Consider the following 56,482-nt stretch of genomic DNA (forward strand, 5'->3'; position numbering starts at 1 on the left):
ATCCTGCTGGCAATTCAGGAGATGGAGAAGAAATACCAGTTGCGCTGCGCCAATGTATTCCATGCAGGAGACGGCAATCTGCACCCCTTGATCCTGTTCGATGCCAACAACCCCGACGAACTGCACCGCTGCGAGCTGTTCGGCGCCGACATTCTGGAAACCAGCGTTGCCATGGGCGGCACGGTGACGGGCGAGCATGGTGTGGGCGTGGAAAAGCTCAACAGCATGTGCACCCAGTTCACCACGGCCGAGAACGCCCAGATGTTCGCGCTCAAGGCGGCGTTTGACCCGCAATCGCTGCTCAACCCCGGCAAGGTGATTCCCACGCTCAACCGCTGCGCCGAGTACGGCAAGATGCTGGTGCGCGGCGGGCAGATTGCCCATCCCGATCTGCCGCGCTTTTAACCGCCAGCAGAGCCATGCAGCGCAAATACCGATTGATTCTGAGTCTGTCTGCGCTGTTGCTCATGGCTGCCAGCCCAGGTGCGCATGCGCGCGGCTATGTCTCCACCGGCAAATGCGGCATCTATCCGCGCCTGGCCATCACCACCCCCGCCGGCACCTGCGTGGGGTTGATTGCCGACGAGGCCCATGGCCTGCGCTTTCCGCGCCGCGTGCTGGAGATCGCACCGGGCCGCCTCTGGGTGCTGGACATGGGCAACTGGATGCCCCAGGTGGGCCAGCTGATCGAGCTGCGGCTGCCGCCTGACGCCGCCACAGCCGCCAATGCCAACACCACGGACAGGGCCGTCGAAGCCAGAGTGTTGCTGAGCAAGCTCAACTACCCTTCGGGCATGGTGCGCGGGCCGGACGGAAAAATCTATATCGGCGAGGCCGACAAAATCTGGCGTGCCGCCGTTCCCACGTTGGGCCAGCCGCCGCAGCCCGAGGTGCTGGCAGGCAATCTGCCCGCCGACGGTGCCCATATGCTCAAGGAGCTGAGCTTTGCGCCCGATGGCAGCCTGTACGTCAACATGGGCAGCTTCAGCGACAGCTGCCGTGGCGAGGATCAAAAGCAGCCCATGCCCTGCCCCGAACGCACGGGCGCCATGCCGCGCGCTGCCGTCTGGCGCATGGTGCTGCAGGCTGGCAAGCAGCCCGTCAAGGAATTCAAACCCTTTGCCAGCGGTCTGCGCAACTCCATGGCGCTGGCCGTGATGCCCGACGGCCCTGCGGCAGGCACCGTCTGGCAAGGCGAAAACAATATCGACTACCGCGACCCCAGGCAGCCGCCGGAGGAGCTCAACCTGCTGCACGCGGGTGCCGACTACGGTTGGCCTTACTGCATAGGCGCACGCCAAAACGCACAGGGCTATGAAAAGCGCTTTGACTGCAGCAAGACCGAGGCACCGCATATGCTGTGGCCCGCCCATGTGGCGCCGCTGCAGATGCTGGCCACGCCTGTGGGCAGCGCATTTGGCGGGCAATTGCTGGTGGCCTGGCACGGCCAACGCGCAGACGGTCAACGCCTCGTGGGCTTTGCGCGCGACGACAAGGGCCGGCCCTCTGGCAAACCCATTCAATGGCTGAGCAACTGGGACGCCAGGCCCGGACTGCGTCCCGGTGGCCGCCCCACGGGCATGGGCCTCGATCATGCGGGTCGCCTGCTGGTGGTCGAGGATTTCAACCGCAGCCTGCTGATGCTGATGAGTGAAGCGGGCACGGCGCCAAGACCCAGGTAAACAGGTAACCAGGTAAGGTGCTCAGTTCAGCAGATCGCGTCCACGCGCCAGAAACCTCGCGTACTCCTCGTCGGGGACAAACAGGCCGCCCGTGGTCCAGACAATATGTGTAGCGTTAGCCATGTGCGGCAGCAGCTTCTGGCGCTGCAGATAATCCTGGCCCGCAACACTCTCCAACAAGGCACGCGGACCGCTAAAGCCTGCTGCGGCCGATGGCTCGATCTGCAGCCCCTCTCTATCCTTCAGCAGGCACAGATGGCGAAACAGGGTTTCGTCCTCCACAGTGAAAACTCCGCCGAGAAAGCCACGCACCACGTCGGCCGCCAGCTCCGATGCACGCGGCACTGCCAGGCCATCGGCCTCGGTCTGGTTGTTCAGGCCCAGCTCATAGACCGAAGGATGGGTATCCAGACCGGGCAGCGCTGCAGCACCGGCCAGCATCTCAATCATGAAGCAGGGCGACTGCACGGGCTCGGCAAAAAAACAATGCGCATTCGGTCCGAATGCCTGCTGCAGACCCAGGGCCACGCCGCCGGGCGCCCCCCCAACGCCGCAAGGAATATAGACAAACAAAGGATGCGTTTCATCCACGGCAATCTCGTTCTCTGCAAGTTGCGCGACCAAGTGCGGAGCCGCCGCCGCATAGCCAAGCAACAGCGAAAGCGAATGCTCGTCATCCACAAAGTGACAGTGCGTATCCTGGTCGGCCAGCGCGCGGCCTGCGGCCACGGCCTGGGCGTAGTCGCCGGCGTGCTCCACCACCTGCACGCCACGCGCACGCAGGCGCTGCTTTTTCCACTCCTTGGCATCGGCAGACATATGGACCGTTGCCTTGAAGCCCAGGCCCGATGCCATGACGCCAATCGACAGACCCAGATTGCCCGTGGAGCCTACCGCCACCTGGTACCTGGCGAACACCGCACGCGCAGCATCGGACGCCAGTTGCAGATAGTCGCCATCGGCCAGCAGGCCATGCTGCAAAGCGATCTGCTCCGCATACTCCAGCACCTCATGCACGCCACCGCGTGCCTTGATGGAGCCCGCTACTGGCAGGCTGTGATCGGCCTTGAGCCAGAGCCGGCCCAGTTGCTCGGGCAGCTGCAAAGCCTGCTGCATCTGCGGCACGTGCAGCAGCGCCGACTCAATACGTCCGCCAGATGCCTGTAACTCTGGAAACAGTTGCGCCAGCAAGGGCACAAAGCGTTCAAAACGCTGTACAGCCTGCTGAACCTGGGCTGCGTCTATAGAGTGTGTGGACCGAGCACTCTCACTGCGCCCGGCCCATAGCGTGGGCCGGGCATCACGCAGGTCTTCAACAAGGTCGCGCAGTGCGGAGAAAGTCATGGCAGGCATCCATCGTCATACAAGAGCGCCATATTAGGGCCAATGGTGCAGGCCAGACAGGTCCGCAAAGGCGCAGCATGGTCGCTATACCTCGCCCATGGCCGGATCGCTGATTGTGTGCTGACCGGTTTCCACGCGGCCGGCAAAGCGCCGGTAGTACGCCGGATCGCTGTTGCAGGTCACGGCAAAGTCATACCACTGGCCACTGGCCTTCAGCTCCCAATGCCTTTCGGCGCTGGCGGCGGCGGCAACGCTAACCGTCCAGGGACCGTCGCTGAGGTAGGCCATGGGTGTGATGGTGAACACCGCAGCCTGAGTGCCCTTGTTCATCAGATCCACGTAGACATTGCCATTGGCGATGTCGTAGCAAACACGCACCTCGGGGGCGGCCTGTGTACTGCCCAGGCGATTCAGGTCGCCCTTGAAGTGGCGGTGAAAACCGTTGGGCCCCAACACCCAGAGGTCGTACTTGCCGAAATTGTCGCGCAAGGCATCCCAGGTATCGGACAGCGTCTTGCCCGCTTCCACCATATAGCGGCGCGGCGTGCGATCCAGCTTGTAGCGGTCGTAGACATGGAAGACGGCCGCCTGCGTGCCGGTGTTGGCAAACACCAGCTCCACCGGGCCGTTGCTCTGGCAGCGCGCACTGGTATGCAGCTCGTAGGGCAAGGCCCGCGACGGACGTGTACCGACTGCCTGCAAAGGCAGCTGCATATCGCGCGGCACTGGCACGGCGGGCAGCTTTTGCTGATCGGCACGCAGCTGGTCGGCGACATCGCGGGTGGAGCGACCGGCCAGCACGGGCAGGGTCTCGTTGTTCGGCGTCTTGAAGTTGAAGGTACTCAGAAGATCTCCACATACCGCACGACGGAACGGGCTGATATTGGGTTCCTTCACGCCAAAGCGTGCCTCCAGAAAACGCAGCACCGACGTATGGTCGAATACCTGAGAATTGACCCAGCCGCCACGACTCCAGGGCGAGATCACATACAGCGGAACTCGCGGCCCGGGACCATAGACACGGCCATCGGGGGCGGGCTGGCTGCGGCTGCCTTCCGGAGCGCCATGCGTGAAGTACTCGGCCTGCAGATCGGCTTGCGGCAGCGTGGTCTTGCCTGCATAGGTCTTGTCGGCGTTCTGCGATGGAGCCGAGGGCGAAGGCATATGGTCGAAATAGCCGTCGTTCTCGTCGAAATTGACCAGCAGCACGGTCTTGCTCCAGACCTCGGGATTGGCCGTCAACGCGTCCAGCACCTCCTGCAGAAACCAGGCGCCCTGCACAGGGCTTGATGGACCGGGGTGTTCGCAATAGATGGACGGTGCATTGACCCAGGACACCTGCGGCAGCCTGCCTTCACGAATATCGCGCTTGAAAGCGTCCAGGTATTCCTCGGGCTTGTTGCCGGGCAAGGTGTTGGCCACGCCTTTGTACAGCGGGTTGGCAGCGTCGTCGCTGGCCGCGTCATAGGCATGGTAGGGCAAGGCCTGGCCGGTGTTGGTATACGGCGCATTGGGCGCGCCGCCACTGGAGACGGGAAAGCCAGAGGCCAGATTGGCGCGACGAAAGCTCTGGAACGCCCCCAGCATGTTGTCGCCCCACTCGTCGGGCATGTTCTGGTAGCTGATCCAGCTCACCCCGGCTTCCTGCAGCCGCTCGGCATAAGTCTTCCATGTGTAGCCGGTGTTGGCGTCGCTGGGCACGCCGTTGATGGCATCCCACTCGTTATTCACGAAAGCCACGTTCTGGGGCACGGCACCGTTGGTGCCCGTCATGTGGAATGAGCGGTTGGCATCGGTGCCGGTGTGCATGGCGCAGTGGTAGGCATCGCAGATCGTGAAGGCATTTGCCAGCGCGAACTGGTAGGGCAGCTCCTGCTCCTTGAAATAGCCCATGGAGGTGTCCGTCTTGGCCACGGGCCAGCGCGACATGCGGCCGTTGTCCCAGGCCTGCTGACTGTCCAGCCAGGAATGGGGAGTGCCGGAAACGCGCTGCGCGTTGTTGGCCGTTCCGTCCAGATGGTAGGGCGTGATGACCGTACCGTTGGCACGCTCCTGCTGCCAGACCTTGCGGCCGTTGGGCACGGGAATCGTCATCCGGTCGCCAAAGCCGCGCACCCCTTTGAGGGTGCCGAAGTACTGATCGAAGGAGCGGTTTTCCTGCATCAGGATCACCACATGCTGCACGTCCATGACCGTGCCTGTGACATTGTTGGCCGGAATGGCCAGCGCACGGCGGATGCTCGGAGGAAACGCTGCCAGTGCGGCAGCGGAAAAGGCGGCGTTCTTGCCGGCCTGCAGAAGGTTGCGTCGCGAAATCATGGTGAAGCCTTGTCTGTCACCGCGCTCAGGGAGCACAGCGCATCTCCGGCTTGGCCGGCTCGGTGGGGGTCGTGGGATTGCTGGGATTGGTGGGGGTCGTCGGGGCAGGCGGGCTGTCATCGCTGCCTCCACAGGCGGCCAGCGTGGCGGCCGTCAGGCAGACGAGCGCCAGCGCCTTGATCAAACGCTTGTTTTGCATGGAGTCTTTCACTTGGATGTCGACAGGTTTCGACCGGCAAGAATCTAGGAAAAGCTCGTGTCATCCCGATGACGTCCGTGTTTCAGTGCGTTTACTCACATCGGTCCAGCGCTCAGAATTCGCGAGCCTTGCTCGGCACGAAGCGCCATGCAAAAAGGGCCGATGCATTCGCATCGGCCCTGTGCAAAAGACATTGCAACGCCGGTCAGAGCGCTGACGCTTGCATGGCTATTGGCGCTTCTGGTAACCGAGTCTGTACAGCAGCGGCAGCACCAATAGCGTCAGCACCGTGGACGAGAGAATGCCGCCAATCACCACCGTGGCCAGCGGCCTTTGCACCTCGGCCCCCGTTCCCGTGGCAATCGCCATGGGCACAAAGCCCAGCGATGCCACCAGAGCCGTCATCAACACGGGACGCAGACGGGTCAGCGCTCCTTCGGTGACGGCCTGTTCAACGCCCATGCCCTGCTCGCGTAGCGAGCGGATACAGGCAATCATCACCAGACCGTTGAGCACGGCCACGCCGCATAGGGCGATAAAGCCGATGGCCGCCGAAATGGACAGCGGAATGCCGCGCAGCCACAGCGCCGCAATCCCGCCCGTCAACGCAAACGGAATGCCGGTGAAGACGATGAGACCGTCGCGTACATTGCCGAACATGGCAAACAACAGCGTGAACACCAGCACCAGCGCCACGGGCACCACGATCATCAGGCGCTTGCGGGCGGACTCCAGGTTCTCGAAGGTTCCGCCCCAGCGCGTCCAGTAGCCTGCAGGCAACGCAACGCCTTCAAGTTCCTGCTGGGCCTGCGCCACAAAGGAGCCGATATCTCGCCCGCGCACATTGGCGCTGACAACGATACGACGCTTGCCATCCTCGCGGCTGACCTGGTTGGGCCCCGGTGCCAGCTCCACCGTCGCCACCGATGACAGCGGCACAAAGCCCAGACGCCCGTCGCCGCCGCGCGGCAGCGCGATCGGCAGGCGGCCTATGCCGTCCACATCGCTGCGCATGGCCTCGGGCAGGCGAACCTGGATGGCAAAACGTCGATCTCCCTCGAATACCGTGCCGGCTTCACGCCCGCCAAATGCCGTGCTGATGGCATCTTGCACATCGCCCATGTTCAGGCCGTAACGCGAGGCTTTTTCGCGGTCGATCTGCACCGTGAGCATGGGCAGACCCGTGGTCTGCTCGACCTTGACCTCGGAGGCGCCAGGAATCTTCTGCAGCATGGCGGCTACGGCCTGCGCGGACTTTTCCAGCTGAGCCATGTCGTCGCCGAAGATCTTGACGGCCACATCGCTGCGCACGCCCGAGATCAGCTCGTTGAAGCGCAGCTGAATCGGTTGCGATAACTCGTAGTTGCTGCCCGGAATCCTTTCCACAGCCTCTTGTACGGCAGCCAGCAGATCGTCACGCGAGCGTGCCGGATCGGGCCATTGCTCACGCGGCTTGAGCATGATGTAGCCATCCGAAATATTGGGCGGCATGGGGTCGGAGGCAATCTCTGCAGTGCCGGTGCGCGCAAACACTCGCTCGATTTCAGGGAACTGCTTTTTGAGCTCGCTCTCGATCTGCATCTGCATCTGCACCGACTGCGTAAGGCTGGTGCCCGGTATGCGCAACGCCTGGATCGCAAAGTCGCCTTCATTGAGATTGGGCGCAAACTCGCTGCCCATGCGCGTGGCCAGCAGCAGACTCAGGGCGACAATGACGCTGGCCGCCGTCAGCACCACTGCAGGTGCATGCATGACCTTGTCCAGCACCGGCGCATAGGCACGGCGCGCCCACTCCATCAGACGGTTTTCCTTCTCGGCCACCTTGTCGCCCATGAACAGCGCAATCGCGGCAGGGATGAAGGTGATAGACAGCAGCATGGCACCCAGCAACGCGATCACCACCGTCAGCGCCATGGGGTGGAACATCTTTCCTTCCACACCGGTGAGCGCAAAAATGGGCAGATAGACCACCATGATGATGAGCTGACCGAACAACAACGGACGCCTTGCCTCCCTGGCTGCCGCAAACACTTCCTCGAAACGTTCGCTGCGGGTCAACGATCGGCCTGCTGCGGCCTGCGCATGGGCCAGCCGACGCACGCAGTTCTCCACGATCACCACCGCACCGTCGATGATGATGCCGAAGTCCAGCGCCCCAAGGCTCATCAGATTGGCGCTGACGCGCATCTGCACCATGCCCGTAAAGGTGAACAACATGGACAGCGGAATGATGAGCGCCGTGATCAGCGCTGCCCGCAGATTGCCCAGAAACAGGAACAGAATCGCCACGACCAGCGCCGCACCTTCGATCAGGTTCTTCTTGACCGTGGCAATGGCTTTGTCCACCAGATTGGTGCGGTCGTACACCGTCACGGCCTTCACGCCAGGCGGCAGGCTTTTGTTGATCACCTGCATGCGCTCATGCACCGCCTGCGCCACTGCGCGGCTGTTCTCGCCAATCAGCATGAACACCGTACCCAGCACCACTTCGCGACCGTTGTCCGTGGCAGCCCCCGTACGCAGCTCGCGGCCCAGGCCCACATCGGCCAGATCGCGCACGCGAATCGGCTGGCCTTGCGCCGACCCCACGATGACTTCGCGAATATCGGCAATGCCCCCCACCTGCCCCGGCGCGCGGATCAGATACTGCTCGCCCTGGCGCTCGATATAGCCCGCGCCCACATTGGCGTTGTTGCGCTCCAGCGCCGCGATGATGTCGGCCAGCGTGAAACCATAGGCCGCCAGCTTTTGCGGCTGCGGCGCCACCAGATATTCCTTGGCGAAGCCGCCAATGGAGTTGATTTCGGTCACGCCCGCCACATTGCGCAGCTGGGGCTTGATGACCCAGTCCTGAATCTCGCGCAGATCCATGGGCGTATAGGGCGACCCGTCGGGTTTGGTGGCGCCCTCATCGGCCTCCACGGTCCACAGATAGATCTCGCCCAGCCCCGTGGAAATAGGCCCCAGCGCAGGCGCGACGCCCGCTGGCAGGGCATCGCGCGCCTGCTGCATGCGCTCGTTCACCAACTGGCGTGCAAAGTAGATGTCCGTGCCGTCCTTGAACACCACGGTCACCTGGGACAGGCCGTAGCGCGACAGCGAGCGGGTCTGCTCCAGCCCCGGCAGGCCGGCCATCAGGGTCTCTATGGGAAAGGTGACGCGCTGCTCGGTCTCCAGCGGCGAATAGCCGGGCGCCGAGGTATTGATCTGCACCTGCACATTGGTGATGTCGGGCACGGCATCGATGGGCAGGCGCTGGTAGTTGTAGATGCCAAGGCCCACCAGGGCCAGCGTGGCCAGCATGACCAGCCAGCGCTGGGCAATGGCAAAGCGGATGATGCGCTCAAACATTCAAACTCCAAATATCTTCATCTGCCCTGCCACACCGGCGCAATCCAAACCAGAGACACCGAGCAAGAGCCGCCTCGCGGCGGGGCCGCCCAGGCGAGGGTATCGTCCCCTGGGGAAAGGCGCGCAGCGCCTCAGGGGGTTCCATTCAATGCACATGCTCGGCTGTTGCCTTGCCAAGCTCGGACTTCAGGACGAAGCTGCCGTCCTTCACATAGCGCTGGCCTGTACTCAGGCCCTGCAGCACTTCGGTGTTCTGGCCATCCGTCTTGCCCAGTTTCAGGGCCTGCGCCTTGAAGCCGCCGTCCACCGGCACGAACACCACGGGCTTGTCGCCGTCGATCTTCTGGATGGCCGCACTGGCCACCGTCACCGCCGCCTTCTGGCCGGCGGCCGTCAGATCCACATTCACGAAAAGGCCCGGACGCCAGATGCCATCCGGGTTGTCCAGGGTGATGCGTGCCGGTGCCGTGCGGGTTTCCTGCCCTATCAGGGCGCCCACATAGGCCACCGTCCCCGTGGCTTTCGATTCAAAGGCCGTCGCATGCACAGTGGCCTGTTCGCCCACGCGCACAAAGGGCAGGTCGCTGGCAGCCACCTTCATTTCGGCCCAGACCGAACGCAGGTCGGAGATGGTGAACACGGCCGTGCTGTCCTGCACGGCCTCGCCCACGGAGAGATGCTTTTCCACCACCACCCCATCGAAGGGCGCGCGCAGCTCGAAGCGGTTCAGCGCCCCGGCAGAGCCCGAGCCGGCACCGATCGCAGCCAGCTTCTGCTGCGCATTGGCGGACGCGATTTCGGCCTCGCGCAGTGCCTGCTGGGCCTGCAGATAATCCTGCTCGGCCGAGATCTTTTCCTGCCACAGCTGCTTTTCGCGCTGATAGGTGGTGCGCGCCAGTGCGAGACGCTTTTGCGCGGCCATCAGCTCGCTGCGCTGCTCGGATACCGCAGGGCTGGTGAGGGTGGCCAGCAACTGACCCTTCTTCACCACCTGCCCCAGATTGGCCACCACGCTCTCCGCCACGCCGGCCACCCGCGGCACCACATGGGCCGTCCTGTCCTCGTTGAAGCGAATCTCGCCCGGCAACTGCAGCATGCTGGCTATCAACGCCGGGCCGGCCTCGGCCAGCGCCACGCCAGCAGCCTTGGCACGCTCGGCATCGAGCTTGAGCAGGCCTTCATCCTCATCATCCGCATGAGCGGATTCGGGCTTGACTGCGGGTTTTCCGGTGCCTGCTGCCTGTTCATGCCCAGGCTCGCTGTCATGGTCATGCCCCTCTTTTTCGCCATGCTCATGCCCGTTCTTTTCTTCATGGGCATGACTCTTGTCTGCAGCGCCGTGACCATGGCCTTCGGCGCTTGCAGCCGCTGGCTGCGTACCGTAGACAATCGCTGCAGCAGCAGCCGCACCGAGCGCCAGAATGATGGCGATGGCAATCGCCGTGCGGCGGGGCTTGGGAGATGTGGAATTCATGATACGTGCTTGTTCCTACTCAAGACCGGGTACATCGCCCAGTTGGCGGGTGATGTCGGCAGCCGCCTGATGGGTTGCCACCAACTGCTCCAGATATAGGCTGCGTGCCTCGGCCAGCGTGCGCTGGGCATCCAGAACTTCCAGATAGCTGAACTTGCCCAGGGCAAAGCCCTTGGCTGCAACTTCGTAAGCGGACTCGGCCGCCGGCAGGACCTGCTGCGCCAGTTGCTCGGCCTGGGCCCGGCTGGTCTGCAGCTGCTCGCGTTGCTGCTGCAACTGTGCGTACATTTGCTGGCGCGTGGCCATCAGCTCGTCCTCTGCCTTGTCGGCCAGACGCAGCGCCTGCAGCTGATTGCCGCGGTTGCTGTCCAGGATCGGCAGCGGCACCGAGACACCCACCACCAGCTGATTGCGTCCCACTTCCTGTGCACGCTTCATGCCCAGACTCACGCTGGGGTCAGGCAGGCGCTTGGCACGCTCGAGCTCGGCGACGGACCTGGCTTGAAAAACGGCCTGCTGCGCGCGCAGCATCTGCGGTGAATGCTCCAGCTTTTCCAGCATCAAGCCTTCATCGGGCAACACCGGCAGCTGCGCCAGCTCCCCCACCGCGCTGCCAAATGCCGCAGGCTGCGCTCCCCACAGCGCCGCCAGCTGCTGACGTGCCACACGCAGGCCGGAGCGCGCTTGCGCCAGCGCCAGCTCGGCACTGCTCTCGGCCACGCGGGCCTTGGTTTCCTCCAACGGAGCCACCTTGCCTGCCAGCACGCGCTTGGCCGCAGCATCGCGGGCACTGCTGGCAATCTCCAGCGTCCTCTGGTGCAGCTGCACGCGTTGCTGGCCGGCCAGCACATTGGCAAAAGCCGTTCGCACATCGGCACGCAAACCGGCCTGCGCAGCCTCCAGCTCGGCCCTGGCCAGTTCGCGACCATGCCCGGCTGCCTTCATGCGGGCCTCGCGCTTGCCGCCGATCTCTATGGACTGGTTCCATTGCAGAGTTATGGACCTGGTTTCGCGGCGCGTGTCTTCCTGCGAATAGGCCAGTTCGGGATTGGGTCTGGCGCGACTCTGGATCAGCGCCCCCTCGCTGGCCGCCAGGGCCTGCGCTGCCGCCCGCAGACTGGGGTTGTGCTCCATGGCCAGCGCCAGTGCGGCCTGCAGGCTTATGGGAGCAGCTGTTGCCGCTGTTGCTGCTGCTGTTGGCGCAGCTTGTTGCGCCCAGGCACAAGGCACAAAAAGGCCCAAACCGCTGCCCAGCAACACAGCGGCCACCTTGGTGATGAATGTCATGGTGATGCTCCGCCGGCATGCCTGCCCTTCCATTGGCAGTCTTGTGCAAGCGGAGCAAATCTAGCCTCGCGGCCCCCACAGGGTTCTGACCTCAAGATGACAAATTTGTCATCTTCGCAAACGACCGACTTGCTCGACAATCTACGCATGAAGCTTCTAGTCATCGAGGACGAAACCAAACTCGCCGAATACCTGCAAAAAGGCCTGGGCGAGGAAGGCTTTGTGGTCGATGCCGCACACAACGGCATTGACGGCCTGCACCTGGCCACCGAGCAGCCCTACGACCTCATCATTCTGGACGGCATGCTGCCCGGCATAGACGGCCTGGCCGTGCTGGCGGCTCTGCGCCAGTCCCGCCAGACGCCGGTGCTCATGCTCACGGCCCGCGCCCAGGTGGAGGACCGCGTCAAAGGACTGCAGGCCGGCGCCGATGACTATCTGGTCAAGCCTTTTGCATTTTCAGAGCTGGTGGCCCGCATTCATGCACTGCTGCGCCGTGGCCTGCAGGCCACGGCCACGCCCGAAGCCACGGTGCTGCGCATGGCCGATCTGGAGCTGGATCTGCTGCGTCACCGCGCCACGCGTGCGGGACAGCGGCTGGACCTGACGGCCAAGGAGTTCAATCTGCTGAGCCTGCTGCTGCGGCGCCAGGGCGAAGTGCTGTCGCGCACCGAGCTGGCCTCCCAGGTCTGGGACATGAACTTCGACAGCGAAACCAATGTTGTCGAGGTCGCCGTACGCCGCCTGCGCCTCAAGCTCGACGCGCCGTTCGAGCTGCCCCTGCTGCACACGGTGCGCGGCATGGGCTATGTGCTGGAGCTTCGCCTCGATGCCTGATAGCAGGTGCTCACCATTCGCGTAGAGCGATCAGTTCCTCCACATCCGCATCTTCAAAACCATAAGCCTTGGCAATGGCCTCGAAGTCAGCCGCAATGCATTCACGTGCCGCCGTTTCCATCTCGCTGCCCTGCTCTTCGAACTCCTGCTGCAGATCGTTGAAACGCTCGGTCGCAGCGTGGGTCAATCGATACAGCTGCTCCAGGTTCTGCGGCTTCTGCTGCTCTATCTGCAGGCAGAGTTCTCTCAGAATATCCTCGCCCTTGCGCACCAGTTCTTCGGGAAAGTAGCTGTCCTCGTACATCTCCAGCAAGAAGGCGTAGTTGTTCATGATGGCGTTACCAAGACTCATGGTCCGTTCCTTTTTCCAGCAAACCGCAAACAATGAATCTTCCAGCATAGCAGCCACTCATGACCGCTGATCACGTCTCTCCAAGCGCTCCTCAGATCCCGAACCTGAGCCGCCGGCTGTCGCGCTCGCTGGCCCTGCAGACCATGCTGGGCCTGGGCCTGGTCTGCGTGGCCGTGTACTGGGGTAGCTGGCTGGCACTGGCCCAGCGCCAGCAGGAAAGCCTGGAGCAAAAGCAGGTCACGGTGACGCATCTGCTGCAACAGGCCCGTGCCAACCGCTCTGCGTCCAGCATGCAGCACATGTTGTCCGACTTTCTCACGGGCCACGAGGATATGTCGATCCGCGTCAGCTATGCCAGCGGCGCGCTGCTGTTCGAGAAACTGCACCAGCCCCTGGACGATGTTCATAGCGCACGGCGCAGCTTCAGCGTCGTGCTGCCAGCCCATGCGGATCAGCAGGAACAGCAGCTCGTGCAGGTGCTGCTGATGCTGGACCGCCGCCCCGACGATGCCCTGCTGCGCCAGCTGGCCTGGATTCTGGGCCTTGCCGCCGTCAGCGGTGCGCTGCTGGTGTCGCTGTTCAGCGCCTGGCTGGTGCGCCGCGGGCTGGCACCTCTGCATTCGCTGGTGGAGCAGACCCGGCAACTGGGCGCCAAGGATCTCACGCACGACTGGCAGACCAGGCTTGACGACAGCAACCAGCCCCAGGAGCTGCGTCCGCTGATTGCACAGTTCAACGCGCTGCTGGAGCGGCTGGCAGTGGCCTACCGGCAGATGGAGGCCTTCAATGCCGATGTGGCCCATGAGCTCAACACCCCTCTGACCACGCTCATCAGCAGTTGCGAGCTGGCTCTGCGCAAGCCCCGCGATGCCGACGAGCTGCGCGATATCCTGGCTTCCAATCTTGAAGATCTGCAGCGCATGGCCGGCATCGTGGCGGACATGCTTTTTCTCTCTCACGCTGATCGCGGCGAAAGCGCGCACCGCATTCAGGTGGCCAGCCTGGCCAGCCTCGCGGACGAAGTGGTGGAGTATCACGAGGCAGCGCTGCAGGAAGCAGATCTGCAGGTGCGGGTGCAGGGCGATGCACAGGCCCAGGTCGATGCGCGATTGCTGCGCCGGGCGCTGTCCAATCTGCTGGGCAATGCCACCCGCTATGCCACGCCGGGAAGCTGCATAGAGATACAGATCAGCACGCCGCAGGCCGGTCAGGTCACGCTGGCGGTGCAGAACCAGGGCCAGGCCATTGCCGCCGAACACCTGCCCAGGCTGTTTGACCGCTTCTACCGCTCGGACGCAGCCCGCAGCCAGGCCGATCGCAACCATGGCCTGGGCCTGTCCATCGTGGCCGCGATCGCGCGCATGCATGGCGGACAGGCGTTTGCACGCTCCGACCTGTCCGTCACCAGCATCGGGCTGAGTCTGCCTACGGGTCAGGATGCGCAAGCCCGGGCGCCTGTTTCATCCGGCAACCAGGTGTAAATACCGGGGATGCCCACAAGCAGCACCGCGCGGGGATGACATGGAGCAGCGCGGTCAGGCCGCAAGATGGCCGGCCGTGCATCGCTGAAAGGAAACACCATGCATTGCTTGAGACATGCGACCGGCCTGGTCCTGGCTGCCAGTGCAGCTCTCGGCCTGCCCGCTCTGGCTCAGGGCCGGATTCCCGATATGCAGCAGGCCGGCGCACTGCGCTATAGCTGCGGCGGCATAGGCGAGGATGAATCCACGCTCATGCGCGCCGCGATGAAGGACTACCCGCTGTCGCTTTTGTTTGCGCAAAAAGACGGGGCCTATCTGGCCAATGTGGCGGTCGAGGTCAGCTCCGGCAAGGACAGCAGCCGCTTCACGGCCAACGGCCCGGTCTGCCTGATCCAGTTGCCCGCCGGAAGCTACAAGATCACGGCTACCACCAAGGATGGCGCCAGCCAGACCCAGGCGGCAGAGATCGGCAAGGGCCCGCATCAGCTGGACTTCCGCTACTAGCGACAAGCCGCTGGCCGGTGGCGGCAATGCCCCGGGGCCGTCCAGGGGAGATGCGCGCGGGCGCGCTCCGCGAGGCCAGGCAATGAGGACAATAAGCGCCATGTCCCAAGATCAAGACGCATCCACCTATCAGGCCCATCTGCAGGCCGGCAACGCGCTGGTGCAGCAGGCCCAGAAGATTGCCACGCAGGACTTCGAGCAGGCCCGCGCGCTCTGGCAGGCCGCCGGCAAGGAGTTCTACCTGGCGCACAAGGCCGATATGAGCGAGCCCGAAGCCGCCTTTCGCCTGGCACAGGCCTGGATGGCCGAGGCCCATGCCCTGCAGAAGGAAGAGAACAAGAACGCGCTGGTCATGTGGGCCAACGCCGCTGCGCAATGCGAGCTGGCCTTTGACCTGGAGCCCGAGAACGGCCGCATCGCCATGACGGCCGCCAGCTGCCATCTGTTTGCCGGCCAGGCCGATGCCGCCAAGGCCTGGCAGCTGATTGGCAAGCAGCTGCTGCCGCCCGAGCCTTCCGCGCCCGCCGCCTGATATTTTTTGCTAGCTTGCAGCGCTTAATAACAAAGGGTTTCAATGCTTTTATGCATTGAAACCCTTTATTCATTGGAGAAAGCAGCTATTAAATTAATGCTCTCTCAAAAAGCCTGGCGTTCGAGCGCGGTGCGAATCTGCTGCGCATTGGCCCGCATGGCCTGGGGGCCGCTGCTGCCCAGCAAATACCAGATCTGCGGATCGACGAACACCACTTGCTGCTTGCGGCCTGCACGGGTGTTCTTGATGGTGTCGTTGTCGAACAGCTCACGCGACGGCAGAACCAGCTGGCCGTCCTTGTCCCGGGTGCTGCCCGTGCCTGCATTGCGGTCGATCACGAACAGCCATTCCGGGTCTATCCTGGCGATATCGTCCATCTTCAGCGCAATCCCGCGCGCCTGCGCCGGATCTGCGGGCAGGGCTGGCTTGACGCCCAGCACGTCATGCAGCAGACCGAAGCGCGAGCCCGGCGTCTGGGCGCTCATGTTTTTGTTGACGGCCAGCACCAGCAGGCCCGGTGCTGCCTTGGCCGCAGCAGCGCGGGTGGCTTCCACATCGCTTCGCACCTGCTGCATGAGCTGCGCGCCCTGCGCCTGCTTGCCCCAGAGGCTGGCCAGCAGGTTCACATTGCGCTGCATATCGCCCAGCAAGTCCTTGCCCGAGGTGCTCAGATCCAGCGTGGGTGCGATACGGCTCAGCGCTTCGTACTTGCCGGCCGAGCGGCCGGCCACCACGATCAGATCGGGGCGGATGCGGCTCAGCGCCTCGTAGTCGGGCTCGAACAGCGAGCCCGACACCTGGTAGCGGGCATCGGCGTAACCGGCCAGATAGGCGGGGAAATGGGCCTTGGGCACTCCCGTCACCGGCAGCTTGAGCGCCTGCATGGTGTCCAGCGAAGCCAGGTCGTACACCACCACGCGCTGAGGAGCCAGGGGCAGCTCGGTCACGCCCCTGGCATGCTCGACCTGGATACGGGCGGGCTGGGCCGCCTGCGTTTGCGCCCAGGCGGCGCCGGCCATCATCAGCAGTGCCAGAGTGGTGGCGCGACGACTGATCAGTTGTTGCATGAAGAACCTTGAAAAGCAAAACAGAAGAAAAGTCGGCAGCCCTTGCCGCGCATCCCGACAACGGCTGCGATGACCAGGATCAGAACTTGACGTTCATGCCCAGCCAGTAGCGGCGGCCGTCGAGCACGGTGTCGTAATTGACACCGTCATAGATGACCTGCTTGTCCAGCAGGTTGTAGATACCCGCATACAGCGTGACGGTCTTGTTGAGCTTGTAGGAGCCGCCCAGATCCAGCATGGTGTAGCTCTTCTGGGTGAAGCTGCCCGAGGATGCTCCGCCCGTGGGCGCGCTTTCCTTGCCGCGGTAGGACGCCTTGAGCCAGCCATTGAGCTGACCCGTTGGGCTCCAGTCCAGCGAGACATTGAACAGATGGCGCGGCAGCTGGTTCAGCGGCAGGCCGGCAAACTCGCCGCTCTTTTGCTCGGACTTGGTGAAGGTGTAGTTGGTCTTCAGGCGCAGCGCCCTGCTCAGCTGGGTGCCCAGCGAAGCCTCCAGGCCACGCGTGATGGCGTTGTCCACATTGATATTGGTAGTGGGCACGCGGCCCGAGCTGTTGAGCGGGCCGCAGCTGGGGCAGGCCACGCGGGTGATCTTGTCCTCGAACTCGTTGTCGAACACCGTCAGTCCTGCCGTAGTGCCGGCGCCGCTGTCGTAGAGCACGCCGATTTCCTTGGTCAGCGAGGTTTCGGGCTTCAGATCGGGGTTGCCGTAGATATTGCCGCCACGGCTGCTCTGGCCCCAGTCACCCACGGTCTGACGCAGCGACGGCGCGCGAAAGCCCGTGGAGACGCCGCCCTTGACCGTCCACTGCGGGGCCAGATTCCACACGCCATACAGGCGGGGGCTGACCTGGCCGCCGGCCTGGCTGTCATGGTCGTAGCGCAGGCCGCCGGTCAGTGCAAAGTCCTGGTGCAGACGCCATTCGTCCTCGGCAAACACGGCCCACTGGCTGCGGTTGATGCTGGTGCGGCTGGCATTCGGCAAGGTGTTGGTGGTGGTGTCCGTCAGGTCCTGCTCGTTGTAGCTCACGCCCGTGGTCAGCAGATGACTGGCCCCCAGCGGCGCCACCCAGCTGCTGTTGAACACCGTGTTCTTGATGGTCATGTCGCGCGACAGGTTGCGCGTCTTTTCCTGCTGCAGATAGGTGTCCGAGGACGCCCAGCCCCAGCGTCCCTTGTGCTGCAGCGAGAAGTTGCCGCGCTCGAACTTTCGGTCGCTGAGTGCAGCCGTGGCCGCCAGCGTCTTGCCCGGCGTCGAGGTGTAGTGCTGCTTGCCCGTGCCCAGCTCGGCAATGATGTCGTGGTCCTTGTTGGGCGTCAGCGCCAGCTTGACGTTGAGCGCGCGGTTGTCGTAGTCGTTGTAGCCGTTGAGGATGTGGTCCTCGCCGCGCTTGTTGTAGTTGCCGTAGATGCTCAGGCCCAGCAGATCGGTCTGTATGGGGCCGGACAGATAGAAATTGCTCTGGTAGATATTGCCCGAGGAAGAGCGCTCCTGCAGCGTGGCCTCGGTGCGGATGGAGCCCATCCACTCCTTGGCCACCTTGCGCGTGATGATGTTGATCACACCGCCCATGGCGTCCGAGCCGTAGAGCGAGGACATGGGGCCGCGCACCACCTCGATGCGCTCTATCGCCTCCAGCGGCGGCACCCAGCTCTGGTCGGTTCCGGTGGAGCCGTTCGCCTGGGTTTCTCGGGTGTTGGTGCGCTTGCCGTCCACCAGGATCAGGGTGTAGTTCACGCCCATGCCGCGCAGGCTGATGTCGTTGGAATTGTTGTCCGAAGGCACCAGATTCACGCCGGGCACATCGCGCAGCGCATCGTGCAGATTGTTGTAGCTGCCTTTTTCCAGCTCTTCGCGGGTAATGACGGAAATCGAGGCCGGCGCATCCTTGATCTCCTGCTCGAAGCCCGAGGCCGTGACCACCACTGTCTCCAGAGATTTCTCCTGCGCCGCCGTCAGCCCATGGGTCAGCAGGCCGGCAGCCGCCAGCGCCATGCCCAGCATGGGACGCAGCGACCGGCAGGCTGTGGACAAAGGACGGGAAGACGAAGAGGCGCAGGCCGTGGCGAAGCCTGCAGCAGCGGCTGCATGAATTTGCATGATGAGTTTGGACAAAGATGCACATCGACCAGGCACGGCTGCGCCCCATGGCCAGAGCCACGGACAGCAGGTACAGGTCAGCGAAGCATTCGCACTGTTGGAGTGATGAAGAAGGCAATCACGATCTGCGCATGAGATCGTCGTGGCTACACCATGCAGCGGGGCATGGCGGCATGCGGCCATTCAATGGGCATGCCTGGCTGGGTCATAGATTGCAGCAAGGTCTTCTTGTTGCGAATAGTTCTCATTGTAAACACAAACAGCAAGCATTCGAAAGAATTTTTACTGTTAAGTACTTTGACCAGGCTAGAACCAGCATCGCCCGGCATCTGCATGCGCTGCTGCGTCGTGAAATGGCGTTATCCCAGCCAGGCCAGCAGGCTGCGCCGCAAGGCTGCGGCATGCGAGATGAGAAACAGCAGCAAGCCTATGGCGCCGCCCACCAGCGTGCCGTTGATGCGTATGTACTGCAGATCCTTGCCGATATGCGCCTCGATCAGCGTGGCCAGCTGCTCGGCATCCCAGCGCTGCACGGTGTCCGCAATATGGCGGGCGATGAACTGCGAGACATCAGGCGCCAGCGTGGTCGCCCAGCGCTTGAGGCGCTCGTTCATGGACTCGCGCAGCGCCTCGTCATGCGCCAGTGCCTGGCCCAGCCAGCGCCCCATCACGGCGGCGCGGCGTGCCATGGCCGAATTTTCGTCGGCCAGATCGCGCTCCAGCCGGGCGCGCCAGCCGGCCCATAGCTCGCGCAGATAGACCGCCAGCTTCTCGTCATGCAGCAGATAGTTGCGCAGTTTTTCCACCTTTTCTGCGTAGGCTGGGTCATTCTGAAGTCCGTCGATCAGGCGCTGTATGGACCCGTCGAAGGCCTCGCGCAGACGGTGGCCCGGGTTCTGGGCGACATCCTGCAGCAGGCTGTCCAGAGCACTGGCAATCAGGCTGGCGCCCTTGTCGCTGAGCCAGTCCGTGGGCAGCATTTTTTCCTTGATCGGATGCTCGCGCTTGAGCCAGACCACGATGGTCTGCGCGATCAGCACATGGGTCTGCTCCTGACGCAGCACGCGGCTGATGCGCGCCAGCACATCGTCGAGCACCTCCTGGTGGCGCCCGCCCGCCGTCAGCCCCGACAGCAGAGATGCCGCCGCGCGCGACAGATCCACATGCTGCATCACGGCCTTGAGCGACTGGGTCAGAAACTTCTCTACCTGCTTGTCCTGCACCATCTCCAGCGCGGCCAGCGCCAGCCGCGCCACCTGCCGGCCCAGCAACTGGCTGTTGGCGGCAGCCGTCAGCCAGTCGGCCAGCGCCTGGGCCGGGTTGTTGCGCTCGATCAGCGCCACCAGCGAGGGCGCGTCGAGAAACTTGTCGCGCACGAAAGTGGCCAGGTTGCGCCCTATGCGATCCTTGTTGCGCGGGATGATGGCCGTGTGCCGCCCCACCAGCGGCAGCGGAATATGGCGAAACAGAGCCGAGACCGCAAACCAGTCGGCCAGCGCCCCCACCATGGCGGCCTCGCAGATGGCCCGCAGACACACCAGCCACAGCGGCACGGCCTGCCCCTCCAGTCCCCAGCGCGAGCCCGCCAGCGCCGTGGCGATGAAGCCGGCTGTCACCAGCAGCAGCAAAATCAGCGGCAGCCGCTTGGCGCGCTGCAGGGACAGGCGTTGTTCTTCGGTGAGCATGGCGCAAGCATAGGCGAGTCGGGCCGGCTCGCCTATGCCTGCGGTACTGATGACGGCGCATTGCCTGTCATGCGCCATTGCGACAACAGGAGGCAGGCTTTTGCAATTGCACCGAAAATAGCGCTCTTGTATTCCCTGACTCTCGAAAAAACATGACCGAAGCCACCCGCCCCGAACTGCCCGACCATCTGTCCGTTGACCCTCGCAGCCCCCACCATGTGGCCGCCGTGTTCGAGCACGACATCGGCATCCGCTTCAATGGCAAGGACCGCTTTGACGTCGAGGAATACTGCGTGAGCGAGGGCTGGGTCAAGGTGCCCGCCGGCAAGACCCTGGATCGCAAGGGCAAGCCCCTGCTGATCAAGCTCAAGGGCACGGTCGAAGCGTACTACCGTTGACTCCCTGAGGCGCTTTGCGCCCAGGCCCTTGCTCGATGTCTCTCACTGGGCAATCGCCCAGTTCAAAGAGCAATGAGCCTAATCGCCGCCTCAATAGAGAGAGCTGCCTGCGCTTTATTTACATGAATTTCAAATGCTTTAAGTACTGAAACCTAGTAATAACATGCGCTAGCAGCTCTTTTTTTATGAGCACTCAAGCGTTCAAGCGTTCAAGCGTTCAGCCGATCAGGCCAGAGCTTCGGCCGGGCCGAAGAACTCGTAATGCACCTGGGACTCGGGCACGCCCAGTTCGCGCAGCGACTGCTTGACACTGCGCATGAAGCCACGCGGGCCCAGGAAGTAGACATCGGCATCGCGCGACTCGGGCAGCCACTGGGCCAGTCGGTCAGTGCTCAGCAGGCCCTGGGCATCCACCTCGTCGCCCGCGTCCGCCTGGTCGTAGCAATAGCGGCGTGTGAGCTGCTCGTGGCTGCTGGCCAGCGCATCGATCTTCTCGCGGAAGGCATGCACTCCGCGATCGCGCGCGCAGTGGATGAAGGTGATCTCGCGCCCCGTGGGCAGCGCGGCCTGCAGCATGGGCAGCGTGGGCGTGATGCCCACACCACCGCTGATCAGAACCAGGGGCTTGGCATTGGCCTGCAAGGTGAAATGGCCGGCGGGCGGGAACAGCTCCAGCGTATCGCCCACTTGCAGCTGGTCGTGCAGATGGTTGGAGACCTTGCCGCCGGCCTCGCGCTTGACGCTGATGCGATAGCTCTTGCCGTTGGCAGGCGCCGACAGCGAGTAGTTGCGGCGCTGCTCCAGGCCGTCGACCACCACGCGCAGACCGATGTACTGGCCTGGCTGATGGGCAATCACCGTGCCGCCATCCACCGGCTCCAGATAGAAGGACGTGATCTCGGCGCTTTCGGCCTCTTTGCGCACCAGCTTGAAGGCACGCGCACCGCGCCAGCCGCCTTCGGCTGCCGCAGTCTGCTCGTACACCGCGCGCTCCGCACCGATCAGGATATCAGCCAGCTGCTGATAGGCGGCGGCCCAGGCGGCGATCACCTCATCCGTAGCAATCTCCGCCCCCAGCACCTCGCGAATGGCGCGCAGCAGGCAGGCACCGACGATGGGGTAATGCTCTGCCTGCACCTGCAGCGCCACATGCTTGTTGATGATTTGCGCGGGCAGATTGCCCAGGTTTTCCAGGCGGTCGATGTTCTTGGCATACATCAGCACGCTGTGCGCCAGAGCACGCGGCTGGGCACCGCTTTGCTGATGCGCCTGGTTGAACAGCGGGCGCACCTCTGGATACTCACCCAGCATGGTCTGGTAGAAATGCGTGATCAGGACCTCGCCGCCGGTTTCCAGCAGCGGTACGGTGGCCTTGACGATCTCGCGTTGACGTTCGGTAAGCATGCAAATCTCCTGGTTGCTGCCTTGCCAGCTGCAAGGCTTGTACCAGTCAGTGCAAGCGGCGTGCCAGCCTCAATACCACTGCAAAACAATGGCTTGCAGAAATATGCGTCAATATGACATTGCTCAATTGATGTCTTATTGACACCCAACGCTGTCGTTATGACAACATCCCATATTCTCAACGCTGTCAGCCCGCTGATCGCCGATCTGGCCCAGGACCTGCCCGAGCGCGAACGCCTGCGCCGCCTGCTGGCCGCGCTGCGCAATCTGCTGCCCGCCGATGCCGTCGCCCTGCTGAAGCTGGAAGGCGAATGGCTGCGCCCGATGGCGATCGACGGCCTGATGCCGGACACGCTGGGCCGGCGCTTTCGCCTGGGCGAGCATCCACGCTTTGCCCAGTTGCTGGCGGCCGGCCAGGCCATGCGCTTCGAGCCCGACAGCCCCCTGCCCGATCCCTATGACGGGCTGGTGGCGCACAAAGGCCAGGCCATCACCGAGCTGCATGTGCATGACTGCATGGGCTGCGTGCTGCAGCTGGGCGGCCTGCCCTGGGGCCTGCTGACACTGGATGCACTGGAGCCGGGCCGATTTGCCGACCCCGCGGCGCTGGCCATGCTGCAGGCCTTCAGCAATCTGGCCGCAGCCACCGTGGCCACGGCCGAGCGCGTGCACCAGCTGTCCCAGCTCGCGCGCAGCGCCAGCGGCACTGCCAGAGCGGCCGCGCCGCAGGAGCGCGGACTGCAGGGTGCAAGCCCCGTCATGCGGCAGCTGCAGAAAGACATTGCCCTGGTCGCAGCCAGCGATCTTTGCGTGCTCATCACCGGCGAAACTGGCACCGGCAAGGAACTGGTGGCCCAGGCCGTGCATGCGCAGTCGGGACGTGCCGGCAAGCCCATGATCAGCATCAACTGCGCGGCCCTGCCCGACAACCTGGTCGAGAGCGAGCTGTTCGGCCATGTGCGCGGAGCCTTCACCGGAGCGCTGAGCGAGCGCAGCGGCAAGTTCGAGCAGGCGCATCAGGGAACGCTGTTCCTGGACGAGGTCGGCGAACTCTCGCTGCCCGTGCAGGCCAAGCTGCTGCGCGTGCTTCAAAGCGGCCAGCTGCAACGCCTCGGCTCCGACCGGGAGCATCATGTGGATGTGCGCGTGATCGCTGCCACCAACCGCGACCTAGCTGCAGAAGTCGGCGCAGGGCGCATGCGCGCGGACTTCTATCACCGCCTCAATGTCTATCCGCTCAATGTGCCGCCGCTGCGCGAGCGCGACAGCGACGTGCTGCAGCTGGCGGGCTATTTCCTCGAGGAGAACCGCTCCAGGCTCAGGCTCGGTGGCCTGCGCCTGGATGCGGCCGCACAGGCGGCCTTGCTCAATCGCAGCTGGAGCGGCAATGTGCGCGAGCTCGAGCACTGCATCAGCCGCGCCGTGCTCAGGGCCCTGAGCCGCAATGACGGCAGCGCCAGCCGCGCCGGCGCCAGGCTGCGCATCGTGACGCTGGGACTGGCCGATCTCTGGGAGCGGGCCGAGGCGCCAGCCGCCGCACAGGCCCCAGCGTCCATGGAGCCGGCCACACTGGCGGTGGCGCCCGAGGCCGGCCTGCGCGCCGCCGTCAGCGCCTATGAACGCCAGCTGGTCAGCTCCAGCCTGGCCCGCCACCAGGGCAGCTGGGCCGCCGCAGCGCGCGAGCTGCAGCTCGATCGTGCCAATCTGCAGCGCCTGGCCAAGCGGCTGGAGATCGACAGGCCTTGATCAGCGGCCCTGGATGCCCAGCAGCTCCACATCAAAGTTCAGTGTGGCATTGGGGGGAACGGCACGGCCCGCGCCGCGTGTGCCGTAGGCAATGGCTGGCGGGCAGGTGAACTTGGCCTTGCCGCCGACCTTCATCTTCTGCACGCCCTCGGTCCAGCAAGGGATCACGCCATCGAGCGGGAATTCGATGGGCTGCTTGCGTGCATAGGAGCTGTCAAACTCCTTGCCGGTATCCGGAAAGTAACCGCGGTAATGCACCTTGACGGTGTCCGTCGCCTTGGGGCTGAGGCCCGTGCCTTCCACCAGGCTTTCATAGATCAGCCCGCTGGCGATGGTGACCGGCGCAGCATGAACCACTGCGCCAGCACCCATGGCCCATACAAGACCGATCATGGAGATTGCTTTTTTCATATCGGATGCGCTGAATGAACAAAACCCGACTTTAGTACGAAGTCGGGTCGAAAAAATGTCACGACAGCCATACGGCCAGCCGCACCACCTCAGGTCCGGGCAATGCCGATATCGTCCAGCGCCTTGGACAGATGCGCCACGGAGCGATCCGAGTCATGCCATTTGTCCAGGCCGAACAGGCCGATGCGGAAAGTCTTGAAGTCCGGGCCTTCATCGCATTGCAGCGGCACGCCCGAGGCGGTCTGCAGGCCCACCTTGAGGAAGGCACGGCCGCTCTGGATTTCCGGGTCGGTGGTGTAGCTGACGACCACGCCGGGAGCCTTGTAGCCCTCGGCGGCCACGCTGGGAAAGCCGCGCGACTGCAGCAGCTCGCGCACCTTGCGCCCCAGCTCCATCTGCTCTTCGCGCACCTTGGCAAAGCCGTACTCGCGCGTCTCCAGCATCACGTCGCGCAGGCGCAGCAACGCATCCGTGGGCATGGTGGTGTGATAGGCGTGCTGCCCTTTTTCGTAGCCCTCGGCAATCTGCATCCACTTCTTCAGGTCGCAGGAGAAGCTGGAGCTTTGCGTGTGCTCTATGGCCTCGCGGGCGCGCGCCGAGAGCATGACCATGGCGCAGCAAGGCGAGCTGCTCCAGCCCTTTTGCGGTGCCGAGATCAGCACGTCCACGCCGGTTTTCTCCATATCGACCCACATGGCGCCCGAGGCCACGCAATCGAGCACGAACAGCGCGCCGACCTCGTGCGCAGCGTCGGCGACGGTGCGCAGGTATTCATCGGGCAGCATGATGCCGCTGGCCGTCTCCACATGTGGGGCAAACACCACCTTGGGGCGCTCCACGCGAATGGTCTCGGCCACATCGGCTGCCGGGCATGGCGCCCAGGGGTCCTGGCTGCCCTCGCCCTGCTTGCGCGCCTTGCAGACCACGGAGCCGCCGCCCAGGCCCGCATCGGCATCGAAGATCTGCGTCCAGCGGTAGCTGAACCAGCCGTTGCGCACGATCAGCACCCGCTCGCGGTTGGCGAACTGGCGCGCCACGGCCTCCATGCCGAAAGTGCCGCTGCCGGGAATCAGCACGGCCGTGTGGGCGTGATAGACGTCCTTGAGCATGCCCAGGATGTCCTGCATCACACCCACGAACTTCTTGGACATGTGGTTGAGCGCCCTATCGGTGTAGACCACCGAGAATTCGAGCAGGCCATCGGGATCGACGTCGGGCAAAAGTCCAGGCATGGGATATCTCCAATCGCAAATACTGAGCAGTCAAAAACACCCCGAAGCAGCCACTGGGCGGCCGGGGCGCTGGTGCAAGACTTTCAGCTTAGCATGAGCCGGAATATGGTTTTGCGTATGGAGTTCATATCAAAAACATGAGCTTCAAGCGCTTTGTATATCGGAGATTGAAGCTGATTAGATGCTGAAACCTTGATACCTTCATCAGCGTTTACCATGTGTCCACAAAGCGGCTTTCACCCTCGCGCAGGCGCGCCCCGGCCAGGCCACGCACCAGCCAGGCACGGGTCTCCGCGGGGTCGATGACGGCATCGACTTCCAGCGTGGCCGCCATGTGCATGGCCTCGCCATGTGCGTATTGCTGGGCCAGCAGTTTCTCGAACAGAGAATCGCGCTGCGCTCCCTCGGGCAGAGCTTCGAGCTCCTTGCGAAAGCCCAGCCGCACCGCCCCTTCCAGACCCATGGCGCCGAACTCGCCCGTGGGCCAGGCCACATTGAAGATGGGCGCATGAAAGCTGCCCGCCGTCATGCCCATGGCGCCCAGGCCATAGCCTTTGCGCAGCACCACGCTGAAGTATGGGACGCGCAGCTTGGCCGCCATGACGAACAGCCGGCTGACATGGCGCACCTGGGCGGTTTTCTCGATCTCGGGCCCCACCATGAAGCCGGGCGTGTCGACCAGGCTGACGATGGCGATGCCGTGGGCATTGCACAGCTGCATGAAGCGCGCCGCCTTGTCGGCCGCGTCAGCATCGATGGCACCGCCCAGATGCCCCGGGTTGTTGGCCATCAGCCCCACGGGCCGACCCTCGATGCGCGCCAGCGCCGTGTGGATGCCGACGCCGAAGCCGCTTCTCAGCATCAGCAGGCTGCCCTCGTCCACCAGCCCGGTCATGGCGGCGCGGGTGTCGTAGGCGCGCAGACGGTTCTCGGGCACGACCTGGCGCAGCAGGCGCTGATCGGGCTCGGACCATTGGTCGATGCGGCCCTGGAAGAAGGACAGATAGTGCCTGGCTGCAGCCACGGCCTGGGCCTCGTCGTCGACCAGGATGTCGATCACGCCGTTGGCATGCTGCACGCTGGCGGGGCCGACTTCCTCGGGTTTGAAGACGCCCAGGCCGCCACCCTCGATCATGGCCGGTCCGCCCATGCCGATATTGCTGCTGCGCGTGGCGATGATCACATCGCTGCAACCCAGCAACGCGGCATTGCCCGCGAAGCAGCGGCCATGGGTGATGCCCACCACGGGCACCTGACCCGAGAGCGCCGCATAGGCCGCGAAGGTATGCACATGCAGACCCGCGACCACGGGCGTGTCGGTATCGCCGGGCCGGCCGCCGCCACCTTCGGCAAACAGCACCACGGGCAGCTTCTGCTGCAGCGCGATGCCCAGCATGCGGTCGGTCTTGGCGTGATTGCGCGCACCCTGGGTGCCTGCCAGCACCGTGGCGTCATAGGACATGACCACGGCACGCGACCGCTGCGCGCCGAACTGCGCGGCATTGATGGAGCCCATGCCAGTGACCATGCCGTCGGCCGGCGTGTTGGACACCAGATCGTCGAGGCTGCGGCGGCGTGTCTGCGCGGCAATCGCCAGCGCTCCGTATTCGATGAAGCTGCCTTCATCGCAGAGATCGGCAATGTTCTCGCGCGCACTGCGGCTGCCCTGGGCATGGCGCCTGGCCATGGCATCGGGCCGCGCTGCATCGAGCGTGAAGCCATGGCGGTCCCTGACGCGCTGCAGATCGTCCCTGATGTGGTCAGGGTCCTGCAGCTGCGCCTGCACCTCGGCATGCGCCGCATCGCCCTGTGCGGGCGCAAGCACCAGCAAGGCCTGGTCCTGCGCTACATAGCTGCCGGGCTCTGCCAGCAGTTGCAGGACATTGCCTGCGGCCTGGGCCAGCAGCACATGCTGCATCTTCATGGCTTCGAGAATGCCAAGCTCGGCGCCCTTGGCCACCGTCTCGCCCACGGCCACGGACCATTGCACGACCCTGGCAGGCATGGGGGCCAGCACAGCATTTTCAGGAGCTTGCTGCGCTTGAAGCACATTGATTTCAGATGTAAAGGCATCTGAATTCTTTGAATGACTTGCGCTTGAAGCTATCTTTTCCGCAGCCTCCACCAACTGCGGCAGGACCTCTTCCAGCCAGCGCGTGTGCACCGTCTGCTCCAGCATCTCGGGCCGCAGGGCCAGGGCCTGCAGCAGCGGCAGATTGGTGGCAAAGCCCGTGATGCGGCAGTCGGCCAGCGCGCGCCGGGAGCGGCGCAGCACATCTTCGAAACGCGGCGCGTGGCTGTGCACGACGAGCTTGGCCAGCAAGGTGTCGTAGTGGGGCGACGGACTGGCACCCTGCTGCGCATGGCTGTCCAGGCGTATGCCCGGCCCTTGCGGCCAATGCAGCTCGGCAATGCGGCCGCTGCCGGGGTGGGAGTGGCCCTGGGCATCCAGGGTTTCGGCATTGATGCGCCACTGCATGGCATAGCCGCGCGGCCGGGGCGGGGCATTCACGTTCAGGCCCAGATCGGCGAAATGCTCGCCGGCCGCAATGCGGACCTGGGCCTGCACCAGGTCGACGCCGAAGACCTCTTCGGTAATCGTGTGCTCCACCTGCAGGCGCGGGTTGGCCTCGATGAAGACATAGGGCAGGGACTCGGACTGCAGATCGACCAGAAACTCGAACGTACCCAGGCTTTCGTAGCGCAGCCTGGCCGCCATGCGCAGTGCATCCTCGGTGATTCGCTCGCGCAGCGGCTGCGTCAGGCTGGGGCTGGGCGCAATCTCCACCAGCTTCTGGAAGCGCCGCTGCAGCGTGCATTCGCGCTCGCCCAGCGCCATGGGCCATTCGCTGCCGTCGCCCAGCACCTGAATCTCGATATGGCGCGCCCCGCTCATCAGCCGCTCGACATAGACACCGTCCACGCCGAAGGCTGCCTGCGCCTCGCTGCGGCAGCGCTGGTAGGCAGCCGCCACCTCGTCGGCCCCGGTGACCGCACGCATGCCGCGCCCGCCGCCGCCGCCGATGGCCTTGATCATGATGCCGCTGGCACCGCCGGCCTGCTGGCGCGCAAAAAACTGCTGGGCCTGCTCCAGCGTCACGGCCTCGGTGCTGCCGGGCATCAGGGGCACGCCGCATTGCTGCGCCAGCGCACGGGCTCTGGCCTTGTCGCCAAGCAGCGCCAGCTGCTCGGGCGTCGGGCCGATAAACCGCAGCCCGGCTGACGCACAGGCGCGCGCAAAGTCCGCGTTCTCGCTGAGAAAGCCATAGCCCGGGTGCAGCGCGTCACAGCCATGCTGCTGCGCGATACGCAGCAGATGTGCGCCATCGAGATAGGCTGCCGGGCCGCTGGCTCCCAGTGCCTGCGCCTCGTCTGCGGCCTGCACATGCGGGGCCTGTGCATCATCGGCGGCGTACACCGCCAGGCTGGCAATGCCCAGCTCCTGCAGCGCTCGGATGATGCGCAGGGCGATTTCACCGCGGTTGGCGATCAGGACTTTCTTGAACATAGGACTCTCGTTTGAATAGCTTCTGGCACTCACCAACCAAGGGTTTCACCCACTTTTGGCGCAAAGATTCAGGGAATGTCTCTGAGCAATCTGCGCAATACCTTCCCTGCACCTGTGGCCGGCAAGGCATCGATGAAGCGCACCTCGCGCGGGGCCTTGTAGCTGGCCATGTTTTCCTTGCTCCAGGCCAGCAGCCCGTCCGCCTCCAGGCTTTGCCCCGGCTTGCGCACGATGAAGGCGCGCACGACCTCGCCTTTCTGGGCGTCGGCAACGCCGATCACGGCCGCCTGGGCGATGGCCGGATGCTTGATCAAAATGGTCTCCACCTCCTCGGGGAACACGCTGTAGCCCGAGACCTTGATCATTTCCTTGAAGCGGCCGATGAAGGTCAGATAGCCGTCGGCATCGAACTTGCCCATGTCGCCGGTATGCACCCAGCCATTCTTGAGCGTCCTGGCCGTGGCCTCGGGCTTGTTCCAGTAACCCTTGAAATTGCCCGGGCCGCGAATGATGATCTCGCCCACCTCGCCTGCTGCCAGCGGCGCGCCGGTCTCCGGATCTATCACCCGGATCTCGTTGCCCGGCGCGGGCTTGCCATGGGTGCCCCAGCGGATGGCATCGCCGGGCATGAAGGTATCCATGGTGTGGGTTTCGGACAGGCCGTAGGCCGCCTCGCTGGAGATGGCATTGGGTGCGAACCGGCGCCATTGCTGCGCCAGATCCTCGGTATAGGTGATGCCGAAGCTGGTGACGGTGTTGCGGCGCAGTGCGCTGAAGTCCATCTTCTCCACGCCGGGCACCTGCATCAGCGCCACATTCATGGGTGCAATGCTGTACCACCAGCTGACGCGGTACCGCTCCAGCGCCTGCGCCACGGCCAGCGGATCGAAGCGATGCAGCAGCACGCAGGGCGCCCCCGAATGCACGGGCATGTTCACGCCCATGGACATGCCGGCGATGTGATAGAGCGGGGCCACAGCCAGCAGGACATCCTCGGCGCTGACCCCGGTCACCCGGGACGCGCCGGCGGTCTTGTAGGCGGCCGCGCCAAAGCTCAGCATGGCGCCCTTGGGCAGGCCCGTGGTGCCCGAGGTATAGGTCATCAGCGCCACCTCGTCCATGTCCACCTCGACATGGGAAGGCCTGGCACCGCTGTGCATGAGATCCCAGAACGACGTCACATCGGCAGGCAGCGGCTGCACGGGGGCCTGCAGTTCGGCAGGCAGGGGCAGCGTGGCTCTGGCGGGCAGCCAGTCGCCGTAGCGCACGGCCAGCACATGCAGCAGCGCGGTGCTGCCGCGCACCTTGTCGACCACGGGCAGCAGCACATCGGCTGCGATGATGACCCTGGCCTGCAGATCGTTGAGCTGATATTCGAGTTCATGCTCCTTGTTCAGCGGCCCGCAGGGGCAGACGATGGCGCCGATCTTCTGCACCGCGTAATGCGCGACGATGTACTGCGGACAGTTGTTCATGAACAGGGCGACGGGCTCGCCCTGCTTCACGCCCAGTTGCTGCAGATGCGCGGCCACGGCATCGCTGGCCTCATCCACCTGGCGCCAGCTGATGTGCTGTCCGTACCAGATATAGGCATCGCGCTCGGGATGCCGGCGCGCGTTGCGGCGCAAGGCCTCATGCAGGGGTATGAGGATCTCGGATTCAGCCATGGTTGTCTCCTGGGTGTCTCGTGAAGACCGGGCAACGGCGCCACTTAAGAACGTGTCGACGTTCTTAGAGCTTTCTCAGGGATTGCCTTAGGGCAATCAGCTGCTCGGCGTCTTGTCAATGTATACCTGTCGGTAGAACAATGCTACCCATTGGTATAACGAATGCGACACACGCAAACCCTCATGCCCGCCACGTCCAGAAAGACCGAAAAAAAGCCGGCTGCGCCCGTGGCGCCGCGCGGTCGCCAGCGCCTGCCCACTGCCGGCTCCGACGAGAAGCGCGAGCGCATTCTCAAGGCTGCCGAAGCCCTGTTCGACCGCTATGGCTATGCCAACACCACCATCGAGCAGATCGTGCAGGCGCTGGGCGTGACCAAGCCCTTTGTCTACTACTACTTTCGCAACAAGCAGGAGATCTTCGAGACCCTGTGCTGGGCGCCGACCGAGGCCTGCTTCACGGTGCTGGACTTTGCGGCCGACGACCCGAGGCCCGCCCATGAAAAAGCCATCGACGGCCTGCAGCGACTGATCGCCGCCACCATTGCGCACTACCCTGCGGGCTTCTTCCCCTACCGCGAACCGCAGGCGTTCAGCCCCGCCTATCTCAAGGCTTCGCGCAATGTGGCCCAGCAGTTCTACAAGCAGTTCTGCGCCCTGCTCGACGAAGGCCGCGCCAGCGGGCATTTCGATTTCCGCGACACCCGCATCACCGCCCAGGCAGCCTGCAGCCTGCCCGGCTTCCTCTACAACTGGTATCAGCCTGGCGGCAAGCTGGGCCCGGCCGAGATGGTGGTCGAGCTCACCGACCTGGCCTCGCGGGTGCTGGGCCTGCGCACTGCCGCGGCTCCTGCTCGCAAACGCGCGACCAGGGCCGCGCCGGCGCCGGCACCACAGAACCCTTCGCCCCCCAGGCGCCGCAAGAGCGCTTCCTCCACCAGCCCCAGCGCCAGCTGAGTGCCCCGCAGGCAAAGGCGCCATTCCAACTCCCTGGAGACAAGACCATGTCCATTCGCTTCCCAGCCCTTGCGCTGGCTGCCAGCTTGTGTGCCGGCACCGTATGCGCCCAGACGGCAGAGCCGTTCAAGATCGCGTTCATCGACCCGCTCTCCGGCCCCTTCGCCAATGTGGGCGAAGTCATGCGCAACCATGTGCTCTATGCCGTCGATGATGTGAATGCCAAGGGCGGCCTCTACAACGGCGCCAGGTTCCAGCTGCTGCAGTTCGACAGCAAGCTCTCGGCCCAGGAAAGCCAGAGCGCGCTGCAGGCCGCCATCGACCAGGGTGCACGCGTGGTGGTGACGGGGGGCTCGGGCTCATCGGTGGTCACGGCGCTGGTGCAGGCGGCAGCGCGCTACAACCAGCGCAATCCGGGCAAGGAGGTGCTGATACTCAACCACAGCTCCATCGATCCCGAGCTGACCGGCAAGTCCTGCAGCTTCTGGCATTTCATGTTCGATGCCAACACGGCCATGCGCATGCAGGCCATTGCCAACTACATCAGGACCCAGCCCGAGATCCGCAAGGTCTTTCTGCTCAACCAGGACTACGCCCACGGCAAGCAATGGGCCAGCTTCGGTCGCAGCATGGTCGGCAAGGCAAGACCAGACGTACAGTTCGTGGGCGAGACCCTGCACCCCATGGGTCGCATCAAGGACTTTGCGCCCTATGTGGCCAAGATCAAGGAAGCCGGAACCGATTCAGTCATCACCGGCAACTGGGGCCAGGATCTGGCCCTGCTGCTCAAGTCCGCCGGAGATTCGGGCTACGACCTGCGCTACTTCAACCACAGCGCAGGCGGCTTTCCGGGCACCGTGACCTCCATTTCCCAGGCCAGGATCGGCCAGGTGACCTGGGTCGCGGAATGGCACCCCGGCATGGCCGACCGTGCCCAGGCCGACGCCCGGGCCAGGGAGTACAAGACCAGGATGAGCCAGGACTTTCTGGCCCCGCGCATGGACCTGGTGCCGCGCATGCTGGCAGCTGCCATGGCCAAGGCCCAGTCCACCGAGCCTGTGAAAATTGCCAAGGCCCTCGAAGACATGCCGATGGACACCATCTTCGGCCCCGTCAGGATGCGCGGCAAGGACCACCAGTTGCTGCTGCCCCAGGTCGTCAATACCATCGCCCCCGTGGATGGCAAGCTGGTCAAAACCGGTTGGGAAGGCACGAACTACGGTTTCAGAACCGACGCTGTCTATTCCGCCCAGCAGCTTGACCTACCGACCGAATGCCAGATGAAGCGACCTTGAGCAAAAGACTGCAACACAGCAACTGAAGCTTGAAACCGGCGCGCACCAAGCCAGAGACAGCGAGCAAGAGCCGCCTCGCAGCGAGGCTGTCGTCCTCCCTCCCGAAGAGAGAGGGGGAAGCCGCTACGCGGCTCAGGGGGTGGGCGTACCGTAGGTACGCCTTCCAAATATCCCGCTGCCCACCCGCACCATGGTGCTGCCAGCCGCCACGGCGGCTTCCAGATCGCCGGTCATGCCCATGGACAGCGTGTCGAAATGCTCCAGCCCCGCGAGTCCGCTGCACTTTATGGCATCAAAAATCGATGCAGCCCTTTTATGGACTGCGCATTGCGCTTCGAAATCAGGAGTATCGTCGGGAATGCTCATGATGCCGCGCAGCTGCAGATTGGGCAGTTTCACCATGGCTTCGGCCAGCTCCAGGGCATGCTCGGCCACGACGCCGGACTTGGTGGCGCCGCCATCCACATTGACCTGGATGCAGACATTGAGCCGTGCCATGCCCAGGGGGCGCTGGGCCGAAAGGCGCTCGGCGATCTTGAGCCGGTCCACGGTCTGGGCCCAGTCGAAATTCTCGGCCACCAGCCGCGTCTTGTTGCTCTGGATGGGGCCTATGCAATGCCATTGCAGCGCCTCGCCGCCCGCCAGCTGCATGGCGCGCACTGCGGCGATCTTCTCCACGGCCTCCTGGATATAGTTCTCGCCAAAGCTGCGCTGGCCGGCCAGCACCGCCTCGCGCACCGCATCCGCGCCAAATGTCTTGGAGACGGCCAGCAGTTGCACCGATGTCACGGGCCGGCTTGCACTGGCGCAAGCGGCTGCGATGCGGGCATGAATCTGCCCCAGATTGTTTTCAATCGTCGTCATAATTGGCGCCAGAGTATCAAACCAGAGAGGGATCTCCGTGGATATCACGCAATTGCTGGCATTCAGTGTCAAGAACAAGGCTTCGGACTTGCATTTGTCGGCAGGCCTGCCCCCCATGATTCGCGTCCACGGCGATGTGCGTCGCATCAACATCGATCCGCTGGACCACAAGACCGTGCACGCCATGGTCTACGACATCATGAGCGATGCCCAGCGCAAGCAGTACGAAGAGTTTCTGGAAGTGGACTTTTCGTTCGAGATTGAAGGCCTGGCCCGTTTTCGTGTCAATGCCTTCAACCAGAACCGCGGCGCGGCGGCCGTGTTCCGTACCATTCCCAGCAAGATCCTGACGCTGGAACAGCTCAACGCCCCCAAGATCTTCTCCGACCTGGCCCTGAAGCCGCGCGGCCTGGTGCTGGTGACCGGCCCCACGGGCTCGGGCAAGTCCACCACGCTGGCGGCCATGGTCAACTACCTCAACGAGACCGAGTACGGCCACATCCTGACGGTGGAAGATCCCATCGAATTCGTGCACGAGTCCAAGAAATGCCTGATCAACCAGCGCGAAGTCGGCCCCATGACGCTGTCGTTCGCGGCAGCGCTGAAATCCGCGCTGCGTGAAGATCCGGACGCGATTCTGGTCGGCGAAATGCGGGACCTGGAAACCATCCGCCTGGCCATGACGGCGGCCGAAACCGGTCACCTGGTGTTCGGCACGCTGCACACCTCGTCGGCGGCCAAGACCATCGACCGTATCATCGACGTGTTCCCGGCCGAGGAAAAGGAAATGGTGCGCGCCATGCTCTCCGAGTCACTGCAGGCCGTGATCTCGCAGACGCTGTGCAAGACCAAGGACGGTCAGGGCCGTGTGGCCGCACACGAGATCATGCTGGGCACGCCCGCCATCCGCAATCTGATCCGCGAGGCCAAGGTGGCACAGATGTACTCCACCATCCAGACCAGCCAGAACATGGGCATGCAGACCCTGGACCAGAACCTGACCGATCTGGTGCGCCGCAACCTCATCAGCCCGGCCGAAGCGCGCAGCAAGGCGAAGATTCCCGAGAATTTTCCGGGATGATGCCTCCCCCCTGAGCGGCTTTGCCGCTTCCCCCCAGGGGGACGACGCCCTCGCCGCGAGGCGGCTCTTGCTCGGCGTCTCTCACTTGGGCTCTGCCAATTTTGACGCTGCCTCAAGGAACGATCATGGAACGCGATCAGGCCAGTAAATTCATCAACGATCTGCTCAAGCTCATGGTCAGCCGCAACGGCAGCGACCTGTTCATCACTGCAGAGTTTCCGCCAGCCATCAAGATTGACGGCAAGGTCACCAAGGTCTCGCCCCAGCCGCTGAGCCAGCTGCATACGCTGGCCCTGGCGCGTTCCATCATGAACGACAGGCAGGTGGCGGACTTCGAGCACACCAAGGAGTGCAACTTCGCCATCTCGCCGGCAGGCGTGGGGCGCTTCCGTGTCAATGCCTTCATGCAGCAGGGCAAGGTCGGCATGGTGCTGCGTACCATTCCCACCACCCTGCCCACGATTGACGGCCTGGGCGTCCCACAGGTGCTCAAGGAAGTGACCATGACCAAGCGCGGCCTGTGCATCCTGGTGGGCGCGACGGGCTCGGGCAAGTCCACCACGCTGGCCGCCATGGTGGACTGGCGCAACGAGAACTCCTTCGGCCACATCATCACGGTGGAAGACCCGGTGGAATTCGTGCATCCGCACAAGAACTGCGTGGTCACGCAACGCGAGGTGGGGCTGGATACGGAAAGCTGGGAGGCCGCGCTCAAGAACACGCTGCGCCAGGCGCCCGATGTGATTCTGATGGGCGAAATCCGTGACCGCGAAACCATGGAGCACGCGATTGCGTTCTCTGAAACCGGCCACCTTTGCCTGGCCACGCTGCACGCCAACAGTGCCAACCAGGCGCTGGATCGCATCGTCAACTTCTTCCCCGAAGAGCGCCGTCCTCAGCTGCTGATGGATGTGTCGCTGAATCTGCGGGCCATCATTTCCCAGCGCCTGATCCCCAAGCAGGACAGCAAGGGCCGTGTAGCCGCCATCGAGGTGATGCTCAACTCGCCGCTGATCGCCGACCTGATCTTCAAGGGCGAGGTCGTCGAGATCAAGGAGATCATGAAGAAAAGCCGCAATATCGGCATGCAGACCTTTGACCAGGCGCTGTTCGACCTGTTCGAATCCAATCTCATCACCTACGAAGATGCGCTGCGCAATGCAGACTCGGTCAACGACCTGCGTCTGCAGATCAAGCTCAACAGCCAGCGTGCCCGGACTCTGGACCTGGCGGCCGGCACCGAGCATCTGACTATCGTTTAAGCCCTCAAAGGCGCTGATACGCCCTGCCCCGGGACACCGCAGGGATGCGGTGCCACCCAGGCTCTTGAAAGCAGCCGCTACCATGCGTCGCCACCGGAGCCATGCACTCCGGCGCTACCATGATCGAACTGTTCCGCACCAAGTCTTAGAGGATTCCATGAGCACAGCCACCATCGCCTCCCGCAGCTACGCTGCTTGCGCTTCCACTCCTGTGGCCTTTCTGGGCCTGGGTGTCATGGGCTATTCCATGGCCGGGCACCTGGCTGCGGCGGGCCATCAGGTCACGGTCTACAACCGCACGGCGGCCAAGGCCGAGGCCTGGACCGAGGAATTCCCCGGCGGCAGCCATGCGACCACGCCCCGTGAAGCCGTCAAGGGCGCACGCATGGTCTTCTCCTGCGTGGGCAACGATGACGACCTGCGCTCCATTGTGCTGGGCGACGACGGCGCCTTTGCGGGCATGGAGCCTGGCGCCGTCTTTGTCGATCACACCACGGCCTCGGCCCAGGTGGCACGCGAGCTGTATGCCGAAGCACGCAAACGCGGCCTGCACTTTATCGATGCCCCGGTATCGGGCGGCCAGGCCGGAGCAGTCAACGGCCAGCTCACCGTCATGTGCGGCGGCGATCAGGATGTATTTGACCAGGTTGCCCCGGTGGCTGACGCCTTCTCGCGCGCCTTTACCTATATGGGAGCATGCGGCAACGGGCAGCTGACCAAGATGGTCAATCAGATCTGCATTGCGGGCCTGGTCCAGGGACTGTCCGAAGCCATTGCCTTTGGCCTGCGTGCCGAACTGGATGTGGAGAAGGTCCTCGATGTGATCGGCAAGGGGGCCGCCCAGAGCTGGCAGATGGACAATCGCGGCAAGACCATGGCCGTGGGCAAGTTCGACTTCGGCTTTGCCGTGGACTGGATGCGCAAGGATCTGGGGCTGGTGCTGGCCGAGGCCCAGCGCAATGGCGCACGCCTTCCCGTCACCGCGCTGGTGGACCAGTTCTATGCCGATGTACAGGCCATGGGTGGCAATCGCTGGGATACCTCCAGCCTGATCCAGCGCTTGCGCTGAGCCGCTGCGCCATGAAAAAAGCCGGACTCGAGTCCGGCTTTTTTGACCGTCAGTTCGCCTCAGTTCATGCTGGAGCGATCCTCGACCACAGGGGCGGCCTTGGATGTTGCTGCAGCCAGTTCATCTTCGGAGATGACCTCGAACAGGCGCACAACCTTGCTTACATCGTTGACGCCACGGGCAATCTCGGCAGCCCGCTTGGATTCGCGCGGCGTGACTATGCCCATCAGATAGACCACGTTGTTCTCGGTCACGACCTTGATGGCCGAGGATGAAATGTCCTTGGCGTTGACCAGACTGGCCTTGACCTTGGTCGTGATCAGAGAATCCTGGGAGCGCTGACCCAGAGTGGCCGTGAAAGGCGCGACCTCGATCTCGTTATAGACCTGGCGTACCGTGGATTGTTCGCGCACCAGCTTCTCGATGGTCGCCTTGTCCGTCGCATTGCCTGCCTGGCCGGTCAGCAGCACTACACGGTTGTAGCTGGTGGCGCTGACGCGGGCCTTGTCGCCCATCACCTCGCTGATGCGATTGCCTGCACGCAGCTCTATGCCCTGGTCCTCAACCTGAGTGCCGGTGGTGCGCCTGTCCACCGCCGACATGCCGGCCACAGCGGCACCGCCACCCACCAGAGCCACGCAACCGCTCAAGGCACCGCCCAGAGCGGCGACGGTCAGGGCCGCACATGCAACACGGGTCCACTTCAACTTCATAAAGGCATCTCCTGGTCACCAAGCAGTTGAGAGTCCACACCATCGGCCAGACAGTGCAGGATCAAGGTATGGGTTTCGCGCACACGCGCCGCACGGTCGTGGGGAACGCAGATCAGCACATCGGTCTCGCGCACGGCGGTGGCCAGATTGCCGCCGGTGCGGCCTGTCAACACCACGGCCATCATGTCGCGCTCGTGGGCGGCTTCCAGGGCCTCCAGCACGGCCGTGTCGTTGCCGGTCACCGACATAAGCAGCAGCAGGTCGCCGGGCTGCCCCAGCGCCCGCACCTGACGCGCCAGATACTGGCTGGCATTGCCGCCCGAGCCCGTGGCTCCCACGCTGCCCAGCAGGCCGCCATCGGAAGTCAGGGCCACGGCCGCCAGCTCGGGACGATCGCGCTCGAACCCTGTCACGCACAGGGAGGCAAATAACTGGGCATCGCTGGCCGAAACACCCGTACCGCAGGCCAGCACCTTGCCGCCGCCCGTCACGCAGGCCAGCATGGCCTGTACGGCGGAAGCAATAGGTTGGCTCAGCGCCTGGGCGGCCTGGTACTTCAGGTCGGCACTGTCGATGAAATGCTGTTGAATTCGTTGCTCTAGCATGGAGGCCCGATGATACCCGCCACCTGTTATCTCTTTGGTAGCAAACCGTTATTTGCGCATCAGTGTTGCGCACAACTATGACGCGGCGACTAAAGCGCCTCGAATGCCGCTTGGAGCCACTCGATGTGCATCTGGGTCCCGGAGCTGTCGACCAGCACCACATCAAAGCGGCATGGCGGCGCTGCCGCAAGCCTCATCAGATAGTATCTGGCGGCCAGCACGATGCGCTGCTGCTTGAGGCGGCCGATGCTGCCGCCGGCACCGCCGAAGCGCTCGGTGTTGCGGCTGCGGACTTCGACGAACACCAAAGACCCGTCGCGGTCACGCAGGATCAAATCGATTTCGCCGCCACCACGGCCCGGCGTCCGATAATTGCGCTCGACAAGCTTCAGGCCCCGCGTCTGCAAATGGGCCAACGCGGCATCCTCGGCCTGCTGCCCACGTGCGGTTGTGCTTTGCGCCGGCTTGGGCCGCTTTCCAAGGAAATCCATTGACTACCTCTTTCGCCTCTGCACTGACTGCCGCACATGACGCGGCCGCTTCCCAGCATTATCCGCAGGGAGCCCTGTATGTGGTGGCGACGCCGATCGGCAATCTGGCCGACATCAGCCTGCGCTCGCTGCATGTGCTGCAGATCGTGGACTGCATCGCCTGCGAAGACACGCGCCACACCCAGGGCATGCTGCGCAGCTACGGGCTGGACCGCCCCGGCAGCCAGCTGCTGGCCGTGCATCAGCACAACGAGGCAGAAGCCGCACAACAGGTGATCGAGCGCCTGCAGCAAGGTCAGCGCATCGCCTATGTCAGCGATGCAGGAACGCCCGGCGTCAGCGACCCGGGCGCGCGCCTGTGCGCGGCGCTGCAGGCCGTTGGTCTGCGCAGCATTCCTCTACCCGGAGCCAGCAGTGTGACATCGGCCATCAGCGTGGCCGGTGCCGTCACGCCGCCACAGGGCGAAAGCGGTTTTGTGTTTGCCGGCTTCCTGCCCACCAAGAATGCCGAACGGCTGGCTGCCGTGCAGAAGCTGGCTGACCAGCCGCGTTGCACCGTGCTGCTGGAGGCGCCGCATCGCATCATCGAGCTGGCCCAGGCCCTGGCCCTGCTGGGCGAGCGTCGCGTCACGCTCGCGCGCGAGATCACCAAACAGTTTGAAGACATCGCCAGCATGCCGGCCCACGAGCTGGCAGCCTGGCTGCAGGCCTCGCCGCAGCGCGTCAAGGGCGAGTTCGCCATCGTGCTGCACCCTGTGACGGTACAACAGGAGTCGGGCGAGGCCGAGCGCGTGCTCAAGCTGCTGCTGGCCGAGTTACCGACCAGGACGGCCGTGAAACTGGCCGCCGAAATCACGGGAGCCAGCCGCAACACGCTCTACGACCGGGCGCTGGAGCTCAAGCGGGCTGCCGAAGAAGAATAAGCGCGTCAACCGGGCGCGGCACCAACCAGAGACGCCTGGCAAGGGCCGCCCCGCAGAACAGGTGTCGTCCGTAGCGGCTCAGGGGGCTTCAGGCTCAGGCGTAGGCCAGACCGGTTGCCACACCACCAAACAGGTCGCCTTCGACCTGCGGCACATCGGGGAAAGCGACGCGCAGCGCATCGCGCAGGGTACGCAGGGCCGACGAGCCGCCGGTCAGATAGATGGCGTCTGGTGCCGCCACGCCGGCCTGGCGCACACAGTCCTGCGCGCATTCGACCACCTGCAGCAGCAAGCCCTGCAACTGCTCCTGCAGAACCTCCGGGGAGATGGCCGCTGGCAGGTCCTGCTCCAGCCAGTCCAGCGCAATGGCCGAGGCCGCATGGCTTTGCGAAGCCGCAATCTTGGCCTGCTCCACCGCATCGGCCAGCCTATGGCCTTCGCGCCAGTCCAGTACCTTCATCAGGCGCTGGTGCAGTTGCTGATCGCTGTAATCGCTCTTGAGGCCGCGCGCCGAAGCCAGGGCCTTGGCCGTGTACAGCCACTGGATCAGATGCCAGGTGGAGAGATCGAAGAACACGCTGCTGGGCACCTCGCGCCCGCTGGGGCCGATGTGCTTGTAGCCCAGCAGCGGCATGACCTGGGCCACATTGAGGCGATGGTCGAAATCCGTGCCCCCGATATGCACGCCGGTGGTGGCCAGAATGTCCTGGGTACGGTCGACATGCCCGGCCTGTTGCGGGCCGAGACGCACCACTGTGAAGTCCGAGGTGCCGCCACCGATATCGACCACCAGCACCAGCTGTTCCTCACCCAGGCGCTGCTCGTAGTCCAGTGCCGCCGCAATCGGCTCCAGCTGAAAGCTGACTTCACCCAGGCCGGCAGCGCGCGCCGCAGCGGCCAGGGCATCCTGCGCCTGGCGGTCTCGCTCCGGGTGCTCGTCGACAAAATGCACGGGACGCCCCAGCACCACACGCTCCGGCAGACGGCCGTCCAGCGCCCGGCGCGCCTGATCGGCCACGCGCTTGAGAAAGATCGCGATGATGTCCTGATAGCTGACGAGCTGCTCGTGCACCGCGGTCTTTTCCAGCAGCAGGCTGCTGCCCAGCAGGCTTTTGAGGGAACGCATCAGACGCCCTTCCTCGCCTGCCAGGTACTGCTGCATGGCATCGCGACCGAAATGCGTGCTGTGCTCTTCGGTATTGAAGAACAGTGCCGTGGGCATGCCGGTGGCAGCGCCTTCCAGCGGCAGCAGACTGGCGGTCTTGCCAGGCAGGCGATAGGCGGCAGCAGAGTTGGAGGTTCCGAAATCGATGCCCAGAGTGGCAGGCGTGAGAGCTGTGATCATGAAAGGCGGCGCTGCACCACGCCGGCCCGCAAAGGCTGACGCGGCCGCAACGAAAACGCCCACTGGAGTGGGCATGGGTGTCAGCGGGGGCGCTATTCTAGCGCCCCTGTTATTGGACCTAGGCGGCGGCGGTTTCCACCTCGATCCCGGAATGCGGTGCCAGTTCAATGCGCACCCCATGGGTGGCCACTTCGTCCAGCCCCTCTGCTGCTGCCTGCTGCGGCACTGACAGCACGACCGCATAAGGGCCTTCACCGCGCGTGGCCAGTCTTTGGGCCAGGGGGCCCGCAGCCCGCATGGGTGCGGCCAGCACCAGCTCGGTGGCGCCCAGACCCAGCGACACCTGCTGCGTGTTGTCGTCGGCCGAGACCCGCAGCGGGCCGACGCTCACTGCATCGCCGAGCAATGCCCGCCAGCGCGCCAGGCTGGCCTGCAGGTCCTGCACCGCCACCTCCAGACGGGCCACGCCGGTCACGCCATTGGGATGCACGCGGGACTGGCCTTCGGGCACGCGCAAGACTCGCGGCGTCAGGTCGCCGCACAGAAACGGAAGATCCTGGCTGTGGGCGCGTGCATTGCGCCAGCGCAGTTGCTCTCCGTCGGGACGCAGACGTCCGCCTTCATAAGGGGCTTCATAGCCAAGGCCGCGCGCCTGGGCCGCTGCCACCACGGCGCCGGTCTCGGACGGCAGCAGGGCGAAGTCGACCAGCCCCTCGCCGTGCTGCTGCAACTGCTGCCACCAGCGCTCCTCGGGCGCTGGCGCACGCCAGGCAATGAGCTCGAAATAGACGCCGTCGGCAAAGACCACCAGGGCGTTGTGCGTGGAGCGGCCTGGGTGCTCGCCGCCGCGCAGCACGTTGAAACCCAGGGACTGATAGTCGGCAATCGTGCGCTCCAGGTCCTGGACCGCGATGACGATATGGTCGAGTGGCAGGCTCATGCAAAAGTCTTTCTAAAGGTTATCAGGCCGCCAGGCGCTCGGGCGCGCTGGAGTCGGTATGGCGCACTTCGGCGCGGATGGACTGGGGGCTGCGCAGCAGGTTGAGGATGGGGCAGGTTCGCTCCACGGCCTCGAACAGCGCATCGATCTCGGCGCGGCTGGCCGGCGAATCGATATGCACGGTGTAACCGATATCGTGCGGCCAGATCGGCGTCGCTTCGTGGCCGGGCTTGCCGCCGCGCGGGTCGATGATGCCCGTGACCTCGACCTCCAGGCTCTCCAGCGGCACCTGGCGCTCGGCCGCCTGGATCAGAAAGATATGGGTCACGCAGGTGCCCAGCACGCCCAGTTGCAGCTCGGGCGAGCTGGGGCCCAGGTTGTAGCCTGCGAAATCGGGCGGGCTGTCGCTGATGACCTGGTGTTCGCGGATGCGCAGACGGCGCACACCGCTGCGCCCCTCGGCACGCACGCTGGCCTTGAGTCTGGCGGCCTGGGCCGTGCCCGCCGCAATGGCGGCGCTGCGTGCCAGCACGGCGGCGCGTTTTTCGGAAAGATATTCGTTGAGATGACTCATGAGCGGGCTTTCGATAAAGGAATGCCAGGCCATTGTTGTGAGAGCGGCGCGTCGGGCCAACAAAGGAATTCGTCTGCGCTTATGCGCGCAGCAAATATGCAGGCTCACGCTGCTTAGTTGTTTTTCGCATAACGATGCTACTCAATATATGAGCACAAATATTTGTGCGTCAATAGCATGAGAACCATGAATCCGGTCGGTCGCTGCGGCGATGCGTCCGGAACCTGAGTTTTCAGCGCCATGTGGCGACGAGGTATGAACGTGTTTTTCCCTTCGCAGACGGATCCATCGATAAAACAGCCGGTGCACAAGCCGGCCCAACGCCGAGCCCTATGGGCCGCAGTGGCGGTACTGACGGGCGGCATGCTGCTGGCCGGCTGCTCCAGGCAATCCGGCACGGCCCAGGCCGGCGCCTCTGCGGAACCGGTCCAGGGTGGCACCCTGGTCTACCTCGAACAGCAGGCACACACCAATCTCTATCCGCCTGCCGGGGGCTTCTATCCCAACGGCGGTGTGCTCAACCAGATCACGGACAAGCTGACCTATCAGGACCCCGAGACACTGGAGATCCAGCCCTGGATCGCCGAGTCCTGGACCGTGAACGCCGATGCCACCGAGTACAGCTTCAAGCTGCGCTCCGGCGTGAGCTTCTCGGACGGATCGCCGCTGGACGCGGCCGCCGTGGCGCGCAACTTCGACACCTATGGCCTGGGCAACAAGGCGCTCAAGCAGCCGGTTTCCGAGGTCATCAACAATTACGAACGCAGCGAAGTCGTCGATCCGCTGACCGTGAAATTCTTCTTCAAGAAACCCTCGCCGGGCTTTCTCCAGGGCACTTCGGTGATCGGCTCGGGCCTGGTCTCGCCGGCCACGCTGGATCGTCCATTCGAGGAGCTTGGCGATGCCACGCGCATCATAGGTTCGGGCCCCTTCGTGGTGGCCAGCGAGACCCTGGGCAAGGAGCTGGTGCTCAAGGCGCGCAAGGACTACAGCTGGGGCCCGGCCAAGCTGGCCCACCAGGGCCGCGCACGCCTGGATGAAGTCAAGTTCATCGTCACGCCCGAGGACAGCGTGCGCATAGGCGCACTGCTGGCCGGCCAGGCCGGCTTCATCCGCCAGGTCCAGGCCTATGACGAAAAGCGCGTGGAGCAGCAGAAGTTCGCCATCTATGCGCCTTCCACGCGGGGCGTGAACAACAGCATCGCCATCCGTCCCGACAACGCCCTGGTGGCCGATCTCAAGGTGCGCCAGGCCCTGCTGCATGGCACCAATACCAAGGAGATTGTGGAAACCCTCTTCTCGCCGCGCTACCCGCAGGCACGCTCGGTGATCGCCTCCACGGCAGCCGGCTATGTGGACCTGTCGGCCAAGCTGGTCTTTGACGAGGCCAGGGCCAGACAATTGCTTGACGAGGCCGGCTGGAGCCTGGGCGCCAACGGCCTGCGCCAGAAGAACGGCCAGGACTTCGTGCTCTCGACCTACGAATCACTGCCCCAGCCGCAGAACAAGGAAACCCTGCAGCTCGTGGCCCAGCAATGGGCCAGGTTGGGCATCAAGCTCAATGTGCTGGCCGGAGACTCGGGCAGCCGCACGGTGGACACGCTGGACCCCGACAAGACCGGCGTGCTGCCGGGCATGGTGGGCCGCGCCGATCCCGACGTGATCAAGAGCAATTACTACCCGAGCAACCGCAATGTACTGCTGCAAAAAGGCGGTGTGAGCCAGAAGGTCAAGTCCTTCGAGGACGGCAAGCTCAACCGCCTGTTCGATGCTATTGCTGCCGAGACCGATGCCAACCGACGCCTGGCGCTGACCGGCGAGGTGCAGAACTATCTGATCGATCAGGCCTATGTGATCCCGATCTTCGAGGAGCCCCAGGCCTTCGCGGGTGCGACCTGGGTGCGTGAGGTGGGCTTCGAGGCCGTGGGCCGTCCCAGCTTCTACAGCACCTGGCTGGCCAAGCGCTGACAAAGGAATCGCCCATGCCTCGCCACTATCTGCTTGGCCGCATCGCACAGGCCGCCCTGGTGCTGTGGGCGGCTTTCACCGCCTCCTTCATACTGCTGCAACTGCTGCCGGGCGACGCCGTGCTGATCAAGTTCCTGAACCCCGAGCTGGGCCTGGGCCCGCAGGAGATCGCCGACATCCGCGCCGCCTATGGCGCCGACCAGCCCGTCTGGCAGCAATACCTGCACACGCTGGCTCAGTTCCTCACGGGCCATTTCGGCTACTCGCTGCAGGCCGGCGTTCCCGTGAGCCAGGGCCTGGCCACCAGTCTGCCGCCCACGCTGCGCCTGGCGGCCCTGGGCTTTTCCACGGCGGCGCTGCTGGCCATCGCTCTGGCGGCTGCGGCCAGCCTCGCGCCTCTGGCCTGGCTGCGCAATGCCCTGCAAGCCCTGCCATCGGTCTTCGTCTCCGTGCCCGTTTTCTGGCTGGGCATCATGCTGATCCAGGTGCTGTCCTTCCGTCTGGGCTGGATTCCCGTCATCAATCCCGGCCCCTGGGAAGGCCTGGTCCTTCCCACGCTGACGCTGGCCATCCCCATTTCGGCGCCACTGGCCCAGATCCTGCTGCGCAATATCGACACCATGCTGACCCAGCCCTTCGTGGCCGTGGCGCGCGCCAAGGGCGCCTCTCGCGCCTGGGTGCTGCTGCACCATGTGGCGCGCAATGCCTTGCTGCCCACCTTGACGATTGCCGGCGTGCTGTTCGGCGAGCTGCTGGCCGGTGCCGTGGTCACCGAGGCCGTGTTCGGCCTCAACGGCCTGGGCACGCTGACCCAGCAGGCCGTGGGCAACCAGGACACGGCCGTGCTCCAGGCCGTGGTCGTGGTCTCGGCCGCCGCCTTCGTGCTCATCAACCTCGCCGTGGACCTGCTCTACCCGCTGCTCGATCCTCGTTTGCGTCATTCTGTGGAGAACCGGGCATGAACACCGCCGCCTCGACCGCCATTCCCAAGCCCCTGGCATCCGGCGTCGCATCGTCCGCAGCGCCCAGGCTGGCGCCCTCGCCGGCACCGGCCGCAAAAAGCCTGCGCCCCGTCCTGATCGATCTGCAAAGGCTCAGGCGCCTGCCGCCCACGCAGGCCCTGGCATGGCTGGTGATTGCCACCGCCGCGCTGTGGGCCCTGGTTCCGGGCTGGTTTGCCCATCAGAACCCCGTCGTCGGCCAGGCCGGCCAACAGTTGCTGGAGCCCGGCCTCGCGCACTGGCTGGGCACGGATGCGCTGGGGCGTGATCTCTGGGCCCGCGTGGTGCATGGTTCGGTGCACTCCTTGTCGGGTGCTTTCCTGGCCGTGGCCGTGGGCCTGGTGGCAGGCACGCTGATCGGCCTGCTGGCCGGTGCCACGGGCGGCCGTGTCGATGATGCGCTGATGCGCTTCGTCGACGTGCTGCTGGCCGTGCCCTCGCTGCTGCTGTCGCTGACCATCATCATCTTGCTGGGCTTTGGCACCATCAATGCTGCCATCGCCGTGGGGGTGGCATCCGTGGCCGGCTTCGCGCGCCTGGTGCGCTCGGAAGTGGTTCGCGTGCGGCGCTCCGACTATGTGGAGGCGGCCTTCGGCAGCGGCGGACGCTTTGCCGCCGTACTGTGGCGCCATGTGCTGCCCAATTCGCTGACCTCGGTGGTGGCCCTGGCCGCGCTGCAGTTCGGCTCGGCCATCCTGTCGATCTCCACGCTGGGCTTTCTGGGTTACGGCGCGCCGCCGCCCACGCCAGAATGGGGTCTGCTGATCGCCGAAGGGCGCAACTACATCGCCACCGCCTGGTGGCTGACCACGGCGCCGGGCCTGGTCGTGGTGGCCGTGGTGCTGGCCGCCAACCGCATCGGCGCCTCCTTCGCGCGGAGGCCGGCATGAGCGCCCTGCTGCAAGACCGACCCGCCACGGCAATCCCAGCCTCTGCTGTCGCCCCGCTGCTCGAAGTCCAGGACCTGGTCATCGCCTACCGCGACCACAGCGGCCAGGAGCAGCGCGTGGTCCACGGCCTGTCGTTTTCCGTGGCGCCCGGCGAGGTCGTGGCGCTGGTCGGCGAATCGGGCTCGGGCAAGACCACCACGGCCCAGGCCGTGATCGGCCTGCTCGCCGACAACGGACGCCGCGAGCAAGGCAGCATCCGGCTGCAAGGCACCGAGGTCTCGGACTGGAGTGCCGCGCGCTGGAACAGCATTCGCGGCCGCGTGCTCAGCCTGGTGCCCCAGGATCCGACCACCTCGCTCAACCCCGTGCGCACCGTGGGCGACCAGGTCGGCGAAATCCTGCGCATTCACGGCCTGCGCGACCGCTCTGCCATCGAGGCCCGCGTGATCGACCTGCTGACGCGCGTGGGCCTGTCACAGCCCGCCCTGCGGGCGCGCCAGTATCCGCACGAGCTGTCGGGCGGCATGCGCCAGCGGGTGCTGATCGCCATCGCCATCGCGCTGCGGCCTGCGCTGATCATCGCCGACGAGCCCACGAGCGCGCTGGATGTCACGGTGCAGCGGCGCATCCTGGATCTGATCGACGAGCTGCGCCGCGAAACCGGCACCGCCGTGCTGCTGGTCACCCACGATCTGGGCGTGGCCGCCGACCGCGCACATCGCCTCATCGTCATGCAGGGCGGCCGCATCCAGGAACAAGGCCCGACACTGGAGCTTCTGCGCAATCCGCAAAGCGCCTATACGCGCCGCTTGCTGTCTGATGCTCCCTCGCTCACGCACGCCCCTCGTCGCACTGCGCCATCGGCGGCGGCAACTGCCCAAGACTGGGCCATCGAGGTCGAGGACCTGATCCACGACTTCCAGGCCCCCGGCCAGGGGCGCGGCGTTTTCCGTGCCGTGGACGGCGTGTCGCTGCGCCTGCGTCGGGGCTCCACGCATGCCATCGTGGGCGAGTCGGGCTCAGGCAAGACCACGACCATACGCGACATCGTGGGCCTGGCACGCCCTACATCGGGTCGCATCCGCATCGCCGGCGTCGAACTCACGGGCCTGCGCGGCGAGGCCCTGCGCCAGCTGCGCCGCCGCGTGCAGCTGGTCTACCAGAACCCGTTCAGCTCGCTGGACCCGCGCCAGCGTGTCTTCGACATCATCGAGGAGCCCCTGCTGAACTTCGACCCGCTGCCGGCCGATGAGCGCCGCCGGCGCGTGCACGACATGCTGGAGCGCGTGGGCCTGCCGGCCGGCGTGCTGCAGCGACGCCCGCATGCGCTCTCGGGCGGCCAGCGCCAGCGCGTGGCGCTTGCGCGCGCCCTGGTGCTTCAGCCGCAGGTGCTGGTGCTGGACGAGGCCGTTTCGGCCCTGGACGTGACCGTGCAGGCCCAGATCCTCGCCCTGCTCGCGCAGCTGCAGCAGGACCTGGGCCTGAGCTATCTCTTCATCTCGCACGACCTTGCCGTGGTGCGCCAGATCGCCGACACGGTGTCGGTGCTGCGCGCAGGCAAGGTGGTGGACGCAGGCAGCGTCGAGGACGTGTTCCTGCACCCCACCAGCGACTACACGCGCGAACTCAAGGACGCCATTCCCGGCAAAAGGAGCATTGATTTTGTCCCCCACCCCGCCTGACACTCTTGCTCGCGCGCGCCCTGCACCGCGCCTGGGCTTCTTCAGCCGCCTGCTCGATGAGGTACCGGCCGGCGAACGCTACCGCCTGGTCACCGAGCAGATCGCCCATGCCGAAGCCCAGGGTTTCGACTCGGCCTGGATCGCCCAGCATCATTTCCACGAAAGCGAGGGCGGCCTGCCCTCGCCCTTTGTCTTTCTCTCGCATGTGGCGGCCCGCACGCGGCGCATCCGTCTGGGCACGGGTGTGGTCACGCTGCCGCTGGAAAACGCGCTGCGCGTGGCCGAGGATGCGGCCGTGCTGGACCTGCTGTCGAGCGACCGCCTCGAAGTGGGTCTGGGCACAGGCGGCACGGCAGAGTCCTTCGAGGCCTTCGGCGTCACAGGCAGCGAGCGCGGCGCGGTCTTTGCGCGCAACTTCGCCGTGCTGAGGGATGCCTGGGCCGGGCGCGTGCTGGCAGGCGGCGTGCGCCTGTACCCCGCAGCCCCGCAACTGCTGGAACGCGTCTGGCAGGCCACGTTCTCGGTCGAGGGCGGGGCACGCGCCGGCGCCAGCGGCGACGGCCTGATGCTCTCGCGCACCCAGCCCCGACCCGGGGGCCGCCCCCGGGCCACGCTGTCCGAGATACAGAACCCCATCATCGAGGCCTATCTCGCGGCCCTGCCCGCAGGACGCGCACCGCGCATCCTGGCCTCGCGCACCCTGCTGGTTGCCGACAGGCGCGAACAGGCACTGCAATGGGCCGAGGCCGGTCTGCGCCGTTCGGCCCAGCGTCATGCGGCCCTTGCCTCATCCGCGTCCACGCAATGGGCAACGCGCGTCGATCCGCAGGCGCCGCTGCAGCAGCTCATTGAAGCCTATGACGTGCATGTGGGTACGCCCGAGGAGGTGATCGCCTCGCTGCGCGCCGACACGGCGCTGGCGCAAGCCACCGACATCGTGTTCCAGGTCCACTCCATCGATCCGCCGCACCAGGGCATTCTGCGCTCCATCGAGCTGACGGCAGCCGTCGTGGCGCCGGCTCTGGGCTGGCGCCGCAGCGAGGCCCCCGCCGGCGCTTCACACCCCCCAGTCCGGACCGGACTGCTTCAAGCCGCATGACCATGAGCAACACCGCACAGACCCGCTTTCCCGAAGATGTGATCGACCATCTCGCCGACATCGCTGCAGGCAGCACGCTGGATCAGGTGCGCCGCCACCGCAGCGAGGCACGCACCCAGGCCCAGCAAAGCTTTGCCGCGCTGTTCACCCCCGCCGAGCCTGTCGCAGGAACCGTCTCCCTACGCGAGCGCCTGACGCTGGCCGCCTTCACGGCAGGCCTGCATGGCGAGTCACGCAGCGCCGGCTTCTATGCCAAGGCCCTGGCCACCGAAGACGCGGAACTGGCCGCCGCCGTGGCCAGCGAAGTGGTGCGCGGGCGCGCTGCCAGCCTGCAGGCCGGCAGCGGCCCGCACGGCCCCTACGGGATCTATCCGGCCGGCCCCTTGAGCCGCGAGGACCAAAGCGGCCCCAGCTACGCCGTGGACCCGGCGCATGCGGCTTTGCTGGGCCCGCGCCTGAGCGCCGCGCTGGCCCATGCCCATCTGCTGGCCTACCACCCACGCGATGCGAGTGCCCAGGCCTTGCTGGCGCTGCAGCAGGCCGGCTGGAGCGAGACCGATATCGTCATCCTGTCCCAGCTCGCCTCTTTTCTGTCCTTCCAGATCCGCCTCGTGGCGGGGCTGCGCGCGCTTGGCGCACGAGCTGCAGTCACCACGGCATCTTCCACCTCAGCCCTGCAAGCCCAGCCATGACAACCACGCACAACACCTCACCCCAGGTCTTCACCCAGGAACAGCTCGACTGGCAGCCATGGATAGCTCCTCTGCAGGAGAGCGAGCTGAGCGAGCGCCACCATGCGGGGCTGGTGGACGCGGCGCGCGCGCGTTCACCTTATTTCCGGCTGCTGGCGCGCGACCCCGACACGCTGGGAGCACGCACGCGCACCGACAAGGACATCTTCTACAACCCCGATGCCGGCCTGCCGCGCGCAGAGCGCGAACTGGCAGCAGCCGCAACCTCACGCACCAACGGCTGCATCTACTGCGCTTCGGTACATGCGCGCTTTGCCTCGCATTTCTCGCACCGCGCAGCCGATGTGCAGCGCCTGCTCGATGAAGGCACGGGCGCCGACCTGGGCCCTCGCTGGAACGCCATCGTCGCCGCCGCCGTGGCCTTGACGCAGACGCCGCCCGCGCTGGAGTCCAGCCATATCGATGCACTGCGCGCCGCCGGGCTCGACGATGCCGCCATCTCCGATGCGCTTCACGGTACGGCGTTCTTCAACTGGGCCAACCGACTCATGCTGTCCCTGGGCGAGCCCTTGCACACGGCCACCTGAGGCCGTAGTCACCACAACCCCAGCAGCTTCCACCAGACAGCGCCGACGACAGCGAAGATCAGCAGCTCCAGCACGCACATGACAGCACCTACGCGCCACCAGACACCCAAAGTCACATAGCCGCTGCCGAAGATGATGGGCGATGTTCCGGTCGCGTAGTGCGTCAGCGTCATCATGATGGCCGAGCCGGCCGTCATCATCAGCATGAAGGGCACGACATAGTCGGCAGGGATCAGCTGCGCACCCACGGTCAGAAAGGCCAGCATCATGGCGCTGATATGGGCGGTGGTGCTGGCAAACAGATAGTGCGAGAAGACGAAGACGCCCACCAGAATGGCAGCCACAGGCAGCCAGTCCAGGCCGCTGGCGACGATGGCATTCTTCAGTCCATCGGCAAACCAGGCGACCACCCCTAGCTTGTTGAGCTGCTCGGCCAGCATGACCAGGGCACCGAACCAGATCAGGGTGTCCCAGGCACTTTTCTCGGACAGCACGTCATCCCAGTCGATGGTGCCCGTGATGATCAGGGCGAACAAACCGAGAAACGCCACCACGGTCGGGTCCAGCGTAAAGGCCGGACCGAAGAGCATCTGCGGCACATTCGCCCACAGCAGCAGCATCATGCCGAAGGTTCCCAGCATGACACGCTCCTTGCCCGACAGCGGGCCCATGCGGGCCATCTCGGCACGAGCGTACTCCACGGCATTGGGCGTGGCCTTGAGCTCGGGAGGCGACAGCAGATAGACCGCCAGCGGCATCAGCAGCAGACACAGCAGGCCTGGCAGCAGCATGTACAGCGCCCAGCTTGTCCAACTCAGATGCAGGGACTGACCCGTGGCCTTGGCCACCAGGTCCACGACCAGAGGATTGGGCGCCGTTGCGGTCAGGAACATGGCCGAAGTGATCGGATTGGAATGGTAGTTGACCAGCGCCAGATAGGTCCCGACCTTGCCCTGTGTACCCTTGGCCGGGTCCGATTCGAAGGCGTTGGCAATGGACTTCATGATCGGATGCACGATACCGCCGCCGCGTGCCGTGTTGCTGGGCGTGAACGGGGCCAGCACCAGCTCACAGATCGCAAGTCCGTAGCCTATGCCTATGGTGCGCTTTCCCATCAGCGCAATGAACAGCAATCCGATGCGGTTGCCGAGCCCCGTTTTCTTGAGGCCGCGCGAGATCAGAACAGCCACCACGATCAGCCAGATCAAGGGGTTCGCAAAGCTGCTCAGCGCATCCGTGATCGCCCCCTTGGAGGAACTGGAGGTCACCTGGGACAGCGACACGATGACAATCGCCATCAGAGCCATCACGCCTATGGGCATGACCTTGAGGATAATCGCCACGATGGTTGTCAGAAAGATGGCCACCAGCTGCCATGCCTTGGCATCCAGCCCAGCCGGCACCGGCGTCAGCAGCAGACCGATCAGCACCAGGGTGGCAATCAATGCAGGCACCAGCCGAAACGGCACGGCCGATTTGAGGTAGCGGAACATCGAGACGATTTTCTCGAACATACAAGTCCTTTTCTTTACCTGCAGCGCATCGAGACACCATACCTCAGCTCGGAGAAATCCAGGAGACACGGACGGGCATTGGTGGTCGAGTCGCAGACTGGCATCATGATGCAGTGCCGCACAGCGTCGACCCCAGGCCGACGTTCACCTTATCGACATTTGATAAGCATCAAGACTTGTAGAAGCAAAATCAACGGCCGGACTCGGGGTATGCCAGCATCCGGGTCTGGGACAGACGTCCATGGATTGAGCAGGAGAGCCACCCTACATGCCAGCGAATCGATTCTTGCCCGATGAATGGGAAAACCGCCTTGAGGAAATAGACCTGGAGATCCTGCATCAGGCAGCCATCTGCAAGATCCGGCTGCTCGGCCCCGGTGCTGTCGAACGCGTGCTGGCCAACGATGCCGGCATCTGCGGTGCCGAACATGAGACGGCATTCAGGACCTTGCGCGGCCTTCTCTATCTGCACTACACCGAGGTACTGCATATCAGCGAGGTGCTGAGCCCGGAAATCGCCCAGGTGATCGCCGACCGCGTACGCGAGCACCTGCGCCGCCGCTCAGGCACGCAGTCAGGGGTATGACGAGCTAAGGCGGATGCTGCCTTCTGGCCCATGGAGAAAATGGACAAAAAAAAGGTCACGACATTGTCGTGACCTTTTTCAATTTGGTTGCGCGAGAAGGATTTGAACCTCCGACCTTTGGGTTATGAGCCCAACGAGCTACCAGACTGCTCCATCGCGCGGTATTTCCAAATTATAGCAGGCTTTGCAGCCTGCCCTGGCTTATTCAGCTGCTGCAGCGGCTTCTTCAGCGCGCTCGACCAGCTCCACATAGGCCATGGGTGCATTGTCGCCCACGCGGAAGCCCATCTTCAGGATACGTGTGTAGCCACCGGGACGCTGAGCGTTGCGGGGACCCAGCACGTTGAACAGCTTGGTCACGCTGTCGCGGTCGCGCAGACGGTCGAAAGCCAGACGGCGGTTAGCCACGGTATCAACCTTGGCCAGAGTGATCATGGGCTCGATCACGCGACGCAGTTCCTTGGCCTTGGGGACCGTGGTCTTGATTGCTTCGTGCTCGATCAGCGAGTTCATCATGTTCTGCAGCATTGCCTTGCGGTGTGCAGAAGTGCGGTTCAGTTTGCGGAGGCCGTTGCCGTGACGCATGGTGCTTTTCCTTTGCTCCCCGTTTTTATCCGGAGATCTTTTCTAAATTAAATCAGGCAGCCGTATCAGGTACTGCCCGAGGCACTTGGACTTTGCCAGATCAACTCCGGCAAAGTCCTCTATTGTAGCAATTAACGCTTTTCCAGGCCAGCGGGTGGCCAGTTTTCAAGCTTCATGCCCAGAGTCAGACCGCGGGAAGCCAGAACTTCCTTGATCTCGTTGAGCGACTTACGACCCAGGTTGGGAGTCTTGAGCAGCTCGTTTTCGGTACGCTGGATGAGGTCACCGATGTAGTAGATGTTCTCTGCCTTGAGGCAGTTGGCAGAACGCACGGTGAGCTCGAGCTCGTCCACAGGACGCAGCAGGATGGGATCGAACGACGTGGCAGCACCGCGGCCACCGGCAGGAGCGTCGAACACGCTGGCGATATCGCCACCGTCGAGCTGGGCAAACACTGCCAGCTGCTCCACCAGGATCTTGGCGGATGCGCGCACTGCGTCTTCAGCGGTGATGGCACCGTTGGTTTCGATTTCCAGAACCAGCTTGTCCAGATCGGTACGCTGTTCCACACGTGCGGATTCGACAGCGTAGCTCACGCGCTTGACGGGCGAGAACGAGGCGTCGAGCACGATACGGCCGATCGACTTGGTCGATTCGTCACCATAGCGGCGCACGTTGCCGGGCACATAGCCGCGGCCCTTTTCCACCTTGATCTGCATGTCCAGCTTGCCGCCTTGCGACAGATGGGCGATCACATGATCAGGGTTGACGATTTCTACGTCGTGGGGGGTCTGAATGTCACGGGCAGTGACAACACCTTCGCCATCCTTGCGCAGGCTCAGGGTGACTTCGTCACGATTGTGCAGCTTGAACACCACACCCTTGAGGTTCAGCAGGATGTTCGTCACATCTTCCTGGACACCGTCGATGGAGGAGTACTCATGCAGCACCCCAGCAATCGTCACTTCCGTCGCTGCGTAACCCACCATGGAGGAGAGCAGAACACGGCGCAGGGCATTGCCCAGCGTATGACCGTAGCCACGCTCAAACGGCTCCAGAACAACCTTGGCACGGTTGTGACCAAGTTGCTCGACATTGATTGTCTTGGGCTTCAGCAAATTCGTTTGCATGCAGACTTCCTCTCAATACCCTCGGCTCGTTACACCGGTAAGGCTGGTGAAGCACCCACGGCGCGATGCCTCGCGCCGTGGGGACGGTTTACAGAAATGTCGCTGCTAAAGATTAACGCGAGTACAACTCAACGATCAGGGATTCGTTGATGTCAGCTGCGAATTCATCGCGGTCAGGAGACTTCTTGAAAGTACCTTCTGCCTTGTCAGCAGACACTTCAACCCATGCGGGGAAGCCCACTTGAGCAGCCAGTTGCAGAGCCTCGACCACGCGAGCTTGCTTCTTGGACTTTTCACGCAGAGCAACCACGTCGCCTTCCTTCACGGAGAAAGAAGGAATGTTTACGGACTGGCCGTTCACAGTGATAGCCTTGTGCGACACCAGCTGACGTGCTTCAGCGCGAGTGGAGCCGAAGCCCATGCGGTACACGACGTTGTCCAGACGCGATTCCAGCAGCGACAGCAGGTTGGCACCAGTGTTGCCACGCTTGCGGTCAGCAGCTTCGAAGTAGCGGCGGAATTGCTTCTCCAGCACGCCGTACATGCGCTTGACCTTCTGCTTTTCGCGCAGTTGCAGACCGTAGTCGGAAGTGCGCTGACCGGAAGTGCGGCCATGCTGACCAGGCTTGGTGTCGAACTTTGCCTTGTCTGCGATGGAGCGACGTGCGCTCTTCAGGAACAGATCGGTGCCTTCGCGGCGGGAGAGTTTTGCCTTAGGGCCAATATAGCGTGCCACTTGATTTCCTTTGTGTCATCTACCGTGCGCAAACACGGGAGCCGCCCGCGATGCAAATGCACCTGGGCGGCGGTGGGCTTGATAAAAAATTAGATACGACGACGCTTTTGAGGGCGGCAGCCGTTGTGGGGAACCGGAGTCACGTCCGAGATGGAAGTGATGCGGATACCCAGAGCACCCAGGGCGCGAACCGAGGATTCACGGCCAGGACCGGGACCCTTGATTTCGACTTCCAGGTTCTTGATGCCCTGTTCGATAGCAGCACGACCGGCCACTTCCGAAGCAACCTGAGCAGCAAAGGGAGTCGACTTACGCGAACCCTTGAAGCCCTGGCCACCCGACGAAGCCCACGACAGAGCGTTGCCTTGACGGTCGGTGATGGTGATGATCGTGTTGTTGAACGAAGCGTGCACGTGCGCGATGCCGTCAGAAATATTCTTACGGACCTTCTTGCGAACGCGAGCAGCTGCGTTGTTTGCGGGAGACTTAGCCATAATGATCTTTCAATCTCTTATTTCTTCAGAGCCGCAGCACCCTTGCGCGGACCCTTGCGAGTACGGGCGTTTGTGCGGGTACGTTGACCGCGCATGGGCAGGCCGCGACGATGACGGAAACCGCGGTAGCAACCGATGTCCATCAAGCGCTTGATGTTCATCGTGGTTTCGCGACGCAGATCACCTTCCAGAGTCATGGGATTCAGGAAGTCACGGATCTTTTCCAGATCAGCGTCCGTCAGGTCCTTGACCTTCTTGGAATACTCGATACCGCATGCTTCGCAGATCTTGCGAGCTGTAGTGCGACCGATGCCATAGATGGCAGTCAGGCCGATTTCAGCATGCTTGTGCGGCGGGATGTTAATGCCAGCAATACGTGCCATATTAGTCCTCTAATGCTTTCAATCAACCTTGGCGCTGCTTGTGGCGCTGGTCAGTGCAGATCACGCGCACAACACCTTTGCGGCGGATGATCTTGCAGTTACGGCAGATTTTCTTGACCGAAGCCGAAACTCTCATTCTTTTCTCCTAAAACTTTCCATCCACTATCGGCCTATCGACCCGGAAACAATGCCCGCGATAGATCGATGGGCGTCTACTAACTTTTGGCAGGCTGCCCCCTCGGGCAGCCTTGTCATCAAATACCAGCCTTAAAGTTCGCTTTTTTCAGGAGCGACTCGTATTGCTGCGACATCACGTAGTTCTGCACTTGCGCCATGAAGTCCATTGTCACGACCACGATGATCAGCAACGATGTACCACCGAAGTAGAACGGAACGTTGTACTTCAGGATCAGGAATTCGGGCAACAAGCACACGAAG

52 protein-coding genes and 1 tRNA gene (2 of these 53 only partly in view) are annotated in these 56,482 nt (G+C 64.0%); 22 read left to right on the forward strand and 31 right to left on the reverse strand.

Annotation, left to right across the window (positions count from 1 at the left end; translation table 11 throughout):
* Both NOX35_RS24480 and NOX35_RS24485 read left to right on the forward strand, forming a co-directional pair.
* On the forward strand, positions 1-405 hold the end of the coding sequence (locus NOX35_RS24480; protein WP_256495045.1) for an FAD-linked oxidase C-terminal domain-containing protein. The gene continues 1,143 nt to the left of window position 1, outside the view; the window shows 405 of its 1,548 coding nt (coding positions 1,144-1,548); its start codon lies beyond the left edge, outside the window; it ends in the stop codon at positions 403-405.
* A 14-nt stretch (positions 406-419) separates the two neighbouring features.
* Positions 420-1,682 (forward strand): sorbosone dehydrogenase family protein, encoded by a 1,263-nt coding sequence (locus NOX35_RS24485; protein WP_256495046.1) that lies wholly within the window; start codon positions 420-422, stop codon positions 1,680-1,682.
* Positions 1,683-1,703: 21 nt separating this feature from the next.
* Here NOX35_RS24485 and NOX35_RS24490 read toward each other — a convergent pair whose 3' ends face one another.
* From NOX35_RS24490 to NOX35_RS24515, 6 genes are all read right to left on the reverse strand, one after another.
* Complete coding sequence (locus NOX35_RS24490; RefSeq protein WP_371878507.1) at positions 1,704-3,035, reverse strand: D-serine ammonia-lyase; 1,332 nt, start codon at positions 3,033-3,035, stop codon at positions 1,704-1,706.
* Between the two features lie 75 nt (positions 3,036-3,110).
* Positions 3,111-5,345, reverse strand: coding sequence for a phosphocholine-specific phospholipase C (locus NOX35_RS24495; RefSeq protein WP_182284807.1), 2,235 nt, complete (start codon positions 5,343-5,345; stop codon positions 3,111-3,113).
* A gap of 25 nt (positions 5,346-5,370) precedes the next feature.
* Positions 5,371-5,544 (reverse strand): hypothetical protein, encoded by a 174-nt coding sequence (locus tag NOX35_RS24500; protein ID WP_182284808.1) that lies wholly within the window; start codon positions 5,542-5,544, stop codon positions 5,371-5,373.
* A 228-nt stretch (positions 5,545-5,772) separates the two neighbouring features.
* Positions 5,773-8,895: an efflux RND transporter permease subunit gene (locus NOX35_RS24505; RefSeq protein WP_256495048.1), complete on the reverse strand. Its 3,123-nt coding sequence runs from the start codon at positions 8,893-8,895 to the stop codon at positions 5,773-5,775.
* A 145-nt stretch (positions 8,896-9,040) separates the two neighbouring features.
* On the reverse strand, positions 9,041-10,369 hold the full coding sequence (locus NOX35_RS24510; RefSeq protein WP_256495049.1) for an efflux RND transporter periplasmic adaptor subunit: 1,329 nt from the start codon (positions 10,367-10,369) through the stop codon (positions 9,041-9,043).
* Between the two features lie 15 nt (positions 10,370-10,384).
* Complete coding sequence (locus tag NOX35_RS24515; RefSeq protein WP_256495050.1) at positions 10,385-11,656, reverse strand: TolC family protein; 1,272 nt, start codon at positions 11,654-11,656, stop codon at positions 10,385-10,387.
* A 147-nt stretch (positions 11,657-11,803) separates the two neighbouring features.
* On the opposite strand from NOX35_RS24515, the gene NOX35_RS24520 reads away from it, so the two are divergent.
* Positions 11,804-12,493, forward strand: a complete 690-nt coding sequence (locus NOX35_RS24520) for a heavy metal response regulator transcription factor (RefSeq protein ID WP_182284812.1) — start codon at positions 11,804-11,806, stop codon at positions 12,491-12,493.
* 10 nt (positions 12,494-12,503) lie between these two features.
* Here the strand turns inward: NOX35_RS24520 and NOX35_RS24525 are convergent, their stop codons facing one another.
* A complete protein-coding gene (locus tag NOX35_RS24525; protein ID WP_182284813.1) occupies positions 12,504-12,845 on the reverse strand; it encodes a DUF5713 family protein in 342 nt (113 codons plus the stop codon).
* Between the two features lie 59 nt (positions 12,846-12,904).
* On the opposite strand from NOX35_RS24525, the gene NOX35_RS24530 reads away from it, so the two are divergent.
* From NOX35_RS24530 to NOX35_RS24540, 3 genes are all read left to right on the forward strand, one after another.
* Positions 12,905-14,326, forward strand: coding sequence for a heavy metal sensor histidine kinase (locus NOX35_RS24530; RefSeq protein ID WP_182284814.1), 1,422 nt, complete (start codon positions 12,905-12,907; stop codon positions 14,324-14,326).
* A 99-nt stretch (positions 14,327-14,425) separates the two neighbouring features.
* Positions 14,426-14,830 carry a hypothetical protein gene (locus NOX35_RS24535; protein ID WP_232538056.1) on the forward strand — a complete coding sequence of 135 codons (405 nt, stop codon included), beginning with the start codon at positions 14,426-14,428 and terminating at the stop codon, positions 14,828-14,830.
* 100 nt (positions 14,831-14,930) lie between these two features.
* Positions 14,931-15,362, forward strand: a complete 432-nt coding sequence (locus tag NOX35_RS24540) for a hypothetical protein (protein ID WP_182284816.1) — start codon at positions 14,931-14,933, stop codon at positions 15,360-15,362.
* 104 nt (positions 15,363-15,466) lie between these two features.
* Here NOX35_RS24540 and NOX35_RS24545 read toward each other — a convergent pair whose 3' ends face one another.
* The 3 genes from NOX35_RS24545 to NOX35_RS24555 form a co-directional block, all read right to left on the reverse strand.
* The gene (locus tag NOX35_RS24545; protein ID WP_182284817.1) at positions 15,467-16,429 is read right to left on the reverse strand and encodes a siderophore ABC transporter substrate-binding protein; all 963 of its coding nucleotides are present in this window, start codon (positions 16,427-16,429) and stop codon (positions 15,467-15,469) included.
* 79 nt (positions 16,430-16,508) lie between these two features.
* Positions 16,509-18,530, reverse strand: a complete 2,022-nt coding sequence (locus NOX35_RS24550; protein ID WP_256495052.1) for a ligand-gated channel protein — start codon at positions 18,528-18,530, stop codon at positions 16,509-16,511.
* A gap of 359 nt (positions 18,531-18,889) precedes the next feature.
* A complete protein-coding gene (locus NOX35_RS24555) occupies positions 18,890-20,215 on the reverse strand; it encodes a DUF445 domain-containing protein (RefSeq protein ID WP_256495053.1) in 1,326 nt (441 codons plus the stop codon).
* 152 nt (positions 20,216-20,367) lie between these two features.
* Between NOX35_RS24555 and NOX35_RS24560 the strand changes: the two genes are divergently transcribed.
* Entirely contained in the window at positions 20,368-20,613 is a 246-nt protein-coding gene (locus NOX35_RS24560; protein ID WP_003050615.1) for a DUF3297 family protein, read from the forward strand.
* A 225-nt stretch (positions 20,614-20,838) separates the two neighbouring features.
* Here NOX35_RS24560 and hmpA read toward each other — a convergent pair whose 3' ends face one another.
* Positions 20,839-22,017, reverse strand: a complete 1,179-nt coding sequence (gene hmpA, locus NOX35_RS24565) for an NO-inducible flavohemoprotein (protein ID WP_256495055.1) — start codon at positions 22,015-22,017, stop codon at positions 20,839-20,841.
* A gap of 159 nt (positions 22,018-22,176) precedes the next feature.
* On the opposite strand from hmpA, the gene norR reads away from it, so the two are divergent.
* A complete protein-coding gene (norR, locus tag NOX35_RS24570; protein ID WP_182284821.1) occupies positions 22,177-23,763 on the forward strand; it encodes a nitric oxide reductase transcriptional regulator NorR in 1,587 nt (528 codons plus the stop codon).
* On the opposite strand, the gene NOX35_RS24575 is transcribed toward norR, so the two are convergent.
* From NOX35_RS24575 to NOX35_RS24590, 4 genes are all read right to left on the reverse strand, one after another.
* Positions 23,764-24,174, reverse strand: coding sequence for an FKBP-type peptidyl-prolyl cis-trans isomerase (locus NOX35_RS24575; protein WP_256495057.1), 411 nt, complete (start codon positions 24,172-24,174; stop codon positions 23,764-23,766).
* Between the two features lie 89 nt (positions 24,175-24,263).
* Entirely contained in the window at positions 24,264-25,406 is a 1,143-nt protein-coding gene (locus NOX35_RS24580) for an aminotransferase class V-fold PLP-dependent enzyme (protein ID WP_182284823.1), read from the reverse strand.
* A 211-nt stretch (positions 25,407-25,617) separates the two neighbouring features.
* Positions 25,618-28,914, reverse strand: a complete 3,297-nt coding sequence (locus tag NOX35_RS24585; RefSeq protein ID WP_256495059.1) for a carboxyl transferase domain-containing protein — start codon at positions 28,912-28,914, stop codon at positions 25,618-25,620.
* 68 nt (positions 28,915-28,982) lie between these two features.
* Entirely contained in the window at positions 28,983-30,581 is a 1,599-nt protein-coding gene (locus NOX35_RS24590; RefSeq protein WP_182284825.1) for an AMP-binding protein, read from the reverse strand.
* Between the two features lie 183 nt (positions 30,582-30,764).
* Here NOX35_RS24590 and NOX35_RS24595 point away from each other — a divergent pair, with 183 nt between their 5' ends.
* Both NOX35_RS24595 and NOX35_RS24600 read left to right on the forward strand, forming a co-directional pair.
* Positions 30,765-31,535: a TetR/AcrR family transcriptional regulator gene (locus NOX35_RS24595; protein WP_182284826.1), complete on the forward strand. Its 771-nt coding sequence runs from the start codon at positions 30,765-30,767 to the stop codon at positions 31,533-31,535.
* A 47-nt stretch (positions 31,536-31,582) separates the two neighbouring features.
* Positions 31,583-32,830 carry a branched-chain amino acid ABC transporter substrate-binding protein gene (locus NOX35_RS24600; protein WP_256495060.1) on the forward strand — a complete coding sequence of 416 codons (1,248 nt, stop codon included), beginning with the start codon at positions 31,583-31,585 and terminating at the stop codon, positions 32,828-32,830.
* A 132-nt stretch (positions 32,831-32,962) separates the two neighbouring features.
* Here NOX35_RS24600 and NOX35_RS24605 read toward each other — a convergent pair whose 3' ends face one another.
* Positions 32,963-33,694, reverse strand: coding sequence for a YggS family pyridoxal phosphate-dependent enzyme (locus tag NOX35_RS24605; RefSeq protein WP_182284828.1), 732 nt, complete (start codon positions 33,692-33,694; stop codon positions 32,963-32,965).
* A 37-nt stretch (positions 33,695-33,731) separates the two neighbouring features.
* Here NOX35_RS24605 and NOX35_RS24610 point away from each other — a divergent pair, with 37 nt between their 5' ends.
* The 3 genes from NOX35_RS24610 (at position 33,732) to NOX35_RS24620 (ending at position 37,106) form a co-directional block, all read left to right on the forward strand.
* Positions 33,732-34,775 carry a type IV pilus twitching motility protein PilT gene (locus NOX35_RS24610; protein ID WP_003050584.1) on the forward strand — a complete coding sequence of 348 codons (1,044 nt, stop codon included), beginning with the start codon at positions 33,732-33,734 and terminating at the stop codon, positions 34,773-34,775.
* A gap of 125 nt (positions 34,776-34,900) precedes the next feature.
* Positions 34,901-36,037, forward strand: a complete 1,137-nt coding sequence (locus NOX35_RS24615; RefSeq protein ID WP_167003749.1) for a PilT/PilU family type 4a pilus ATPase — start codon at positions 34,901-34,903, stop codon at positions 36,035-36,037.
* A 157-nt stretch (positions 36,038-36,194) separates the two neighbouring features.
* A complete protein-coding gene (locus tag NOX35_RS24620; protein WP_182284829.1) occupies positions 36,195-37,106 on the forward strand; it encodes an NAD(P)-dependent oxidoreductase in 912 nt (303 codons plus the stop codon).
* A 59-nt stretch (positions 37,107-37,165) separates the two neighbouring features.
* Here NOX35_RS24620 and NOX35_RS24625 read toward each other — a convergent pair whose 3' ends face one another.
* From NOX35_RS24625 to NOX35_RS24635, 3 genes are all read right to left on the reverse strand, one after another.
* Positions 37,166-37,819 carry a BON domain-containing protein gene (locus NOX35_RS24625; RefSeq protein ID WP_003068458.1) on the reverse strand — a complete coding sequence of 218 codons (654 nt, stop codon included), beginning with the start codon at positions 37,817-37,819 and terminating at the stop codon, positions 37,166-37,168.
* Positions 37,816-38,424: an SIS domain-containing protein gene (locus NOX35_RS24630; protein WP_003068456.1), complete on the reverse strand. Its 609-nt coding sequence runs from the start codon at positions 38,422-38,424 to the stop codon at positions 37,816-37,818. Before NOX35_RS24630 ends, NOX35_RS24625 begins: the two co-directional genes overlap by 4 nt.
* Before the next feature lie 89 nt (positions 38,425-38,513).
* On the reverse strand, positions 38,514-38,915 hold the full coding sequence (locus tag NOX35_RS24635) for a YraN family protein (RefSeq protein ID WP_182284830.1): 402 nt from the start codon (positions 38,913-38,915) through the stop codon (positions 38,514-38,516).
* Between NOX35_RS24635 and rsmI the strand changes: the two genes are divergently transcribed.
* Positions 38,915-39,838, forward strand: a complete 924-nt coding sequence (rsmI, locus tag NOX35_RS24640; protein WP_182284831.1) for a 16S rRNA (cytidine(1402)-2'-O)-methyltransferase — start codon at positions 38,915-38,917, stop codon at positions 39,836-39,838. The genes NOX35_RS24635 and rsmI overlap by 1 nt on opposite strands.
* Before the next feature lie 94 nt (positions 39,839-39,932).
* On the opposite strand, the gene NOX35_RS24645 is transcribed toward rsmI, so the two are convergent.
* From NOX35_RS24645 to NOX35_RS24655, 3 genes are all read right to left on the reverse strand, one after another.
* On the reverse strand, positions 39,933-41,183 hold the full coding sequence (locus NOX35_RS24645; RefSeq protein WP_182284832.1) for an Hsp70 family protein: 1,251 nt from the start codon (positions 41,181-41,183) through the stop codon (positions 39,933-39,935).
* A gap of 118 nt (positions 41,184-41,301) precedes the next feature.
* Positions 41,302-42,123 carry a VOC family protein gene (locus NOX35_RS24650; RefSeq protein ID WP_256495061.1) on the reverse strand — a complete coding sequence of 274 codons (822 nt, stop codon included), beginning with the start codon at positions 42,121-42,123 and terminating at the stop codon, positions 41,302-41,304.
* 22 nt (positions 42,124-42,145) lie between these two features.
* Positions 42,146-42,730, reverse strand: a complete 585-nt coding sequence (locus tag NOX35_RS24655) for an OsmC family protein (protein WP_256495062.1) — start codon at positions 42,728-42,730, stop codon at positions 42,146-42,148.
* 222 nt (positions 42,731-42,952) lie between these two features.
* Between NOX35_RS24655 and NOX35_RS24660 the strand changes: the two genes are divergently transcribed.
* The 7 genes from NOX35_RS24660 to NOX35_RS24690 are packed head-to-tail and all read left to right on the forward strand — an operon-like array spanning position 42,953 to position 50,616.
* Positions 42,953-44,665 (forward strand): TIGR04028 family ABC transporter substrate-binding protein, encoded by a 1,713-nt coding sequence (locus tag NOX35_RS24660; RefSeq protein WP_182284835.1) that lies wholly within the window; start codon positions 42,953-42,955, stop codon positions 44,663-44,665.
* 14 nt (positions 44,666-44,679) lie between these two features.
* Positions 44,680-45,627, forward strand: a complete 948-nt coding sequence (locus NOX35_RS24665; protein ID WP_256495063.1) for an ABC transporter permease — start codon at positions 44,680-44,682, stop codon at positions 45,625-45,627.
* Positions 45,624-46,556: an ABC transporter permease gene (locus NOX35_RS24670; RefSeq protein ID WP_256495064.1), complete on the forward strand. Its 933-nt coding sequence runs from the start codon at positions 45,624-45,626 to the stop codon at positions 46,554-46,556. The genes NOX35_RS24665 and NOX35_RS24670 overlap by 4 nt, the downstream gene beginning before the upstream one ends.
* Entirely contained in the window at positions 46,553-48,238 is a 1,686-nt protein-coding gene (locus tag NOX35_RS24675; RefSeq protein WP_256495065.1) for an ABC transporter ATP-binding protein, read from the forward strand. The genes NOX35_RS24670 and NOX35_RS24675 overlap by 4 nt, the downstream gene beginning before the upstream one ends.
* Positions 48,219-49,337: a putative FMN-dependent luciferase-like monooxygenase gene (locus NOX35_RS24680; protein WP_256495066.1), complete on the forward strand. Its 1,119-nt coding sequence runs from the start codon at positions 48,219-48,221 to the stop codon at positions 49,335-49,337. Before NOX35_RS24675 ends, NOX35_RS24680 begins: the two co-directional genes overlap by 20 nt.
* Entirely contained in the window at positions 49,334-50,029 is a 696-nt protein-coding gene (locus NOX35_RS24685; protein ID WP_256495067.1) for a CMD domain protein, read from the forward strand. Before NOX35_RS24680 ends, NOX35_RS24685 begins: the two co-directional genes overlap by 4 nt.
* Positions 50,026-50,616, forward strand: a complete 591-nt coding sequence (locus NOX35_RS24690) for an alkylhydroperoxidase domain protein (RefSeq protein ID WP_256495068.1) — start codon at positions 50,026-50,028, stop codon at positions 50,614-50,616. Before NOX35_RS24685 ends, NOX35_RS24690 begins: the two co-directional genes overlap by 4 nt.
* A gap of 8 nt (positions 50,617-50,624) precedes the next feature.
* On the opposite strand, the gene NOX35_RS24695 is transcribed toward NOX35_RS24690, so the two are convergent.
* Positions 50,625-52,130 carry a DASS family sodium-coupled anion symporter gene (locus NOX35_RS24695; protein ID WP_256495069.1) on the reverse strand — a complete coding sequence of 502 codons (1,506 nt, stop codon included), beginning with the start codon at positions 52,128-52,130 and terminating at the stop codon, positions 50,625-50,627.
* A 268-nt stretch (positions 52,131-52,398) separates the two neighbouring features.
* Here NOX35_RS24695 and NOX35_RS24700 point away from each other — a divergent pair, with 268 nt between their 5' ends.
* Positions 52,399-52,716 (forward strand): hypothetical protein, encoded by a 318-nt coding sequence (locus NOX35_RS24700; RefSeq protein ID WP_182284843.1) that lies wholly within the window; start codon positions 52,399-52,401, stop codon positions 52,714-52,716.
* A gap of 84 nt (positions 52,717-52,800) precedes the next feature.
* Here the strand turns inward: NOX35_RS24700 and NOX35_RS24705 are convergent.
* The 8 genes from NOX35_RS24705 to secY all read right to left on the reverse strand — a co-directional run.
* A tRNA-Met gene (locus NOX35_RS24705) sits at positions 52,801-52,877 on the reverse strand.
* Between the two features lie 40 nt (positions 52,878-52,917).
* Entirely contained in the window at positions 52,918-53,301 is a 384-nt protein-coding gene (rplQ, locus tag NOX35_RS24710; RefSeq protein WP_003050544.1) for a 50S ribosomal protein L17, read from the reverse strand.
* Between the two features lie 131 nt (positions 53,302-53,432).
* Entirely contained in the window at positions 53,433-54,431 is a 999-nt protein-coding gene (gene rpoA, locus NOX35_RS24715) for a DNA-directed RNA polymerase subunit alpha (RefSeq protein WP_003050542.1), read from the reverse strand.
* 112 nt (positions 54,432-54,543) lie between these two features.
* A complete protein-coding gene (gene rpsD, locus NOX35_RS24720; RefSeq protein ID WP_003068426.1) occupies positions 54,544-55,167 on the reverse strand; it encodes a 30S ribosomal protein S4 in 624 nt (207 codons plus the stop codon).
* Positions 55,168-55,256: 89 nt separating this feature from the next.
* Positions 55,257-55,661, reverse strand: coding sequence for a 30S ribosomal protein S11 (gene rpsK, locus NOX35_RS24725; RefSeq protein ID WP_003050538.1), 405 nt, complete (start codon positions 55,659-55,661; stop codon positions 55,257-55,259).
* 17 nt (positions 55,662-55,678) lie between these two features.
* On the reverse strand, positions 55,679-56,044 hold the full coding sequence (gene rpsM / locus NOX35_RS24730; RefSeq protein WP_003068424.1) for a 30S ribosomal protein S13: 366 nt from the start codon (positions 56,042-56,044) through the stop codon (positions 55,679-55,681).
* Between the two features lie 22 nt (positions 56,045-56,066).
* Entirely contained in the window at positions 56,067-56,180 is a 114-nt protein-coding gene (gene rpmJ, locus NOX35_RS24735) for a 50S ribosomal protein L36 (RefSeq protein WP_003050535.1), read from the reverse strand.
* Between the two features lie 118 nt (positions 56,181-56,298).
* Positions 56,299-56,482 carry the 3' portion of a preprotein translocase subunit SecY gene (gene secY / locus NOX35_RS24740; protein ID WP_003050520.1) on the reverse strand. 1,130 nt of this gene lie beyond the right edge of the window, so only the last 184 of its 1,314 coding nucleotides appear in the window; its start codon lies off the right edge, out of view — the gene reads right to left on this strand; it ends in the stop codon at positions 56,299-56,301.

The organism is Comamonas sp. C11 (assembly GCF_024496285.1).
GTDB lineage: Bacteria > Pseudomonadota > Gammaproteobacteria > Burkholderiales > Burkholderiaceae_C > Comamonas > Comamonas testosteroni_F.

Coding starts and splice junctions, on each gene's coding strand:
- NOX35_RS24600 (WP_256495060.1), top strand. CDS start 31,583: ATGTCCATTCGCTTCCCAGCCCTTGCGCTGGCTGCCAGCTTGTGTGCC.
- NOX35_RS24530 (WP_182284814.1), top strand. CDS start 12,905: ATGACCGCTGATCACGTCTCTCCAAGCGCTCCTCAGATCCCGAACCTG.
- NOX35_RS24545 (WP_182284817.1), bottom strand. CDS start 16,429: ATGCAACAACTGATCAGTCGTCGCGCCACCACTCTGGCACTGCTGATG.
- NOX35_RS24510 (WP_256495049.1), bottom strand. CDS start 10,369: ATGAATTCCACATCTCCCAAGCCCCGCCGCACGGCGATTGCCATCGCC.
- NOX35_RS24650 (WP_256495061.1), bottom strand. CDS start 42,123: ATGAGCCTGCCACTCGACCATATCGTCATCGCGGTCCAGGACCTGGAG.
- NOX35_RS24605 (WP_182284828.1), bottom strand. CDS start 33,694: ATGACGACGATTGAAAACAATCTGGGGCAGATTCATGCCCGCATCGCA.
- NOX35_RS24695 (WP_256495069.1), bottom strand. CDS start 52,130: ATGTTCGAGAAAATCGTCTCGATGTTCCGCTACCTCAAATCGGCCGTG.
- norR (WP_182284821.1), top strand. CDS start 22,177: ATGACAACATCCCATATTCTCAACGCTGTCAGCCCGCTGATCGCCGAT.
- hmpA (WP_256495055.1), bottom strand. CDS start 22,017: ATGCTTACCGAACGTCAACGCGAGATCGTCAAGGCCACCGTACCGCTG.
- NOX35_RS24515 (WP_256495050.1), bottom strand. CDS start 11,656: ATGACATTCATCACCAAGGTGGCCGCTGTGTTGCTGGGCAGCGGTTTG.
- NOX35_RS24590 (WP_182284825.1), bottom strand. CDS start 30,581: ATGGCTGAATCCGAGATCCTCATACCCCTGCATGAGGCCTTGCGCCGC.
- NOX35_RS24490 (WP_371878507.1), bottom strand. CDS start 3,035: ATGCCTGCCATGACTTTCTCCGCACTGCGCGACCTTGTTGAAGACCTG.
- NOX35_RS24700 (WP_182284843.1), top strand. CDS start 52,399: ATGCCAGCGAATCGATTCTTGCCCGATGAATGGGAAAACCGCCTTGAG.
- NOX35_RS24625 (WP_003068458.1), bottom strand. CDS start 37,819: ATGAAGTTGAAGTGGACCCGTGTTGCATGTGCGGCCCTGACCGTCGCC.
- NOX35_RS24665 (WP_256495063.1), top strand. CDS start 44,680: ATGCCTCGCCACTATCTGCTTGGCCGCATCGCACAGGCCGCCCTGGTG.
- NOX35_RS24645 (WP_182284832.1), bottom strand. CDS start 41,183: ATGATCACAGCTCTCACGCCTGCCACTCTGGGCATCGATTTCGGAACC.
- NOX35_RS24660 (WP_182284835.1), top strand. CDS start 42,953: ATGAACGTGTTTTTCCCTTCGCAGACGGATCCATCGATAAAACAGCCG.
- NOX35_RS24630 (WP_003068456.1), bottom strand. CDS start 38,424: ATGCTAGAGCAACGAATTCAACAGCATTTCATCGACAGTGCCGACCTG.
- NOX35_RS24685 (WP_256495067.1), top strand. CDS start 49,334: ATGACCATGAGCAACACCGCACAGACCCGCTTTCCCGAAGATGTGATC.
- NOX35_RS24635 (WP_182284830.1), bottom strand. CDS start 38,915: ATGGATTTCCTTGGAAAGCGGCCCAAGCCGGCGCAAAGCACAACCGCA.
- rpmJ (WP_003050535.1), bottom strand. CDS start 56,180: ATGAGAGTTTCGGCTTCGGTCAAGAAAATCTGCCGTAACTGCAAGATC.
- NOX35_RS24690 (WP_256495068.1), top strand. CDS start 50,026: ATGACAACCACGCACAACACCTCACCCCAGGTCTTCACCCAGGAACAG.
- rpoA (WP_003050542.1), bottom strand. CDS start 54,431: ATGCAAACGAATTTGCTGAAGCCCAAGACAATCAATGTCGAGCAACTT.
- rpsK (WP_003050538.1), bottom strand. CDS start 55,661: ATGGCTAAGTCTCCCGCAAACAACGCAGCTGCTCGCGTTCGCAAGAAG.
- NOX35_RS24585 (WP_256495059.1), bottom strand. CDS start 28,914: ATGTTCAAGAAAGTCCTGATCGCCAACCGCGGTGAAATCGCCCTGCGC.
- NOX35_RS24560 (WP_003050615.1), top strand. CDS start 20,368: ATGACCGAAGCCACCCGCCCCGAACTGCCCGACCATCTGTCCGTTGAC.
- rplQ (WP_003050544.1), bottom strand. CDS start 53,301: ATGCGTCACGGCAACGGCCTCCGCAAACTGAACCGCACTTCTGCACAC.
- rpsM (WP_003068424.1), bottom strand. CDS start 56,044: ATGGCACGTATTGCTGGCATTAACATCCCGCCGCACAAGCATGCTGAA.
- NOX35_RS24550 (WP_256495052.1), bottom strand. CDS start 18,530: ATGCAAATTCATGCAGCCGCTGCTGCAGGCTTCGCCACGGCCTGCGCC.
- NOX35_RS24520 (WP_182284812.1), top strand. CDS start 11,804: ATGAAGCTTCTAGTCATCGAGGACGAAACCAAACTCGCCGAATACCTG.
- NOX35_RS24580 (WP_182284823.1), bottom strand. CDS start 25,406: ATGCCTGGACTTTTGCCCGACGTCGATCCCGATGGCCTGCTCGAATTC.
- NOX35_RS24535 (WP_232538056.1), top strand. CDS start 14,426: ATGCATTGCTTGAGACATGCGACCGGCCTGGTCCTGGCTGCCAGTGCA.
- NOX35_RS24595 (WP_182284826.1), top strand. CDS start 30,765: ATGCCCGCCACGTCCAGAAAGACCGAAAAAAAGCCGGCTGCGCCCGTG.
- NOX35_RS24615 (WP_167003749.1), top strand. CDS start 34,901: ATGGAACGCGATCAGGCCAGTAAATTCATCAACGATCTGCTCAAGCTC.
- NOX35_RS24485 (WP_256495046.1), top strand. CDS start 420: ATGCAGCGCAAATACCGATTGATTCTGAGTCTGTCTGCGCTGTTGCTC.
- NOX35_RS24540 (WP_182284816.1), top strand. CDS start 14,931: ATGTCCCAAGATCAAGACGCATCCACCTATCAGGCCCATCTGCAGGCC.
- NOX35_RS24620 (WP_182284829.1), top strand. CDS start 36,195: ATGAGCACAGCCACCATCGCCTCCCGCAGCTACGCTGCTTGCGCTTCC.
- NOX35_RS24575 (WP_256495057.1), bottom strand. CDS start 24,174: ATGAAAAAAGCAATCTCCATGATCGGTCTTGTATGGGCCATGGGTGCT.
- NOX35_RS24500 (WP_182284808.1), bottom strand. CDS start 5,544: ATGCAAAACAAGCGTTTGATCAAGGCGCTGGCGCTCGTCTGCCTGACG.
- NOX35_RS24525 (WP_182284813.1), bottom strand. CDS start 12,845: ATGAGTCTTGGTAACGCCATCATGAACAACTACGCCTTCTTGCTGGAG.
- NOX35_RS24495 (WP_182284807.1), bottom strand. CDS start 5,345: ATGATTTCGCGACGCAACCTTCTGCAGGCCGGCAAGAACGCCGCCTTT.
- NOX35_RS24675 (WP_256495065.1), top strand. CDS start 46,553: ATGAGCGCCCTGCTGCAAGACCGACCCGCCACGGCAATCCCAGCCTCT.
- NOX35_RS24670 (WP_256495064.1), top strand. CDS start 45,624: ATGAACACCGCCGCCTCGACCGCCATTCCCAAGCCCCTGGCATCCGGC.
- NOX35_RS24555 (WP_256495053.1), bottom strand. CDS start 20,215: ATGCTCACCGAAGAACAACGCCTGTCCCTGCAGCGCGCCAAGCGGCTG.
- NOX35_RS24505 (WP_256495048.1), bottom strand. CDS start 8,895: ATGTTTGAGCGCATCATCCGCTTTGCCATTGCCCAGCGCTGGCTGGTC.
- NOX35_RS24655 (WP_256495062.1), bottom strand. CDS start 42,730: ATGGCCTGGCATTCCTTTATCGAAAGCCCGCTCATGAGTCATCTCAAC.